A 57671-nucleotide genomic window follows, 5' to 3' on the forward strand; every position below is an offset into this window, starting at 1 on the left:
TTGCCGTAATCTTTGGAATTCTGAAAACATTATTGATTTACGTGTTGAACAATTACGTGAACAAATTGGTGATCAAAAAGTTCTTTTAGGTCTTTCAGGTGGTGTTGACTCATCTGTAGTTGCAGCATTGTTGCATAAAGCAATCGGTGACCAACTGACTTGTGTGTTTGTAGACAATGGCTTACTTCGTTTAAACGAAGGTGAGCAAGTGATGGACATGTTTGCGAAAAACATGGGGATCCGTGTGATTCGTGCTGATGCAGAAGAACGTTTCTTATCTGCACTTGCAGGCGAAGTTGATCCTGAGAAAAAACGTAAAATCATTGGTCGTGAATTTATCGAAGTTTTTGCTGAAGAAGCACGTAAGCTTGATGGCGTAAACTTCCTTGCGCAAGGTACGATTTACCCTGACGTGATTGAGTCTGCGGCAACTAAAAATGGTAAAGCGCATGTGATTAAATCACACCATAATGTGGGTGGTTTACCAGAAGATCTAGCATTTGAATTGGTTGAGCCAATCCGTGACCTATTTAAAGATGAAGTACGTCGTTTAGGTACAACTTTAGGTTTACCACATGAAATGCTTTATCGTCATCCATTCCCAGGTCCAGGTTTGGGTGTGCGTATCTTGGGTGAAGTGAAAAAAGAATATGCTGATATTCTTCGTCTTGCTGATGACATCTTTATGCAAGAGCTTCGTGCAAGTGGTTGGTATGATAAAACTGCACAAGCATTTGCAGTATTCCAACCAGTAAAATCGGTGGGTGTCGTGGGTGATGGCCGTCGTTATGCATGGGTCATTGCACTTCGTGCCGTGGAAACGGTTGACTTTATGACAGCTCGTTTTGCCCATCTTCCATATGAGTTGGTGGATAAAATCTCAACACGTATCATGAATGAAATTAAAGATGTTTCTCGTGTGGTGTATGACGTATCTTCTAAACCACCAGCAACAATTGAATGGGAGTAATTCAGGGATTTCAAGAAGCGAAGCTTCTTGCCTGAATTACGCCAAGGGCTATGCCCGCGGCAGCAGGGTTTCAAAATGCAACGCATTTTGCTGATTTTACGCCAAGATGCCCGCGGCAGTAGGGTTTTAAGAAGCGAAGCTTCTTGCCTGAATTACGCCAAGAGCCGTGCTCGCGGCAGTTAGGGATTTCTGTCCAAATTTCCTTTTAAAAAGAGCGCTTAGGCGCTCTTTTTTGTTTGATCATCTTGCAGCTTAAATTTATAAGAAAAAAAGAGGCGTGGCTCATCATGAAGGATAAATATCATTATTATTGGATGTTCTCAATCTACAGATACCCACTTTAAAAAGTGAATCATCATAATAGTTTCAGCATCACGATCACTAGTATCAGGCTCGACCAGTAGTCTGATTGATCATATTATTTGAATATAAATGCATGCATAGTGATATAAATAAAGTCTTATGATAGAAACCAGATTGCTTCACCAGTTCATTGCTGTAGCCGAGGAATTGCATTTCAATCGGGCAGCTGTGCGGCTTCACATGGCACAGCCGCCACTAAGCCAAGCTATTCGTCGGTTGGAACAGCAGATTGGTACACCACTGTTTGAGCGTTCCAATCGTAGTGTATCACTAACGCCGGCTGGTACAGTCTTTTTAGCCTCGGCTAAAAAAGTACTTTATCTTCTTGATGATAGTGTTGAACAAGCCCGACGTGTGGCACAAGGTATAGAAGGTCATCTCAGGTTAACTTTCATTAACATCACACCTTATGTCGGATTACTTTCAGCAATACGACATTTCCATTCTACACATACTGCTGTTTCATTTACGATGCAGGAAGCCACGACACAAGAACAGGTTGAAGCTCTAGAAGGTGGTAATGCTGATCTTGGTTTTATGAGAAGGCCTGGTAGAACCGCACCAGGTCTTCGGTTTGAGCCCATTTTGAGAGAGTCCATCGTGGTCGCTCTGCCGAGTACACACCCTCTTGCAAACTCTGAGACCGTCTCGCTGATTGAGCTTTGTAAAGAGGCTTTTGTTTCATCACCCCGACATTTGGGTCAGGGTTTCCATGACCAACTGATCCAGCTTTGTCAGGCGGCAGGTTTTGTTCCACGTATTGCCCAGCAAGCAAGACAACTTCAGACACTGGTGGCCTTAGTTGCTGGTGGTTTTGGTGTTGCATTATTGCCAGCTTCACTTGTACAGCACGAGCGAAAGGACGTGGTATTTCGCCCAATTCGGGTGGATGCGCCAGATTCATTACTGCATGTCGAATTGCTGATGGTATGGAATGAACACAAACACTGCGCAATTCGGGACAGATTGATTGATGCAGTACGTGACATAATGGTATCAGAGCCGAAGATTGAGATCTTTTAAATATTGTTTTGGTATAAATAATATATTTTACGGACTTAGATAGATGTTCCATCATCATGACATTGAGGTTTGCGAAGATGCATGATGGAACAGAAATACACGCACACAAATAAAATTTTTAAAGATAGAGTTGCTATTGTCACTGGTGCAGGCCAAGGGCTTGGACGCGCTTATGCACAAGCATTGCTTGATCGTGGTGCTCGTGTTGTAATCAGTGACTTAGGTACAGATCGGCTTGGTCAGGGAGCTGATGAGAGCCTGATTGCCGAGACAGTCCGTGCTTTGAAAGCCTATGATGGGCAGTTAATTGCACACAGTGGACGCCTAGATCATAAGGCAGGTTGCAAGCAGCTTGTGGCGCTGACCATTGAGAAATTTGGCGGGTTGGACATTTTGATTCATAACGCTGGATGGGTGGGCTATCAGTCAATAGAGGATCAGGACGATGGTTTTCTTGAGCGTGCAATTGGTATTAATGTGCGTGCACCGATTTGGTTAAGCAAGTATGCTTGGGCGCATCTCAAGCAATCTTCATCTGCACGGATTGTACTGAACACGTCTGACCGTGCCATGTATCAACAGTATGCACAGTCGGGCCTTGTTGCTTATGCGGCGGGTAAAATGGCTCAAGTGGGAATCATGAATGCCTTAAGCAAAGAAGGTGAATCGTCTGGTATTCTGGTCAATGCAATCTCTCCTGTTGCGAAAACCCGTATGTGGGGAATGACTCAACCATCTGAGGACCTCAAACCAGAATGGGTAAGCCCAGGTGTTCTCTATTTGGCGAGCTCATTATGCCAAGATACAGGTATCATTCTCCGTGCCAGTAATAGCCAGTTTACAGCAACACGTTTTTGCGAGAATCCAGAGGTTATTTATCCTGAACATCTAGCACGAGTTGAATGTTTCAGTATGGAAGATATCGCTAAAAATTGGCAACGTATCAAGGAGTTTAGTGAAGCGTAATAATCAACAATACGCAATTTATATGAGCGAATAACTATTATTACTTAACTTCTCTCGCTTTTGTGTAATGTTGCCAAGGTCACTTTACTTAATGATACATACACATATAAAAAAGCCAATCAACGCATTGATTGGCTTTTGTTGCTCCAAAAGAGCGATTGCTAAATGGATTTAAACTTAGAAACGGTATCCAGCACGAACGCCGTAAGTGTTGTAGTTATCACCAAAACCTACACGACCTTCTAAGCTAACGTTTTGATTAAAGAATTTCTTCGCAGAAATACCCCATTCATCACGATCAGTTAAATCATTGTTGTAGTAGTCAGCACCTACACTTAAGGTCTTATCTAAATACAAGTCACCACGTACTTTGTATTCATCCAAGTCACCAAATGCACCAAATGCTTCAAAGTTAGCATCATATTGACCAACTTTAGTTACATATTTAGCACGTACAGTTGGGTCTGCGCCGTCATCACCATTTTTAACATCATAACCCGTTACACCAAGTGCAAGTAATAAACCAGGAGCTGGTAAATAACCCACTTCAGCGCCATAAGTTGTTACTTTATTGTCGATGTTGGTGTTATCAACTTCAAGTTCATCACGACCTACACGACCACTTACATAGAAGTCTGAGTTAGGTACATAGTATTCAAGACCTGCGCCATATTGACTATCTTTTACACCATCATTTTTGGCATAATTTACATTGGCTTTTACATTACTTGCGCGATCTAAGAATGCAGCCTCATTAAGTGGTGAATTACGAGTTTGTACTGGTTTGAAATAATAAGTACCATCTACACCAAAGCTATGAGTTGCATCAAAATTATCTGGATCATTATATGTATATGAACCACCAACTTCGGCTTGGTAAGCATGTGCAGTGCCAGTTAAAGCGGCTACGGAAAAGATTGCAGATGCGATTGCTAATTTTTTCATGGAATTCGCCCCTATGAAGAATTGATTGATTTATACATGTTTGGTTACAATTTCGAGTCTAGGGCAAATATAAAAATCGTCAACCACGCTATAGTAACTGGAATGTAATATTAGTGAGTTTATGTAATAATATTGAATTAAGTTGTTGAAAATAAATACATAAAACTTATGTGTTGTTTTATTAAAATTGTGTAGATAGTGTGGATATTGGTACGCTTTGAGTAAGAGTTAGACATAATTTGTAATAAAAAAGGCATTTCAGAAATGAAATGCCTCAAAATTTTTTGGCTTTCTAAGTACTTAAAAACGGAAAGTTCCATTCACATTATAAAGATTCATACCACTGCTAAAACCTGCTTCAGCACCAATAGCAACATTTTCATTCACAAAGTATTTGCTACGAAACCAGAGGAAATTATTATTGCTTTCATCATCATCTTTTAAACTATATGCACTGCCGATACTGAAAGCATGGGTCAAATAGTAATCTGCAGCAAAGATAACATTATTCTCATCGCCAAACACACCATTCGCTTCAAGATTTAAATAATGTCCATTTTGACCAATTGGCATTACATATTTAATTTTAGCGGCAAAATCCGTTTCATCATCAAGATATTTATCACCACTGAAACCATCGACACCTGCTGCAATGAGCAAATTGCTGATCGGCATATAGCCCACCAATGCGCGATAAGTGGTGACGTTATAATCATTTTTATAACGAACTGAACCATAATTTGAATCTATGTTGCTTTTTATTTTGACTATGCCAAGTCCAATCTCACCATTGAGATAGAATTGTTCATGAAAATATTCTAAGCCACCTGTAAAGTAATGAAGATCTTTTTCATCTTTTGCTCGAGCAAGCTCATAAAATGTGCTTGTAGATAAAGGATCATAGGTTAAGTAGTCCTGACTTTCGATAGTACGATAAGCGTAACCACCATAGACATTGCTATTACGGCCTAAAAATGCTGCCTCATTCAATGGGTTGTTTTTGATTTGTACAGGATCAAAATAGTATTTGCCTTTAATATCGGCTTGATAGTCTTGATCAATGTAATTGTTATCATGATCAAAAGATCTAAACCCAGCATCAAATTGCACATTGTAGGCAAAACTAGAACAGCTGATTGCGGTTAAAGCGAAAAATAAAAGAGATTGTTTCATAAGTATCCTAAATTTTTTTGTGGTGTTGTAAGGTCAGAGTTTTGTTACAAAAAAACAACATTGTTCACAAAAACTACACTGTAGTCAATTGTGTTGTCTAAAAAATGCCATATCTCAACTTTTTCCACTCTGTGGTAGAATGCGTGCGAATTAAAAGACGTCAAATGTGAGATTAAAACTCGTGGAAATTAATCCTTATCTAGTTCAGCTAAAAGACTTAAATGACCGTGGTCTAACACTACGGGGGTATCTTTGACTACGATCTAAAGAAAGAGCGTTTAGAAGAGGTTCTCCGCGAGTTAGAAGATCCAGCGATCTGGAATGATCAAAGCCGCGCACAGGCGATGGCAAAAGAAAAAGGCGAGCTTGAAAACGTGATCAACGTTTTAGAAGGCTTGGCGACACAGCTTGATGATGCACAAGCCATGCTTGATCTTGCTGTTGAAGCGGATGATGAAAGCTTATTGGCAGATGTTCAGTCTGAATTGACTGCAGCGGAAGAAGAGTTAGCAAAACTTGAATTCCGTCGTATGTTTAGTAATCCAATGGACCCAAATCCATGTTATGTGGAAATTCAAGCTGGTTCAGGCGGTACTGAAGCACAAGATTGGGCTTCAATGTTGTTACGTATGTATATGCGTTGGATCGAACGTCATGGCTTTAAAGCAGAATTGATGGAAGAATCAGATGGTGATGTTGCAGGGATTAAATCTGCAACAATCCGTGTTGAAGGCGAGTATGCTTATGGTTGGTTACGTACCGAATCTGGCGTTCACCGTTTAGTGCGTAAGTCACCATTTGACTCAGGTAATCGCCGTCATACCTCATTCTCGGCAGTATTTGTATCACCTGAAGTGGACGATAATATTGAGATCGATATTAATCCTGCTGACGTGCGTACAGATACATATCGTGCATCTGGTGCAGGCGGTCAGCATATTAACAAAACCGACTCAGCAGTACGTTTGACTCACGCACCCACTGGGATTGTGGTGGCATGTCAGAACCAGCGTTCACAACATGCAAACCGTGATCATGCTTGGAAACAGTTACGTGCAAAATTGTACGAATTGGAAATGAGTAAGCGTAATGAAGCTGCTCAAGCACTTGAAGATTCAAAATCGGATATCGGCTGGGGCAGTCAGATTCGTTCATATGTACTGGATGACTCTCGTATTAAAGATCTGCGTACTGGTGTTGAGAACTCGAACACGGGTGCAGTATTGGATGGCGATCTAGATAAATTTATTGAAGCCAGCTTGAAACAAGGTCTTTAATTTAAATTTTTAACAAAAGCAAAGCTTTATCCGTATTTTTGCAATATATCTAAAAAAATCGATATTAAAATCGAAAAAATGCGATATATTGGGTGCAAAGATGCTGAATGGAGCTTTGCTCTGAATTGAATGTGTCTAAGATGGATATTGATTTAATTTCTAAAGCATTAGCGAATCCGACTCGCCGACAGATTTTGGAATGGCTCAAGAAGCCACAACAATATTTGTCGGAAGAGCAGTGCGGTGGCTTTGGTCGTGGTGTCTGTGCAGGGAATATCGAGAAGCTCGGTAATGTCTCTCAATCTACGATGTCAAATCATTTGTCTGTTTTGCAACAGTCAGGATTAATTCAGGCCGAGAAATATGGTCAATGGTCATATTTCTCGCGTAATGAAGCTTTAATTCAGCAATATATTGATTATCTACAAAACTCGCTCTAACGCCTGATTTCAATCAGAAAGCGAGTGATGAGGCAAATATGGCTGAACTTAACTCTCCCCTTGTACTTGGTGATTTACATTTAAAAAATCGTGTCGTGATGGCGCCTTTAACCCGTAGCCGTGCTACCGCTGATCGGGTACCCACGGCAATCATGGCTGAGCACTATGCACAGCGTGCCAGTGCGGGTTTAATCATTACTGAAGCAACAGTGATTTCTGAACAAGCCAATGGTTATTTAAATACACCAGGGCTATTTACAGATGCGCAAGTTGAAGGCTGGAAGTCTGTAACCCAAGCGGTTCATGATCAAGGTGGCTTGATTGTGGCGCAGTTATGGCATGTGGGACGTGTCTCACATCCAGATCTACTCGATGGTGAAACGCCTGTATCTGCAAGTGCAATACAACAAGCAGGACAAGTCAGCTTATTACGTCCAAAACGTGACTATGTCGTGCCACGCCCTTTGGAAATCTCCGAAATTCATACCATCACCGAACAGTTTAAACAGGCTGCAATTAAAGCCAAGGCGGCTGGTTTTGATGGCGTTGAATTACATGCTGCCAATGGCTACCTGATTGATCAGTTCTTACAAAGCTCAACCAATCATCGTGAAGATGAATATGGTGGTTCTGTTGAAAACCGCGCACGTCTTTTACTTGAAGTGATGGATGCTTTAATTGAAGTATGGGGCGCAGGCCGTGTGGGCATACATTTAGCGCCACGTGGCGATGAGCATGATATGGGGGATGCTGATCCACGTGAAACCTTTGGTTATGTCTTGGAACAATTAGGTAAACGTAAAATTGCATTCTTCTTTACACGTGAATATTTAGCCGATGACAGTATCAGTGAATATATGAAACAACGTTCAAACGGTGTGCCATATATTGCCAATATGCGTTTAAGCCGTGAAGATGCCATCAAACTCTTGGCATCAGGTCAAGCAGATGCGGTGTCTTTCGGTAAAGCTTATATTGCCAATCCTGATTTGTATGAACGTCTAATTCAAGACGCACCTTTAAATGAATTGGTGTTTGAAAATATGATTGGTTCACAAACTGCGGAAGGCTATATTGATTATCCTGCTTTGGGATAAAACAAAGACTGTATTTTCTCTGGATGTGAATGGAATACCCATTCACATCCACAACTCAGATAAATTTAACCAGTTTTCTTTTTGCATCGTTGAATCTTACAAGGCATATGTATTCGATGGCATGGATATCGCCATTGGTTAAGGCGTATAACACTACTTCTTAACCAATAAGCGTTTTTCATCCGTGCAAAGCCAAGTTTTGTTAGCGTTGTTGCTGGTTGATAGATCAGATTTGCTCTAGCATGCGGTCGACTACCTTGCTGACAACAAATCGTTAAATATTATTCATTAACAACTGAATATGGCTCTGTTATATTTGCCCATTCATCTATATTGAGACATTCTGTTTGGCTACTCCTTTTTGGTATAACACAGCACTTAAAATCGTTAAGCCTTTGTATCAATGGCGTATCAAAAAACGTGCGAAAGATAGCGCAGAATACCAACAAGAATGTCTTGAGCGCTTTGGTCCCTTTCAAGATGTAAAGAATCAGCATGCCATTTGGTTTCATTGTGTTTCAGTCGGAGAAACCAATGCTGCTCAGCCTTTAATCGAACATTATTTAAAAGCAGGTCATGCTGTTTTAGTCACCAATACGACAAAAACAGGCCAAGCACGTGCCAAATCGTTATTCTTAAAAGCACCTTATCAAGGATTATTTCAAGCGGTATATTTGCCTGCTGATCAGCGCTATTTAGTTGCTGATTTTTATCAGAAATACCAACCCAAATTGCTGATTTTGGTTGAAACTGAACTATGGCCAAATCTTATTGACCAAGCTCAACAGTTTAAAGTGCCTTGTATTTTAGTGAATGCACGGCTTTCAGAAAAATCTGCCAAAGGTTACGCCAAAGTTCCAGGCTTGACCCGTCCAATGCTACAGAAATTAGATCAGTTATTGGCGCAAGATATTGCAACGCAGCAACGCTTTATTGATTTGGGTATGCCGCAAGATAAAACACAAGTACTTGGAAGTATTAAATTTGATATTTCTGCACCTGAACAATTTATTCATAAAGCACAACAGTTGCAGGAGGACTGGAATTTAGCAAATCGAAAAATCATTACTATCGCCAGTACACATGCACCTGAAGAAGAAAAATTATTTCTCGCATTTAAAACCTATTTAGAACAATATCCAGATTGGTTGTTGATCGTTGTCCCGCGCCATCCTGAACGTTTTGATGAGGTTTTTGCTGCTGCACAAAGTTTAAATTTAACAACACAGCGCCGTAGTTTAGAGCAAGCAATCGAGTCGAATACCCAAGTCTATTTGGCAGACAGTATGGGTGAAATGTGGCTGTGGTATGCATTGAGTCAAGCATGTTTTGTTGGCGGGTCGTTAAATGAACCCGGTGGTGGACATAATATTTTAGAAGCTATGGTTTTAGATGTACCCACCGTGATTGGACCGCATTATTTTAATTTTCAAGCCATTGTGGATGAGTTCTTACAGGCAGATGCCTTAAAAGTAGGGCAAACTGTTGATGAGGTGGTTCAGTTGTTGGTGCGCTGTTTGGAAGACCAAGCTTTTGCCCAGCAATTAAGCCAGCATGCGATTGATGTTTTAAAGCGTAATCAGGGTTCTTTATACAAACATATTGCAGTGATTGATCAGTATTTATAATTTATACATTGTTGATGAATAAACACCATCAGCTAAAAGTAAAACGAACCAGAATTTTTTATGAACATCGTCCTTCTTGATCCTCGTCAAACACAAGCTGAAACTTGGACAATCAGTTCAAAAAGGCAAGTTGAACATTTGCACACGCATCTTGCTGCCAAAGTTGGAGATACGCTTAAGGTTGGCGTTCGGGGTGCCAGTCGTTATTTAACTGAAATTGTTGATATTTCAGAACATACGATTTTACTTCGACCGATTCAAGAAGAGCCTGTTCCAGCAAAATTGCCCGTAACTTTAATTGTGGCATTACCACGCCCCAAAGTGTTACGCCGCTTAATTATGGATGCGGTGACACTGGGGGTCGAAAAATTAATTTTGATTCATAGTTATCGGGTCGATAAGAGTTATTGGCAAAGCCCTTTTTTACAGCAAATTGATCATTACATCACCTTGGGATTAGAACAGGCAGGAGATACCATCGCTCCTCAAATTGAACTATATAAACGCTTTAAACCTTTTGTTGAAGATGTCTTACCTAGCTTCATTACGCCACAAAATCCTGCTTATGTGGCGCATCCGTATACTGAACAGAAAATGCCATTTGCTATTGATCATTCATGTACTGTGATCATTGGACCTGAAGGTGGTTTTATACCTTATGAGGTGGATTTACTGATAAAAAACGGCTGCCAAGCAGTGAGCTTAGGCAACCGTATTTTGCGTACTGAAACCGTGATCCCTTATGTATTGGGGCGCTTATTTAGCACGAGCTGATTCGATGTCATCCGCTGATGGATCACCGCGGTAGACTTTGACTTCCTGAACAGGATAAGGAATCGAAATATTATTATCCGCAAAGGCTTCTAGCACACGTTCTTGAATTTCACTGATCGAAGCCGCTGTAACCACTTGCGTGGTATCTACCCACCAACGAACGGTTAAATTGACAGAGAAATCCGCCAAAGCAGAAACATTCACAGTAAAGCCCGGCTGGCTTAAAATACGTTGATCTTTATCAAGCAATTTAAGAATAATGTCTTTGGCTTTCTGTACATCATCTTCATAACCAATCCCAACCACAAACTCACAACGACGGCGTTGGTAAGCGGTATTTACCGTCACGGCGCTGGTATACACAGTTGCGTTTGGAATCACGATACGTCGTCCATCAGGGGAACGTAAAAAAGTTGCACGAATTTGAATATCTTCGACAGTACCTTCCATATTGTTGACAATGATGTCATCACCAATCTTGAACGGTTCACCCAAAAGAATCAAAATTCCAGAAAGTAGATTTTGGAAAATATCTTTAAATGCAAAACCAATCGCGACCGAACCAATCCCCAAAGCACTCATCAGTTGAGCAGGAGTAAAGCCGGGAATTGCAATGACCATGGCAATTAAAAACCCAAAAAAGATAATTGCGGTACTGCCGACACGATTCAGTACCAGAACTAAATTTTGGCGCGTATAGGTACGGTTTTCGAGTGTTCTACGGACAAAGAATTTAAAAAGCTTAGACAGCAACCAGAAAATAGTGATGACGATCAGCGCAATACATAAATATGGCATACGCTCCCAAAAACCATCGACAAACTTGTCGATGGTTGAGTATGCGTCTTTATATTTTTCAGTATGTTGAATCACTGTTTGTGCAGTTTTTTCGCCTGCAGAATGGATCAATTGAGTCGTGTCTTGTGCAACGGTACTCAATGCATTTGCTTCTTCAGCCACAATCATGTCCAATAAAATAATTGGCATATTTTGCCTGAAATTTCAAAGAAGTTAAGCTTTGATTACAGTTTTTCTTATGACGGACAAATAAAAATAATATTTGTGAATCAATATTCAACTCATATTAATGCATCATCAAGGATTAATTCTTCTTAAAAATATTTAGTCCCTTTTTCAATGATTGTTGTTGGATTTTCAATTTCTCCAGTCCCCAGCATAAATGACACTACGCTTATAGAGCTAACTAAGCTGATGATAAAGCCTATTAGCATCAGCCAAGCCATTAATTTTTCAATAAAAGTCGATGGGCGTGGGTGACCAAAACGATTGGCGCGATTACAACCACGTGCAAGGAGTAAATACAGCAGCATCAAGAATTGCACAATGGGAATCAGCAATAACAGAATAAACCAACCAGATTTATTACGATCATGCAGCCTGCGAATAATCACAACCATCATTCCATATAAATAAAGACAGCTGAGTGCGAAGTAAGTGAACTGACCTAATCCTGAAATCGAATTTATCGCATGTTGGCTGAATTGCAGTGAATGTAAATTCACACTGCCAAAGACTAGACCGAGGGCAAGCAATGCAATGGTAAAAATGAGATGCAAAAATCCAAACCAAGCAATATAACTCAAACGATTAAAGCGGCCTTGAGTAGAAAAGGGATGATCTACTGGTGATACTTGATGCTTTGAAAAAAAAGTCGACGATTCTTGTATTTGCATGACGATCGCGTCCAGTTGAATGAGTTCGGTAAGGAAATGTTTTTTTTCTGAAAAAACCATATGCACTTCTGAATACAAATTATAAGATCAAAAAAACTCCATAGATATTGAAAATTCGAATATTTTGGCAAATGACTTAAGATTTTCCGATGGTTAAAGTGACCCCCGTGTCTACGACCAAAGCACAATTGTTAACCGAAATGCGCTATCGTAATACTGAACACATGCAGCAAATAAAATCAAGAACGTAGGCATACATCTCGTGATGAGGTGACAAATCAAGGAAGCAGAATATGAATGAAATCTATCCAGTTCCAGAACAATTTGTTAAAACAGCAAGGACCAATGAACAAGAATACTTCGATCGTTATCAACAGTCAGTAGAGCATCCAGATGAGTTTTGGGCAGAAGCTGCAAAGAAATTGGACTGGATTAAGCCATTTACTCAAGTAAAAAACACCAGCTACGACAAAGATAATTTTAAAATTGAATGGTTTGCAGATGGGCAACTGAATGTCAGTGCCAACTGTTTAGATCGTCATTTAAAAGAGCACCCATTGAAACCTGCAATTATTTGGGAGGGGGATCATCCATCTCGCCATAAAATCATTTCTTTTGAGGAACTGCATGATGAAGTGTGTCGTTTTGCCAATGTCTTAAAGAAAAATGGAATTGGGAAAGGTGATCGAGTCATTTTGTATATGCCGATGATCCCTGAAGCGGCGATTGCCATGCTGGCCTGTACCCGAATAGGGGCGGTGCATTGTGTGGTATTTGGTGGGTTCTCTCCAGACTCATTGGCAAGTCGGATAGACGACAGTCAAGCCAAATTGGTGATTACTGCTGACCAAGGTATGCGTGGTGGTAAAACGATTCCGTTAAAAGAGAATGTAGATGCAGCATTGGCGCTGGATGGAACCACTTCGGTTGAAAAAATGATTGTGGTGCATCGTACAGGCCATCCAATAACAATGCAGGAAGGGCGTGACCTGTGGTATCACATGGAAATTATGACGGTCACAGATATCTGTCCGCCAGAACCGGTGAATGCCGAAGATCCTCTATTTATTTTGTATACGTCTGGGTCAACAGGAAAGCCTAAAGGGGTGTTACATACCACGGGGGGTTATTTAACTTATGTCAATTCAACTTTTCGTGAAGTTTTTGATATTAAACAAGATGATGTATTTTGGTGTACTGCAGATGTGGGCTGGATTACGGGGCATTCTTATGTACTTTATGGACCATTATCCAATGGTACAACCACGGTCATGTCTGAAGGCATCCCACAATATCCAACATGGGCACGCACAGGGCATATTGTAGATAAGCATAACATTACCATTCTCTATACTGCACCAACAGCGATCCGCGCCATGATGCGTGAGGGTGACGCTTTTGTGCGTGAAAGTGACCGTAGCAGTTTGCGTCTATTGGGTACCGTGGGTGAGCCGATTAATCCAGAAGCATGGAATTGGTACTATACCGTTGTGGGTGAAAGCCGTTGTCCAATTGTGGATACATGGTGGCAAACTGAAACAGGCGGTATTTTAATTTCTCCACTGCCGGGCGCAACTCCACTTAAACCGGGTTCGGCCACTCGTCCATTGTTTGGCGTACAACCGGCATTGGTTGATGCTGAGGGTCAAGAACTTGAAGGTGAAGCAGAAGGCAATTTGATTATTAAGAATTCTTGGCCGGGGCAAATGCGGACCATTTGGGGCGATCCTGAGCGATTTATTGAAGCGTATTTCTCAACCTATCCGGGCAGTTATTTTACTGGTGATGGTGCGCGTCGTGATAAAGATGGTTATTACTGGATTACAGGCCGTGTAGATGATGTCTTGAATGTTTCGGGTCACCGTTTGGGCACTGCTGAAATTGAAAGTGCCTTGGTTGCGCATGCAAAAGTCGCTGAATCTGCAGTTGTTGGTATGCCACATGAGATTAAAGGGCAAGGCATAGCGGCCTATGTGACCTTGCAGGCGGGTGAAGCTGAAACTGAAGAATTACGTAAAGAATTGGTCAGTTGGGTACGTAAAGTGCTGGGACCTGTAGCAACACCTGATGCAATTTATTGGGCACCTGCTTTGCCAAAAACCCGTTCTGGAAAAATCATGCGACGCATTTTGAGAAAAATTGCTGCCAATGAACTAGATAGTTTAGGCGATACTTCTACTTTGGCTGATCCAGGTGTGGTAGATCAGTTGATTACAGAGGTTAAGGCCAATTCTTAGTGATTGAAGTCTCTTGATTTTGCTAGCCAAAAGTTGAATACCGTTAGAGAAATTCTAGCGGTATTTTTTTGTTATTGATTTTCAAACCACAGAATAAGTAATGCAGGCATTGAGATAAGGAAATCTTACTTGATTTGATAAGCTCAAGGCACTGGGAATAAGAGTAAATATGATGAATGCACCTCAACAGGAGATAAACCTTTCTGCTTTAGCAACAGCAAAACAATTGGCAGAACAATTTGCGCAGACTGCTGCTGAGCGTGATAAAGCAGGTGGTAATCCAAAGCTGGAACGGGACTTGATTCGTCAAAGTGGCTTATTGGGACTGTCTATTCCACAACAATATGGCGGGCAGGGGGCAAATTGGAAAACAATTTTCCAGACCATTCAAAGTATTGCACAAGTCGATAGCTCCTTGGCACATGTATATGGCTTTCATCATTTATTAATCGCCACCGTACAGTTATTTGCTCAACCTCAACAATATTCGGCATGGTTTGAACACACTGCCCGCAATAACTTGTTTTGGGGCAATACGTTAAACCCTTTAGATCAGCGCACGAAGGTACAACAACTCACTGAGAATGACTTTATTTTTCATGGTGATAAAAGCTTTTGCTCAGGATCAATAGATTCAGACATACTGCTTTGTTCGGGCTTTAATGATGCTGGAAAATTACTGATAGCTGTGATCCCAACACGTCGAGAAGGGGTCAGTTTTTTAGGCGATTGGAATAATATGGGGCAGCGTCAAACGGACAGTGGAACCAGTCATTTTGAACAGGTCAAAATTCACAAAGATGAGTTATTGTTAAATCCAGGACCATTAAGTACACCTTACTCCAGTTTACGACCTTTGATCGCACAATTGATTTTTGTGCATCTGTTTTTAGGCGTTGCTGAAGGTGCCTTTGACCTTGCAAGACAAACAATACAAAGTCAGAAAGCATGGTCAACGTCTTTGGCTGAAAATGCGGTGAATGATCCGTTCACCCAGAAGCATTTTGCTGAGTTTTATGTACAGCTTGAAAGTGTACGTTTACTTGCCGATGAAGCCATTGCAGCATTGCAAACGGCTTGGAATATTGGTGAGCAATTAACAGCAGAACAACGTGGTGAAGTCTCAATTGCCATTGCAACTGCAAAAATTGCTGCAACCAATAGCTCGCTGTTTATAACGCAAAATATTTTTCAAGTGATGGGTGCCAGAGCGACAACAGCCAAATTGAATTTAGATCGTTTTTGGCGAAATGTCCGTACTCAGACCTTGCATGATCCGATTGATTATAAGTATCAGGAAGTAGGGGAATGGGTATTGACTGGAAAAGTGCCCGATCCAAGCTTTTATTCTTGAACCTAAGCTGACCGATGAAATTTTATAAAAGTTCATTCTTAGCGCTTTAGCGTTGGTATTGCCATATCTTAGATTGAAAAAATCTGTGTTGGATAAGGGGTAGCTGTTATACCCCTACCAACAGCGACAATTATGTTGCCATGCAATAGATACAACATGAATGATCTAACAATGCACAAAGCTAAAGCCTAGTCCGATCTGACGTGTTTCAGCATCAAGGATTGGATTTTTGCTTTAAGCTATTGAGCACTTCATACGCTGCCTTAATTCGCTCAGCATTGGGAATTTTTTTATTCATTAACATCACCAAGCCAAAATTCTCTTGTGGAATATAAATCACATAGGTCCCAAACCCATTGGTAGAGCCAGTTTTATGAAAGACTCTTGAACCAGTCTTCACGAGGGTTTTTTCAACGGGGTTAGATTGCATCACAACCCGATCAGAATTGCTTTCTAATAGTGTGTTTAATGTAGCTGGGTAGCTGAACGATTCCCAGCCAAGGGCTTGGGTCATACCACCCATTTTAAAGTAACCCGTATGTGTCGCTAGAATCGCAGGTTTAATCGCTGCTTTGGCTTGATCTGGATTTAAGTTTAAATTTAAAAAATGTAGCATGTCCGGTAGGCTAGATTTCACCCCATAGGCTTGCGCATCAAAAGCGCCAGCAGTGACCCGAAGCGGGTGATTATTTTGATCATAACCAAAAGCATAGTTGCCTTGTTGTGCTTTAGGAACTTGGACATAAGTATGTTGGAGTTCTAGTTTGGGGAAGATCACTTGTTCTAATAAAGCGCTAAAAGGCATGTTCATCGCTTTAGCGGTCGCTTCACCGAATAACCCTATGCTTGGATTAGAGTATTGTCGAAATTGACCAATCGGGTTTTTGACTTTCCAATCTTGAAAATATTTAAGTGTTTGCGCATCTGTTTTTATTTGATCAGGAAATTGCAATGGAAGATTACCACTGGTATAGGTGGCCAATTCTAAGAGTGTGACTTGATTAATGTCTGAGTTTTTTAATGCAGGTATATATTTACCAGGATGGTCTTGAAGAGAAATTTTACCTAAATTTTCTGTATAAGTGCCTGCTGTTGCAGTAAATATTTTACTGACTGAGCCTAGTTCAAAAAGGGTATTTTTATTTACGGCTTTCGCATTCGCAAGTGATTGTACGCCGTAATATTTTTCATAACTTTTCCCGTTATACAAAACACCTATTGCCATACCGGGCACTGCATAAGTTTTCATTAATGGCTGAAATGCAGTATTCATTGCAGTTTCAACCTTTATAGACGTTGCAGGTATGTCGTTGGCGTTTACATAGCTCGTCAAGCTCATACTGCCAATGAGGACGCAAAATATCGTTTTTGTTTTATTTAAAACTACCATGCCCACTTTTTCCATCTATGCTACAAAAAGGGCGTATTTTAAAGTTGAAAGAAATTTTTTCCAAGATTGCGGTTGTTGAGTATATGTATAGAACAAATACACTCGATGATTCAATAAAACAAAAAGCAAAAGTAGGCTAATTTATATAAGGATAATTGTACTGATTTATACGATTCTATTTTTATAAATACTTTTTATTTATTCTAAAAAAAATCCCTCAAGCCGAGTCAAGAGGGAAAGCTGCAAAGCTGTTTTAGTTATTTATTGTTGTTTTCACAGCACCATCGATGAAGAGATAAACCTTAAGCTGATTTTGCAGTAATTTGATCTTTTTGTGCTTCTTCAATTTGACGAACCAAAGGCAAGACCTTTTCACCGAAATATTCAACTTCTTCAATAAAATGTAAAAAGCCAGATAACACCAGATCTACCCCTACATTTTTGAGCTCAACAATACGTTCAGCAATTTGTTGCGGTGTACCAATCAGATTGGTTTTAAAGCCATCGTTATATTGCACCAAGTCTTCAAAGGTTGATTTTGCCCAGTTACCTTCACCTTCTTTAGATGCCGCGCCCGCTTCACGGGTTGCATCGCCAAAGGCATTGACCGCTTCAACATTGGCTTGGTCAATAATCTCTTGCAACACCGCTTTTGCTTCTTCTTCAGTATCACGAGCAATGATAAATGCATTGACCCCGATTTTGACTGAATGATTATTTAGCTTGGCTTTTTCACGAATATCATCGATTTGTTTTTTGAGTTCTTCAGGTGTGTTGCCATTGGTGAAATACCAATCTGAAACACGCGAAGCCATGTCACGTGCAGCACGTGAACTACCCCCTTGGAATACTTCAATATGGGGCTTCTGCAAAGGTTTTGGTTTTAAAGTGTAGTCTTTAAACTGATAATATTTACCATCAAAGCTATAGTTATCCGTTGTCCAAATACCTTTTAACGTACGAATAAACTCTTCTGAGCGAACATAGCGTTCATCATGTTCAGGCCATGGCTCACCAATGGCATCAAACTCGCCACGAAACCAACCACTTACGACATTAATCGCAATACGCCCATTGGTCAGGTAATCAATGGTCGCCAACTGTTTTGCGGCTAAAACAGGTTTCCATGGTCCCGGAAGAATTGCTGCAATTACTTTTAATTTTTCAGTCTTGGCTAAAAGTGCATGACTAAAACTCACAGATTCGTGTTGATTTTCAGCGCCATACCCTGCGGTAAAACGAATTTGGGTGAGGGCATATTCAAAACCACTTTTTTCGGCAGCTTGTGCCAAACGGACATTGTAGTCATAGCTCCAGTCTGTCCGTTGTTCAATATTACTGACCACTAAGCCACCACTGACATTGGGAACCCAATAGGCGAATCGAATTGCTTGGCCATTATTCGATGAAAACTGTGACATATCATAACCCTCAATTTTTTATGATTTATTCATAACAAGGTTGCGCTTAAGCAACCTGTGATTGTGGTGTTTTGGATTTTGCATGTAGACGAGACTCTGCCGCATCCAAGTCTGGTATCGCCGCGGAAGGAAGCACATCATCTTGCTCAATCTGTTTGTTGATGCCTAAATTTTGATTGGCTTGTTCTGTTTTGGCTTTTACCACTTCTGCTCGCTGACCTTTTGCAGGCGCCCATTCTAAAATTGGCAATGCACGTGCGACAGCTAAAGTGATACGGTCTTGGATGTGTTCACTTTTAATGGTGTACTCAGGCGTAAAGTCACGATCTGTTGCATAGACACCAATAGGCAGCGTTTGCGCTTGAAAGAAGCTAAATAATGGACGTAACTGATGTTCTAGAACTAAAGCATGACGGTCACTACCACCCGATGCAGCAAGCAATACAGGAACATCGACTAGCGCTGTTTGTTCAACAAAATCAAAGAAATGTTTAAATAAACCAGTAAATGATGCACGATAAACAGGTGTTCCCACGATGAGCGCATCTGCTGCTTCTACGGCAGCTAAGTCATCTTGAACACGTTGTGGCAGTTGGTTGCGATAAATTGCGCCCCCTAACAAATGGCCTATTTCACTGAATTTAATAAAGTGAACATGAATCGGTGTTGCCTGACCCAGCTCATCTAAAATCGCTTGAACCAAACTTTCGGTTTTTGAAGGGTTATTTAATCCCCCTGAAACAGCAACAATATTTAATGGTTTTTGTTGAGTATAAATAGACATGTTGGCAACCTAATAAATTGAATCTCGGAATGCCATTCATTAATCTATATTTGACGAAGCGCTGTAAAATAATGAAAAACAGATTGGTTATCTGTTTTTAAGATAAACCGGAAAGACATGGAATAATGCACGATTTCGTCTTTTAAGTATTTGAAGTTAAATAATATTATTAAAATGAATAAGTAATTCATTTTTAACTGTTTATTTTATATTTAAAAGTGATATTCAAATCTTAATTTCGATAAATGACCTAAAGATTGTAGGGAATTTTAATTAAAGCCGACAAATTATTCAAAAATTCGTTAATATTTACGTATCCTAAATAGCAATAGTGCGGTTAGAATGAAATAACTGCGCTAGAGATCTCTCGCTTCGCTTATGAATATTTTAATCGTTGATGATCATCCACTGTTTCGCCATGCGTTAATTCAGGCGGTTCGTTATAGTTTGCCACAGGCTCAAATTAGTGAAACTGCGACTGTTAATGAATTTTATGAGCGTTTGGAAAATGGTCCAGAACCAGATCTCGTCTTGTTGGATTTAAATCTGCCAGGCGCATCGGGTTTCTCTGCATTGGTACATGTTCGTGCACAGTATCCTGCACTTCCTATTATTGTGGTTTCTGCTCACGAAGATGCGTCCATTATTCAACGTGCAATTGCACATGGCGCAATGGGCTATATTCCTAAATCTGCGCATCCAAGCCATATTGGGGAAGCAATTCGCCAAGTGCTGGATGGTGATATTTGGTTACCGCCAAACTTACCCGCAGCGAATATGAATTTTGACCCGCGTGCCGCAGATGAAACCGCTTTAGCTGAACGTATTCAATCGTTAACACCACAACAGTTCCGTGTATTGATGATGGTTGCAGAAGGTTTATTGAATAAGCAAATTGCTTATGAACTTGATGTTTCGGAAGCGACCATTAAAGCGCATGTGACGGCAATTTTCCGTAAATTAGGTGTACAGAACCGTACTCAAGCGGTACTCGCAATCAATGCACTCAATATTGAAGAACGAAAAGTTTAAGATTTTTGCTGGTTAAATTTAACCTCAATATATTGAAAAATTACGAGAAGAGTGTATTAAAAATACACTCTTTTTTATTTTCTGATTTCTGCATTTCCTCATGTAATTTTATTCGAAATCAAACATTTAAAATCCATAACTGACTTGAATCATCAGGGTATTGTCTGCAATAAAACTTTAGCTTTTATCAAGAGTTAAAAATAGGCGTATACTGAACGGACATGAGGAATAATTATGTCTGAAGCACCTGAATCTACAGCTTATATTGAGTATGGCACTCGGCCTTTTATCGCAATTTTACTTTCATTGTTTTTAGCTGGCTTTGCTGTATTTTCATCGTTGTACTGTGTTCAGCCGATGATGCCGTTTTTGGCAAGTTTTTTTCATGTTACGCCAACCCATAGTAGTTTCCCGCTTTCATTTTCCACCATTGCCTTAGCCTTAGGGCTTCTTTTTGCAGGACTGATTTCAGATCGTTATGGTCGTAAGCAGATCATGGCCATTTCTTTATTTTCCACAGCAAGCTTATTATTGCTAAGTTCGTTTTTACCGTATTGGGAAATATTTCTTGCAACACGCATGATGATTGGCTTGGCTGTCAGTGGTGTTGCTTCTGTTGCAATGACCTATATCGGTGAAGAAATTGCACAAAAAGATGTTGGCTTTGCCATGGGACTGTATATTTCAGGGACTGCGATAGGGGGAATGGGCGGGCGTTTGATTGCAGGGGTCTTGCTGGATTATATCTCTTGGCAAACTGCGACGATGATTATTGGTCTACTCAATTTATTGATCGCGATTACATTTTATATTGCCTTACCTACCTCTAAACACTTTAAATCTTATCCGATTCAATTCACACGTTTTATCGAATCCTTTAAGAAAAATCTTTCTGACCCAAAGCTCAGACTATTGTTTGTCGAAGGTTTTATTCTGATGGGATGCTTTGTGACCGTGTTTAATTACATGAGTTATCATCTGTTAGAAAAACCTTTTGAACTGTCGCAAACTTGGATTGGTTTAATCTCGATTGCCTATTTATCTGGCATTTATAGTTCACCTCGCGCAGCCAGTTGGAGTCGTCAATTTGGACGAGGTAAAGTGCTGATTGTGATGTTCTCAAGCATGATTTTGGGTTTATGGATGATGCTGATTCCATCACTATGGGGGATCTTGATTGGCCTATTGATTTTCACGTTCTCATTTTTTGCTGCCCATTCCACATCAAGCAGTTGGGTATCAGTACAATCCTTACAGTATCGCGCTGTTGGCTCTTCGCTTTATCTATTTTGTTATTATCTTGGTTCAAGCTTCCTGGGCAGCAGTAGTGGATTAGTCTGGGAAAAATATGGATGGTTTGGCCTAACGGTTACGATGACCTGTGTACTTTGTATCGGGCTCTTGGTGGCTTTAAAACTCAATCAAACGCAGCATAAAGATCAGGCAAAAGTATGAGCGGCTGCATCTAAATAGTGTTAAATAAGCTTTTCTATTCAATTTCGCTGCGCTTTTAAACAATCCATCATGTTGGGTAAATTTTCCTTTTATAACGTATGACGAATATCTTTAACATCTTAAAAAGCTATCAATAGCGGACTAAATAGAAGACCAAGAAGAAATGTTTACTTTTTAATCAAACAACATGAGTAAAATTCATGGTAAAATGATCAACTTTCATTTTAGATCTCTCCCGATCGCCAACTGCCAATCGAGAAACTCACCATGTCGACCGCTTATACTGCTCAGACAGCGCCTACTGCGTTGTTTGATTATGACAAATATTGGGCATCGTGCTTTGAACCAGCACCATTTTTGCCAATGTCACGCGAGGAGATGGATCAACTCGGTTGGGATAGTTGTGACTTTATTCTGGTATGTGGTGACGCTTATATCGATCATCCATCGTTTTGTTCAGGAATTATTGGCCGAACGCTTGAAGCACAGGGTTTCCGTGTCGGGATTATTGCACAACCAGATTGGACTTCTGCTGAAGCATTTAAAGTGCTAGGTAAACCGAATATTGCATGGGGTGTGACCGCGGGTAATATGGATTCTATGATCAACCGCTATACGGCTGACCGTAAAATCCGTTCTGATGATGCATATTCACCAGACAATTTACCCAATAAACGTCCTGACCGTGCTGCAACTGTATATTGTCAGCGTTGCCGTGAAGCATTTCCTGATGTACCCGTATTATTGGGTGGTATCGAAGCATCATTACGCCGTATTGCGCATTATGATTACTGGTCAGACAAAGTTCGTCGTTCAGTGTTGATGGATTCAAAAGCGGATTTATTGATGTATGGCAATGGTGAACGTTCCGTTGTTGAAGTTATGCATCGTCTTGCCAAAGGCGAAAAAATTCATGAAATCACCGATGTTCGTGGTACTGCATTTATCGTCAATAAAATTAATCGTGTTTCTAAAGCCAAGTTTGTTGAAATTGCATCGAATGATGTCGATGCGATTGGTCGTGTTGATCCAATCATCAATCCTTATGTAATGACTGAAGATTTAGATGGTTGTGAAATTGAACAAGGCAAAGGAAATTCTTTAACCCAATATCAAAATTTCCAAAAAGAATTGGTGGCAAATCCTGTTGTTCGTGAAGGTGATCAACTGGATGAGAATACCCAGATTGTACGTTTACTGCCGACCTCTAAAGCAATTAAACATAAATTACCGCCGCGTGAATTGGCTGTGATTCGTTTGCCTGCTTTTGAAGAAGTGGCGACGGATCCTGTACTTTATGCGCATACCAACCGCATCTTGCATCTTGAAACCAATCCGGGGAATGCTCGTGCATTGGTACAAAAGCATGGTGAACGTGATGTATGGTTAAATGCACCGCCGATTCCATTGACCACCGAAGAAATGGATTATGTGTTTGACTTGCCTTATGCGCGTCTACCACATCCAGCTTATGGTGAAGCGCGTTTCCCTGCATTTGATATGATCAAGTTCTCTGTAAATATCATGCGTGGTTGTTTTGGTGGTTGTACATTCTGTTCGATTACCGAACATGAAGGTCGTATTATTCAAAACCGTTCAGAAGAATCAATTTTACGTGAAGTTGAAAAAATTCGTGATACAGCCCCAGGTTTTACAGGCATCATTTCAGATTTAGGTGGTCCAACTGCAAACATGTATCGCTTGCAGTGTAAAGATCCTGAGATTGAAAAGAACTGTCGTAAACCTTCTTGTGTGTATCCTGGTGTATGTCAAAATTTACATACTGACCATGCGCCACTTACTCAACTTTATCGCAAAGCACGTTCATTAAAAGGCATCAAAAAGATTCTGATTGGTTCAGGCTTACGTTATGACCTTGCGGTATTGAACCCTGAATATGTCAAAGAACTGGTTCAACACCATGTTGGCGGTTATTTAAAAATTGCTCCAGAGCATACCGAGAAAGGTCCATTGTCGAAGATGATGAAACCGGGAATCGGAACCTATGATCGCTTTAAACAGATGTTTGATCGTTTTAGTAAGGAAGCGGGTAAAGAACAGTATTTAATCCCGTACTTTATCGCTGCGCATCCGGGAACAACGGATTATGACATGATGAATCTTGCGATCTGGCTTAAGAAAAATGGCTTCCGTGCCGATCAGGTGCAAACCTTTTATCCATCACCAATGGCGACAGCGACCACGATGTATCACACGGGGAAAAACCCGTTGGCCAAAGTGGCTCGTTATACCGAAAGTGTGGATATTGTCAAAGGTGAAAAGCGTCGTCGTTTACACAAAGCCTTCTTGCGTTACCACGATCCAAACAACTGGCCATTACTACGTGATGCATTACGTGAAATGGGCCGAATAGATTTGATTGGTAATTCTAAGCATCATCTGATCCCAACTTATCAACCGCAAGGAACAGAAGGGCAATACCAATCTGCGCGTAAGAAGAACTCGACTGTAGACGGTGATTCGCAAAAGCGTACTGGGGATAGCCGTAACTCACAGGCGAAAACGCAATCGCGTCCTTCCAATACCAAAAAGCGCCCTGAACGTGGTCAAATATTGACGCAACATACAGGTTTACCGCCGCGTGAAACGGGTGATAAAAAACCATTTGCTGGAAATAGCAAAACAAAGTCTAAGTCAAGAAGTAGAGCTTAAGTGCTGTTTGAAATAGTAATAAGAGAGGATGCCTAAGCATCCTTTCTTAAATCAGCAATTGAATAATAAAAATACGCAACTGTGGATAACTCTCTGTAAACTGTTGAAAACTTTAGTGTACTAAAAACACACAATTCTCGAATATCCTTGTCCTACAATAGTACGCAAGATTCATTAAATTCAGTTGTATTCGCATTCAATACACGCTATATATGAGGTGCAATTCAATTCATTTGGTTGAAATACCAAGTGAATAAAACAAATAATAGTTCAATAAATAAGTTAAAAATGTGATTTATTTGATTATTTTGAAAAAGCAAATATGAGAATGCGTCTGGCATATTACAAAATTGAACTGATTAAAAATAGTATCTTTGATACACAAGAACTGGTCGTAGACCAAATTATAATAAAGAATTAGGAAATGAAAAATGGACATGATAATCGTTGCGAGTCTGATATTACTTGCTGTCGTGATTGGTGCTGCTTATAAAGGATTGAAAAATAAGCAACAAGCAGATAGTGCTTTACGAAGAAGAGCAGTATTTAACTCACATGAACAAATTACGTTTACGCGTTTAAAAGAAATTTTACCTGAAGCCAATATCTTGGCTCATGTATCTTTTGATGCATTGTTAACGACAAAATATTTACATACACGTCGTAAGTATCAGCAAATGTTTGCAAATTTTGTTGTGCTGGACAAAGATTATAAAGTTTTAGCTGTGATTGCTTTAGATGATACCAATGCGATTAAGCGTTCGAATCAAAATACCTATGAAGATGCTTTGTTACAGTCAGCAGGTTATCGCGTGATTCGTTATATGGGAATTCCAGAATATCAGGATTTGCGAGAAGATTTTTTAACAGAATTTTCAGAAATGAACCATTCGCAAATGTTGGAGGAACATGTACTGGGGAAGTTTGATCTGTACTCAAATCGCGCATATAGCTAATCAAAAAAATGCATGTTTAAACATGCATTTTTTACGCTTTCCAAAAATTAAATAACGAGCTTATTCTGGTTTGACCGCAACAACCGTCATTTCAACTAAAACATCAGGTCGATAAAGCTTTGCTTCTACACAAGTTCTCGGCAGAGCTTGCATATCTGAACACCATGTATCCCAGATTTCGTTCATTCCTGCATAATCATTTTCGATATCTTTTAAAAAAATCATCACAGACATAATATGCTTTTTATCTGTGCCCGCATCTGCAAGAAAACGATCAATGATATCTAAGGTCTGTTGAGTTTGCCCTTTGATATCCAAACTTAAATCCGTAGCCAATTGACCCGCCAAGTGAACTAAATTTCCCGAAATTGCGATTTCAGAAAAGCGTTTTTCTACGTGCAAACGTTGTACAGTCATGATCATTCTCAAAGTTTGTTTATGTTTTAAATTTTACGTCATGATTTACAATCTGCAAATCAACTTTGTTGCTTGTTGGTGAATCTATCTATACGAATGAGAATTTTATACTTAAAAATAATCAAACAGTTATATTCTGGGCAAATAATGAAATTGCCTAAATTTAAAAATTGAATTTGCGCACCACGTAACTGATTTAAACAAAATGCAATTGAACATTGCAGAGGACAAAGTTGTTGCAACTGCTTAAAGTGTTGCTGCTCCTGTGGTATGGAAGTATTCATTGCAATACCTATTATTTAGATTCTATTTTTAAGCCAGTGAATCGCTTTGAGCTATTCACTGTGCCGTTATCAAGCTTGCGGAGGCGTATAGGATTTGAGTTTTTGCTCAGGCTTATTGTTGATTTGATACCAGTCGATATGCCGTGTAATAAACATCACCACAGCAAGTAAAACAAATGAAATGATAGAGCCGATCAGGAAGGTTTTGCCTGAAGATTGCAACAGCATATACATTACGGCATAAAGTGAACTCAGGATGATGCTAAATAGGCCCGCGGCTTTAAAACCTTTCATCACATAGTATAAGTACCAGCTCATGAGCCCGACACAGGCAATTCCAGCAACGAAATAAGCCCATGCAAAGGCATAGTATTCACTGATCGAAAGCAGTAAAACAAAGAACACCACTTGAGCCATCGCCACCAAAGAATATTGAATGGGGTGAATTCGTAAGCTTTTAAGCACTTCGAAGAGAAAGAAACAAGCAAAGGTGATGATGATAATCACGATACCGTATTTAATTGCACGATCTGTTTGTGTATAGACATTGACTGATTCTAGGAATTCTGTCGATAAACCAATACTTTGAACAGGTTCACCCATATAAGCTGGCTCTTGGGAAAAATAGCCATTACTAAACTGGCGAATACACTCATTGTTGTCGCAATCAATCAACTTACTGATGTTTTGATGACCTAGAGCAATATTTTTCCATTGTGCGGTGAATTGTTGTGGTGTACTGGTTTTTGCAAAGGGTAAGTTTTGTCCTGAATATTTGGTATCCGCCCAATTACCTTTGGCCTGATAAGTGACACTACGACTGGTTGGGATCAGGGTGAATTTCCCCAGACCCGTAATATTGGCGGTTAAATCAAAAGTGAAACCATTTTGAATGGCATTGATTAATTCAGGATATTTTTTTGCAGAAACATACATAAAGTCAAAACCAGAACTGTTACTGCCTTGAGCACTCATTTCAAAAGCATAAGTTTTATTGAGCATGTTTAAGCTCGGTTGGGTATCCAAACCGCGAGGATCATGTACAGGGAAGATAATTTCAGCTCGGTCCCATTGGTAATCTTTCTTTTCAAGTGTTGGTTTTTGGAATACCCCTTTGGCCATGAGATTGGCGGTGTAGCTAATTGCTCGATAGATGGTACGTTTATAAGTGTTGTCAGAAACATTAAAGTTGGATGACCATTGTGTGCTGTCAGCACTGATATACAGCCATTGTTCCTCAGTACACAAATAGGCCACCTTTTTTTCATCAAGGCAGTTTTTTTGCTCATTGTAGGGCACACGGATATACGGTGAAATCACGGTTTGAGGACTAATATTATTTTGTGCAATTTCTTTCAGAAATGCCCGTTGATAATCTTGTCGTTCTGAGACCAGACTGGTAATAAAGAGTAAGCCTATCCAAAATAAGGCAACTAAAATTGCGATTGCAATAATTTTGAATGTAATAAAGTTGGAGCGCATCACTGTTTTCCTTCGCCGTTGTTTTTTGTCAGTGTTGAGTGTGCGAAACAGCAATGTGCTTTGTTTGAGGTGTATCGGTTTTTTATATGAATTTTAAGTGAAGTTTGGCCGTGCTAAGGCAATTGAATTTTTACCAATACACCTTTTTGGTGGGGTTGTAAGATGGTGATTTTATTTCCTTGAATATTGCCAATGTGAATCTGTCCATGGTGTTGCTCAATGACCTGTTTAACAATGCTCAGTCCAATACCAGAGCTGCGTTGCTGGCTAATTGGACGAGGCAAGGAAAAATAAGTATCAAATACTTGCGTAAGTGCATAATCTGGAATCCATTCGCCCTCATTAAAAACCTGCAATTCTACCTGCTGGTGTGTTTGACGATGAAGCCGAATCAGGATTTTTGCTGAATCTGCAGAAAAATCCAGCGCATTATCTAAAATATTGGCGAGGGTTTGTTGAATCCAAAACCGATCTGCACCAACTATACAATTGGCTTCAATATCCAGTAAACACTGGATTTTTTTGGCCTGAATTTGACTGGCATGCTGGTCTAAAGTTTGTTGAATCAGTTCAGATAAATTGAAATCTTGCATTTCAATTTGATGTTTAGATTTTTCCAGACGGGTCAATAAAAGCATCCGATCAATCAAGCTACGTAAGCGCTGGCTTTGTTCATGAATATGCGTGGCAAATTGTTGTTGATCATTTAGTGGTAAATCTTCTTTGAGTAGTTCTGCACTGGCTTGAATTGCGGTAAGTGGGCTTTTGAGTTCATGGGTCAGTGTATTGACATAGTGTTCTACATAAGCACGATCTTCGAGTTTTTCTCGCATATTTTCAACTGCTTGAGCAACTTGGTTGAGTTCTTTTGCCGAGCGAAAATAGGGTGTTTGATTGACAGGGGCAAGTGCCTGCGCGTATTTACGCACACGGTCAATACTGTGTTTTAGCCAATAGGCCACCAAACTGGCGAGAAACAGACTGAGTAATGTAATCCAAGCTGCTTGACGGATCAGCTGATTTTCAGCACGCTGAATATAAGGCTGTACTGAAATATTGGGCTTTCCAATACTGACAACGCCAATCAATTGCTGTTGTTGACCAACTTGATAATAGATTGGTGCTGCGATAAACATGGTGCTGCTATTGCTGTCCTTTTCATAACTGCGTGTAGAGCGAACCCCGTATTTTCCCTTTAAGGTCAGGTAAACATCATTCCATCGTGAGTAATCTTGTCCTGTAGCGATACCTTGTGAGTCATAAATGACGATACCTTTGTTGTCGGTAATATAGATTTGTTGATTGATCTCATTTTTATTATGTTTCCAGATTGTGGCATTGAGTTTGCGATTCAGCGCTTTTTGAATTTTTTCATCAAACTGAACGGTACTGACTTTATTTTCATAGACGTCTTCAGCCACTAACATCGCGATAATATTAGCATTTTCCGCAAGAGTATCTTCTACGACCTGTCGTACATTGGGCTTTACTTGTTGATTAAAGGTATAAGACATAAACCATAAACCCAGCAAGATGATCAATCCAAAGAAGAACCAAATACGAATAAAAATGGACATGGTTTAGCCTTGCCTTTTTAAACTATAGCCAAAGCCTCGATGGGTTTCGATTGGGTCTTGCTCAGGAGAGATCTGCTTAAGTTTATTGCGAATACTTTTGATATGGGTATCAACAGTTCTTTCTAAACTATGCTCAGGATGTTCCCATACATGATCCATCAATTGTTGACGGCTAAACACCTGTTCAGGGCGTTGAATCAATAATTTAAGTAAGCGATATTCATAGCGAGTCAGCTGAAGTATTGTGCCTAAGTAATGGATTTGCAAAGCCTCATCATTGCATTGCCAAACTTTAGCTGGTGTTGTAGAAAGCTGTGTATTTGGCTGTGAGATGTGCTGTAACTGATTCTGTATCTCCATTCTGCGCCAAATGGCTTTAATCCGAGACACAATTTCACGCGAACTAAATGGCTTGGTACAGTAGTCATCTGCACCAATTTCTAAGCCCACAATACGATCTATTTCGTCATCTCGTGCGGTTAAAAATAGCAAGGGTGTGTGATTAAAGAGACGAATTTTTTTACAGACATCAAAACCATTTAAATCAGGTAATCCGACATCTAAAATAATAAAATCAAAGGGTTGCTGTTGAATAAAATCAATGGCTTGCAGACCTGAATTGGCCCAAGTCACTTGCCAGTCTTCTCGTTCAAGTGCGTAACGTAACGGCATAAGAATAGCAGCATCATCTTCTACACATAAAATCTGTTTTTTATTATTCATTGCATTTAAAAACTCATAATCTCAATAGGAGTGTACTCAAATTGAAATACTTAGGCGAATGAATTTTCAGTGAAGTTTAGATGAACTGTTTTATTGTTTGAAATTAGCTGAATGCCTATTGGTGTGGGCTTTTACCCATGTGAATTTCTGAGCGCCCTGTAATCTTCGGATTTGATCGTCACGCCAATCACAGGACAGCAAATCAAAAGTATTGGTGACTTTTGATATCTCGGCAACGACATGGGTAATGTATTGCGGAAAATAGATTACTCTAATTTTGATCAATTTGGGTAAATTTTTATCGAATTATATTTCTTTTGAGTAAAAATTATTCAATTTGCCCACATATCTAAGCAAGGTTAAAAAACGATTTTGAAGAATAAAACAGGATGCCAAAGCATCCTGTTTTAACGATTGATTGATCAGGCCATGCCTGAAAATTGGATCAGCGTTTAACTACAATAGAGTCAATACCGCTATGTTGTAAGGTTTGTTGGGCAATCACTGCTGCATTTTGTGATTCATAAGGGCCTGAAATCACACGATACCAAGTTTTTCCAGCTTCTGTGCTTTGAACCACATCGGCAGATAAACCATTTAAGATAATTTCAGCACGACGTGCATCGGCAGCATCAGGATCATCATAACTACGAACTTGTAAAATATATTCGGGTTGAACAGGTGTTGTGCGTTCAGCATTTACACCGACATCCACATTTTCAGACTGAGACGGTGCTTCAACAATTACAGGTTGTTGTTGATTTCTGCTTTCAGGAACAGCTTGTTCAGGAATAGGGGTAACCTGTTGTTGTGGTAACAGATCATAAAAACGATAGTCTTTGTTGGTATCTTCTTGATAATGCTCAGACGTGATTTCGTTTTTGGGTTGGACGGGCGCCCACGGTTTCCAGAGCATCAGTGCGACACCAAAACTTAACACGATTAAAATGACGACAAGCATCCCTAACCATTTAGGAATCAATGGTTGTTTAGGTTTGGTTGGCCTTTCTGAAACACCGCGTTGCGTTTTTCCAAACACGTGGAACCCTCTTATTATGTATTGCTTAGATCGTGTTCAAGCATAGTTTTGCTTGAACACGATGTAAAGTAATGATTTATTACACACTTCAATGCTTACTTTGAGCCAGACCTTGGTCTTGAGAACATGTAAAGCAATTCTTGACTTACATACTTTCAGGTGCAGATACACCCAATAATTCAAGACCATTATGTAAGACTTGTTTGATATTTGCTGAAAGCAATAAACGGGCTTGAGTCAATTCGGCATCATCACCCAATACTTTATTCTCGTTGTACCAACCATGGAATAAAGCAGCAAGTTCTTTCAAATAATTACCAACTTGATGTGGTTCATAATTATTTGCAGCGCGAATAAGGACTTCAGGATAAGCCGCGAGTTTCGCTAAAATTTCAGTTTCAGCATCAAGTTCTAATTTTGCAGCAAATTGACGTGCATTTTCAGTATCAAATTGAATATTTGTTGTTGCTGCTTTTTCTAACATACGGCAAATACGAGCATGTGCATATTGAATATAATACACGGCATTGTCTTTGCTTTGAGATACCGCTAAATCTAAATCGAAATCAATGTGCTGTTCAGATTTACGCATCACATAATAAAAACGAGCTGCATCATTGCCGACTTCTTTACGGAGATCACGCAATGTCACGAATTGACCTGAACGAGATGACATTTGTACCATCTCACCACCACGCCATAAGCTGACGAACTGCACTAAAAGTACCGTCAATTTAGATGAGTCATAGCCCATCGCGTCAATTGCAGCTTTAACACGTGCAATATAGCCATGGTGGTCTGAACCCCAAATATCAACAAGGTCAGTAAAGCCACGTTGTAATTTATTTAAATGATAGGCAATGTCAGAAGCAAAGTACGTGGTTTGTCCATTACGACGTTTGACTACACGGTCTTTTTCATCACCAAATTCAGTTGATTTAAACCAAATGTTGCCATCTTTTTCATAAAGAAAACCACGTTGGTCTAATGTTTGTAAGGCTTCATCAATTTTTTCAGCCAAAGATGCTTCACTAAACCAGTGATTAAACGTTACGCCAAACTCACCAAGGTCATCTTTAATGTCATCTAAAATGGCATGTAAAGCTGCTTGATGGAATACACGATAACCTTCACCCACTAAAGCTTGTGCGTTGTGAATTAAGCCATCAATGTGCTTTTCTTTATCGCCTGAAATAACCACTTTATTGCCATCGGCATCAAGCTCTTCAGCATATTGCACATCTTCAGGAACATCTTTGTAAACATCAGCCACACTACGTACATAAGCATCAGCATGTTTGTCGATGATACCTTGGGCGATTTCTTTAACGTAATCCCCTTGATAAGCATTTTTAGGGAAAACTAAAGTTTGGCCGCTTAATTCTAAATAACGTAAATAAGTTGATGTGGCGAGGATGTCCATTTGACGGCCAGCATCATTGACATAATATTCACGTTCAACTTTGGCACCTGTTGCTTCAAGTAAGTTTGCAACAGTCATACCATATGCAGCACCACGACCATGACCTACATGCAGGCTAGAGGTTGGGTTGGCAGAAACGAATTCAACCTGAATTTTCTTGGCTGCATTTGCTTGGGTTTTACCAAATTGTTCTTTTTGTGCTTGGATCTGATCCAACACAGTAAAGCGTTGATCGGCATTTAAAAAGAAGTTGATAAAACCAGGACCCGCAATTTCAGCTTTGGCAATATCAACCACTTCGGGTAAATTTGCCAAAATTTTCTCTGCAAGATCACGTGGTTTCATACCAGCAACTTTAGCGCCCATCATGGCAATGTTTGATGCGAAATCACCGTGGCTTCGGTCTTTAGTTCGCGTTAAAACACTCGTGTTTTTCCAGTCAGATGGAAGAGTCCCTTCAGCTTGTAGGGATTGCACTGCATGATCAAGAGCTGCTTGTATGGCCGTATTCATAATCTATAGAGAAATAAATGTCGCAGAAAAACGCTAAATATAGCAAATTTTGCGCCTTTTAGGTGAATGCATTTGTATAGAATAAAACTTATTCGATAAGAAAAATGTCGGTATGCTCAATTTCACTGTGTATTGGCGTTTAGATTTCATATCGACTTGACGGATTACACTGCTTTAATCACAGGATAAAAAATATGTTTGTGAGTTTTTTAGATCAAATTGATCATGAAATTATAGAAAAAGAACAAGTTATACAGTTGTTTGCGAAGATTCAGGCCACAGACTTGGAATATTCAAATTCAGGTTATCTTGCGTTAGATATGCCAAAACAAGGTCAGATCATTTTATTGTTTTGGTGGGTAGATACGACTCACTTGATTTTGCGTTACGATAAAAATATCCCTACTGTCCAACAAGGTGAGTCGTGGTTGTCTTGCAATGAAGATTTGAACTTAGCGTTATTTGATGTTGGTGATGACACCTGGCTCCCTTTAAATTCAATTATTTCACTCGATGATGCAATCAATGTGATATCTGAGCTCTATGATCAGCCTTTAAATTTGTCCAATCAAATCAAATGGCAAAATGTGGCCGATGTTATGTGGAAGGATTAATTGTTTCAGGTCCATTAAAAGAATAAAATGTGTCCTGTTGGTAAATTTAGAGCGATATATGTCAAATACTCCTCCCACAATTATTGGCAATATCCCAAAACTCCCTGCAAAATTTGCAGCATGGATTATGCCGTTGTTCTTATCTTGTTTAATGAGTGGCATGGTGTCATTGATTAATATGTTGATCAATGTGGGTTTGATTAACGGATTTTGGACCAAATGGCTTGCTGCATGGATGGTATCATGGGCTGTGGCATATCCTGTGGTTCTGATTGTTTTACCCTTAGTACGACGTTTAACCGCCGTATTTGTGGATATGCCTAAATAATGGATCTACTCTTTACAAGTGACAGGTTTGCTAAGCAATTCAGCATGACCATTTGTAAAGGTATAAAGTTTGGAATTATTAAAGATTTTAATCACTTTGGCTTTGTTCAGTGCCGTTTTAAATGTCAGCATTTTTTTCGCATTGACTAAGTCAAATGGATTGCCATAGTTGTTATTGTCGATTAAGAATTGAACCTGACCCGTTTGCGCATCATGTGCTTTGAGCAGCTCTTTGCCATCTTTATCTTCAATCGTAAAACCAGACTTCTGCGAAGGAATCTTACAATTCAAACGCAAATATAGGACGTTTCCATCACTGGATTTGTTCTGTAAGGTGTAAATACCTTGAAGATCATTTTCAATATAGACCCATTGCCCAGTAGGCATATTGATCTTCATTTGTTCTAGTTTTTCAAGGGTGGCTTTACTGACATCAACCACACCTTGTTGATCAACTTCTGGAACTTTGGCTTCGCCTAAGCCCACCATACTTTTGACTTTTTCAGTGGTTTTAGAAACACCAGAAGAGACTTTTTTTGCAGTTTGGCAACCAGTACATGCAATGACTGTGCTAAGAAGGAGTAGAGAGATCTTTGTGTTCATTGTTATTGGTTTAGCTTCATCGTATTTTAAACAAAATAAATCTAAACAGAAAAAAAATCAATGATTGGTCAAAATTGCGTACAAATATGCAGTTTTAATGGCGGGATCATTACTCATTATTTTATGGAAAAATATTAAATTGCTTAAAAAAAGAGAATTTGATCCGCAAAACTGAGAATAATTTATCATTCTGTAAAATACTTTGAATATCATTATCACGTATCTAAATACCCATTTAGTCAAAAATAGGCTTAAGCTTGTATCAGACCAAAGTCGTAGCTTAGCAAAAGATAGAAGCAGGCAGTCTGCTTCAATGAGAATGGAAATGCCAACGGAAACCCTGAAAAAATATCCTCTATATATTCATTATGCAGGTAATGCCTTATTAGAGCTGCCTTTATTAAATAAAGGTTCAGCCTTCACAGAAGAAGAACGAACTCAATTTAACTTACACGGTTTAATTCCTCATGTGATCGAAAGTATCGAGGAACAAAGTCAACGTTCATACCAACAGTTCTGTTCTTTCAGTGAAGCGATCAATAAGCATATTTATTTACGAAATATTCAAGACACCAATGAAACGCTGTTTTACCACCTGATTGAAAACCACTTAAGTGAGATGATGCCGATTATCTATACACCGACAGTGGGTGAAGCATGTCAGCGTTTCTCCGATATTTATCGCCGTCATCGTGGCGTATTTCTTTCCTATCCTGACCGTAAATACATTGATGAAATCATTCACAACGTAAACCGTAAAAACGTCAAAGTGATTGTAATCACAGATGGTGAGCGTATTCTTGGTTTAGGCGACCAAGGTATTGGCGGCATGGGTATTCCAATTGGAAAACTGTCTCTTTACACCGCATGTGGTGGTATTAGTCCAGCCTATACATTGCCGATTACCATAGATGTGGGAACCAATAATCAACAATTATTGAATGACCCGATTTATATGGGATGGTCGCAACCTCGTGTCAGTGGGGATGAATACTATGAATTTGTCGATGAAGTGATTGCAGCGGTTAAACGTCGTTGGCCAAAAGCATTGATTCAATTCGAAGATTTTGCGCAAAAAAATGCCATGCCGTTACTTGAAAAATACCGTGATAAGATTTGTTGTTTTAATGACGATATTCAAGGGACAGCGGCAGTCTGCGTTGGTACTTTAATTGCTGCGAGTAGAGCCGCAGGTAAACAGCTCAAAGATCAGAAAATTACCTTCTTAGGGGCTGGTTCCGCAGGTTGTGGTATTGCAGAACAAATTATTGCACAGATGGTTGCTGAAGGCCTGACGGATGCTGAAGCGCGTGCCAAAGTATTTATGGTGGATCGTTTTGGTTTAATCACTGAAAATCAGCCAAACTTATTAGATTTCCAACGTAAACTTGCGCAGAAACCTGAAGATGTTGCACATTGGGGCAATGCTGAGGAAATCATTTCACTACTTGATGTTGTGAAAAATGCCAAACCAACCGTATTGATTGGGGTATCGGGTCAACCTGGTTTATTTACAGAAGAAATCATTAAAACGATGGCTGAAAACTGTGAATATCCGATTGTATTGCCTTTATCTAACCCAACTTCACGAGTTGAAGCCGTGCCAGCTGATATTATTCAATGGACAGAAGGTAAAGCATTGATTGCGACAGGTAGCCCATTTACCCCTGTGAATTATCATGGTGAAACCTATCAGATTTCACAGTGCAATAACTCTTATATCTTCCCTGGTATTGGTTTGGGTGTGGTAGCAGTTCAAGCAACCCGTGTTACGGACAATATGCTGATGGCTTCAAGTTCAGCTTTGGCAGATTGTTCACCGAAGTTGCAAGATATCCACGCAGATTTATTGCCTGATTTAAATGAATTGCAGCAAGTCTCTAAAATTATCGCGTTTAAAGTTGCCAAAGCCGCTATTCAAGATGGTGTGGCACCGATGATCAGTGATGAGCAATTGCTAGAAAGTATTGAACAGAACTTCTGGAAACCAGAATATCGTGATTATAAACGTGTTCCGTTCTAGAGTTTTTTGGATGTTGTAAAGAAAGGGCTATACGCCCTTTTTTATTAACCTTAAAATAACCTTAAGTAATCATGTTATTTATTTAGTTATTTGTAGTTTTTTTATAAAAAGTAATTTAGGTCTGTTTATATTTTTTGAACATTAGTTATAATACTATTATACAAAATTTAACATTTAAAAATAAAATGCTTAGAAATATTAATACTTTACTTGAAAGTTTTGGCTTGGGACTACAAACACGAGCGATCCACGTTCAATTCTCAAATCAAGCCTTAAACAGCAGTGTATTCTTGCAATGCATTCAGGGGCAACAACAGATCAACCAAGGCTTAAAGGCAGAATTACTCTGCCTTTCAACCAATGCGCATATTGCTTTAAAACAATTTATCGGGTGTCAGGTTGCAGTTGATCAAGTCACCGATTTTGGTGAATTGTACCGAACCACTGGAATTGTAACAGGGGCAAGCCAAGGGCAGAGTGATGGGGCGTTAAGCGTTTATAAATTAACGCTTGAAGATGCAACCAGTCTTTGGCATAAGCGTCGTAATAGCCGTGTTTTTATGAACAAAAGTGTTCTGGAAATATCGGAAATCTTATTTAAAGAGTGGCAAGCGAAAAGCGCCTTATTTTCTGCCAGTCTCAGTCTGGACAGTAGTGGTTTAAAAAAACAATACGATATCCGTCCTTTTGTAATGCAAGCCAATGAAACAGATTATGAGTTTTTAACTCGCTTGTGGCGCAGCGAAGGTATTAACTGGTTAGTTGATGAATCTGTACGAATTGTGCCTATTTCGGCAACGCAGATTCAGGCACAGAAATTACGTCTGATTGATGACAATACGCAATATGAGGCAATGCCTAGACGAAGTATTCGCTTCCATCGTAGTCATGCAACAGAACGCTTTGACACGATCACCAGCCTCATTGCCCAGCGCTCAATTCAATCAACAGCAATACAAGTACAACGTTGGCAAGCGGATAGCCTTTTACAAGATCAGGGCGATAGCCAGTTAAGTAATCACCAACATAGTGATCAACAAGACAATGAAACTTTAAGTTTAGAGCAGGCCTGGACAATTAGCCCAGCTTGGACCAGTGATCTCAATGGCGAAGACCAAACCACAGTTTCCAGTTCAGCTCAAGTTGATAAATTAAATACCCAACTAACACAATACCAAGAATTACAGTCCAAATATTTTACCGCAACCAGTTCAGTGCGCGATGCACAAGTTGGCTATTGGTTTGAACTAAGAGAACATCCTGAAATTGATCAACATGATGGTTCGGATCGTGAGTTCTTAATCTTAGGTAAGACTTTTTACAATCAAAATAACTTACCTAAAGAGTTACAAGATCAGTTATCCAAGCTGCTTAATTTAAATTATTGGAACCATTTAATTAAAGACCAGCGTCAAGCCAATGAGTTGTCCTTGGTGCGCCGTAGAATTCCGATCGTTCCTGAGTATAACCCTTTAGTGCATAGACCTTCTGCATTTCCACAACGTGCCAAAGTGGTTGGACCGCAAGGCGAAACGATTTATGTCGATCAATGGGGGCGGATCAAAGTTCGTTTCCTCTTCACCCGTACCGATGACAATAGTCATGATGGTGGTGCAGGCTCGAATGACAATGATACAGACTCAGCTTGGGTTGATGTATTGACCTCTTGGGCGGGAGAAGGTTATGGCACAAGATTCCACCCACGAATTGGTGAAATCGTAGTTATTGATTTCTTTGATGGCAATGTCGACCGTCCATTTGTGATGGGACGTTTACATGAAGCAGAACGTCATCAAACCATGTTTGATATCAAAGGCCAGTTGCCTGATACCAAAAAATTAAGCGGTATTCGCTCATCGGAAGTGGGTGGATCAGGTTTTAACCAACTCCGCTTTGATGATACAACAGGCCAAATCAGCACGCAGCTACAAAGTAGTCATGCAGCAACACAACTTAACCTTGGGAACTTAAGCCATCCGAAAGATAAGGAAACCAGCAATGGGCGTGGTGAAGGTTTTGAGTTAAGAACCGATGCTTATGGTGCGATGCGTGCAGGCAAAGGCATGCTTATCACGACGTATGCCCAAGAAAATGCGATTGCAGACCACTTAGAAGCAGCACAAGCGCAGTCCTTGTTAAATCAAGGTGCAGAAAGTATGAAAGTGCTGAGTGAAATAGCAGTCAAACAACAAACGGATGCCTTGAATGTTGTCAATCGTTTGCCGAAACTGATTAATTCTTTAGAATTAAAAGGTGCAAATCAGGCTTTACAGGCAACCGTGGGCTTATTTAAAAATGCTGTGGGTAGTGATCCAATTTCAGCACTGAAAAACAGTGGTGATTTTATCGAGGACATCCAGAAATTTGGTAAAGATACCAAGAATATTGTAGACGAATTTAAAGACTTTTTTAATGATTCCAAAGAGTCGATTGAGAACTTAAAGAGTTTTATTGAAAATATTGAAGAACATGGTTCGGATGTTTTAAAAGGTAAATTAACCAGTTTAAAAGACAAATTTGATACAGAACCGTTAAGTGCTTTAAAAGACGTGGGTAAGGTAATTGCCAATGTTGAAATTAAGGATTTTGATTTAACCAGTGTTTGTGGAACTTTTAATAAAGGCAGTAAATTGGATGTAAATCCGATGCAGGCTTTAGGCTCCTTACAGGGCTTTATGGAAAGTTATACAAAAGACTTAGAAAATAGTGGTGATAGTGCCAAACAAGAACAAGGTAAGATTTTCCGTCAGGCATTGATGCTATTGGCTTCACCTAATGGGATTGCACTGACAACTCCAGAAGACATTGTTTTGCAAGCTTCACAAGATATTGCTGAAAGTGCCCAAGGCTCAATTAATTTGAGTGCACAGAAGAATATTGTCGGTCATGCACAAGATAAGATCAGCTTGTTTGCAGCACAGAAAGGTTTAAGTGCTTTTGCTGCAAAGGGTCCGATCAAAGTTCAGGCGCAGGATGACTTGATTGAAATCATTGCGAAGAAAGTGATTAAACTGATCGCGACTGAAGATAAGATCGAACTGACCAGTTCTAAAGAAATTGACTTAAAAGCAGGCGGGACTCAGCTTGTGGTTAATGGTAGTGGTGTCTTTATTAAAACTGGTGGAAAGTTTGAGGTTAAGTCGGGACAACAGTTGTTTACCAGTGGTGAGAAGGTGTCTTATGAGGTGCCTCAACTTCCAAGTACAGTGATGTATAGCAATAAGTTGGATGTTTATGATTTGTTTTGGGAAAGTGATTTTAGTCAATTAAGTTATAAAGCTTTTATGCCAGAAACAAATGCTTATGTGTCTGGGCAAGTTGATGAGCATGGGCGTACAGCCAAAATAAGTACAAAGGATCCTTCAAAAGTACAAGTACTTGTTGGCACAGATGATGGGTGGGGGTTATCTATAGAAGGTTTTGATGAAGAAGATTTTCTTGATGATTCTAATCAAGAAAATACAAGTTTAGATAATGATAATAATGAAGAGTATAAGGTTTAAGCTATGACAAACACTAAAAAATCATTGATTACAATTAAAATTGTTGATTTGTTTGGAAATCCTATTTCTAAATTAGAATACCAAGTAAAAAATCAAAGAAGTGGAGAAGTCATTGCCGCTGGTCCAACAAATTCTGCTGGTTGTATTGTTGAAATCAGCCGAGATAAGGGGACTATTATAGATGTATATATTAAAAATATGTTCACAGGAAAAATGGGTAAAGTTCAATCCTTTGTAATGTCAAAGGATCGAATGCTGGTTAAAATCATAAGCCCCAAAGTTTTATTAGATTTAAATACATTCACTACACAGGGAAATAATGGGCAATATAAAAGAAAAACCCACATAGTTAAAAAAAATGAAACACTAGGTTCTATTGCATCCCAAAATCATACAACAGTCCGAGCTTTGGAACGTTTAAATAAAATAGATGATCCTGATAAAATTTTTGCTGGACAAGTTCTTAAATTGCCAGTTGATATCCCTGCAACAGGGAGTAATTCTCATCAGGATAAACCTAAACAAAAGCCAAAGACACCAACTACTCAAACAAAAACCAAAGTACCTCCTCAAACTTCAAAGAACCCATCTAAAACGACACAACAGCCTAAAGCGAATACCGGAATTTTAGGAACTCTTGGGGATTTAGGTAATAAAGCATTGGAGCAAGCCAATGACCTATATGAAGAAGGTAAAAAAACATTTAATGGTGCTATGGGATCAGTTACAAAAATTTTAACTGTTGATGACCGTAGTCAAGATGGTGGAACGCCTAAATCAAATGCATCGAATTTATGTAAAACAAGCCCACAATGCATTGATAAGGGTAATAGTGAATTAATCCGTGAAGTAAATATTCGTCTAGCTGGTTTTGGTGGAGCATTACCTACAGATGAATTTAGTGAGTTAACTGCAAAAAGCATCCGACAGTTTCAGCAGGATTATATGGGAGTTCAACCCACAGGTAAGATTTGTGGAGGGCTATTAGCCGCTCTGGATAAGTTTTCAGAAGAATATGATATAAAAAAATATTTTTCACAAATGAAATGTGATTGTGGAAAATGTAAAGGGTTTGGAAATGGAAAAAAAGCAAATGGTGAGCATCCAGGTATTCATAGGTCTGTTTTAAATATTTTGCGAGCCGTCATTTTTTATTTAGAAAAAGTTCACAAAAATGAAAAATTTACTTTTCAGAAGATAGGATCTGGGTATAGGTGTACAATAAACAATCAACAACATAATAGAGCAACAATTAATCATATGGGGTTAGCTTTAGATTTGCATTTTAATAAAAATAGTACTCGTACTAAATCTACTGCAGATATGAATCATATTCGAAGTAGTATTTTGGGAAAATATATGGGTGCATCTACTCAAAGGGCTGATAATAAAATCTATTTAGAACCAGATAAAGCAGTAAGTAGGAAAACAGGAAAATTGGTGGACTTAGCAAATACATGGGTTCATTTTGATATTACTTATTTCAGTAAAAAATATTTTAATGATGATCTATTTGCAAATTCAATTGCAGAAATTGATAAGGGGGGGGTATTTGCATTAGCTCAAAAATCAAATGAAAAAATACTTTCTTGTGCTGGGGTTTTTTCAAAAGCAGTTGCACCACCTCAACAATTAAAATCTGGTGCAAGTATAGGTGGGATAATTGGAAAGGTTATTGCTTCACATGAAAGTGGGGGGGATTATAATATTTTTAACAGAGGCACTGTGGGTAAGTATAAATGGACTAGTGGTCGAGAAGATATTGCAAAAAGAACTATCGATGAATGGGTCGATTTGGGGGAACTGAGTGGAAATAATATCAATAAAAGATTTGCTATGGGGAAATATCAAATTATTCCTGATACACTTTCAGGAATAAAGAAATCAATGAAATTTACTGGGAATGAAAATATAACAAATGAATTACAAGAAAGAATGTTTAAAGAACATTTTGTAAAACCAACAATAATTTACAGAGCAATTATTCACGGTGATAATAAAACAATTACTGAGGCCTGTATGCATATAGCCAAAATTTGGGCGTCAGTTGGTATACCATATGCGACAACTAGAACTGCAAAAAAAGTAGTGATCCCGTTGTCAAAAGGCTCATCTTATTGGGCTGGAGTTGGTGGGAACAAGGCTCACACCTCATCAGAAAGTGTAATTAGTGCACTTAAACAAATGAATTCAGATTATGTAAAATTAATTGCTAGTGGTAAAAATAGTGAACAAGCTTTTGATTTAATTATGTCAACTGATAAAGCAATTTATAACTAAGGATTTTTGAATGCTATCCAAAACTTTAATATTAAGCTTAACATTGGTTTTTAGTGGTTGTTATGCAAAAGATAGTAAAATTAATGTGTTAATTAATGGTAATAATCAATGTAAATTTGATTATGGTGAAATTGATTTTTGTTCAGAGAGTTACAAAAAAAAATATATGAATGGGTTTAGTAGTAAACCTAATTTTGATAAGAGTAAGATATTGTTGGATGTGCAATCAGATGGAACTTTGGTGGTTCTTGATCCTAAAACAAAAAATGTATTTCCATTATATGGTCAATATTTTGATGTTAAAAAAAATAATAAGATTATGAAAAAAAGGGAAATTTTTTATGGTTTAAATGATAATAAAATTTGCATTAATGGATATAAATATGCTTATCGGGATTTGGTTGATGATGGTAAATATTGCTATTTTTTTAATGGGGTCGGATTTGAAGACTATAAAAATAATGCTATAAAGAACACCCCCGATATTCTGAGCGAAAGCTTGTCGAAACTTAAGCCATCTATACTTCCTTTAAATTCTGGTAATACTATAAATAAAAGTAGTATCCTTGATGCTTCTAAAATATCAAGTTCTCTTTTTAATTATATTGAAAATCATGGTGGTAAGATAATAAATAATAGTTCAATCATACGGTTACCTAATTTTAATAATAAAATTGTATTTATCACCCAACATGATGAATCATCCGAAATAAGCACTTATTTCATAAATGTATTCGAAAATGGTGTTGGTCATTCAAAACTTCTTGGTACAGGAGTTTTTTTTGAAATAGATAGTAAGTTTAATATTAAAGTCAAAAGTTTTGAGAAAGATAAAGTTAAAATAACATTTTTTAAAATTGGTAATAGTGGCACTATTTTAAGCAGTGATTCATCTTTTAATTAGTTTAAAGTAAATGTTAAATTTTATTTTAACGTAAATGAGCTCTAGTTATTTTTGAGATCATTAATAGAAAAGCTGACGGAAGTCAGTTTTTTTATTTTAGTCTTCCAAAATATCTTCATTTGCCATAAAGAAATAAGCATCGTGCATCGATGGTATTGCCATGAGTACAAAATCATAGTATGAAAGTAAGGCTAATCATGCCAATGAGATTTGATACCTAACCTTTGAAACTAATAAGCAGCTTTATAAAGCTGCTTATTTAATGGATTTCAATCAATCTTCCAAAATCTCTTCCAACACTTCTTCATTCGGTGCAAAGAAATAAGCACCATCCATAGGTGTTACAAAGTGCAACAAGCGGTCATGAATCCCATCGCCTTGAGTACCAAACATATTGACTAGCATACGATCAATACGGGTTAAGTCTTTGGTATAGGCAATAAAAAATAGACCTTGCTCGCCTTGACCATCGCCATAAGGAAGAGAGTGGCGTAGGATTTCTAATTCTTCACCTTCATTATCTTCAATGACAACACGAGCAATATGGGCATTTTCAGGTTTGTGTTCATCGTCCATCTCAATACTTTCTAATTTAGAACGACCAATCACATTTTCCTGTGCATCAACTTTTAAACGTTTCCACTTTTCAAGCTCGTGTACATAACGTTGTGCAAAAATAAAAGAACCATCTTCAAAAATATCTGAATCTTCACCTAATAACGCAGTCTCAGCACGATCATCAGGGAATTGAGGATTTTCAGTACCATCAATAAAACCAGTCAGGTCACGACCGTCGAGATAACGGAAGCACACCCGTTCATCCAGAACTTCAACTTGATTTTGGATACCATCAAAAAAGGATTGGCTAAGCGCAAAGCAAATATCTGTACGTGCAGACGCAATATGAATCAGAACATCAGCAGGAACCACTGGCATCTCAAATGCGCCTTGAATCGGTTCTAACTGCTTAAACCCTTCAGGAGTTGTGTGATAAAGTTTTGCCCAAAGTTCAGGACCAAAAGCCATTGAGGTTTTAATTTCGGCTTCAGGATGTTGAGTGATTAGGCGATCACGTGTACTTAACAACGCATTGAGCTGTTGTTTTAAGCCATCAATAGACAGATTTTTTAAATTTAAAACAATGAAACGGGCATGATTAGAAGGTAAAGGTAGAATTACAGATTGGGCTGTCATATGGTGATGGCTCCTCAATTTTTATTTATCAATCCTCTTATTGTGCATGATCAAGCAACAGCTGAATAGTAAAGTCTTATACTTTTTACCAATTAAATTAATCGAAATGTATCGTTTTAAAACCGCTATAATAGCGTGTTAAAAGTTTTCTATCCTTTTGTTATGTCGTATCAAGTCTGGTTTGCCTATATGTTGGCGTGCTGGGTGATCAGTATTTCACCTGGTGCGGGTGCGATCGCGTCTATGTCGAGCGGTCTAAATTATGGTTTTCGCCGTGGTTATTGGAATGCAATCGGTTTACAACTGGCATTGTTGGTTCAAATTGCGATTGTCGCAGCAGGGGTTGGGGTATTGTTTGCAACCACACCGCTGGCATTTTTCGTGGTGAAATGGTTTGGGGTTTTATATTTACTGTATTTAGCCTACATACAATGGACGACGAAAACACAGTCGATAGATATCCCAACTGAGCAACCGACAAAATCTATTTCCAAGCTGATCTTATATGGCTTTATTGTCAATATCAGTAATCCAAAAGCCATCGTCTTTTTACTTGCTGTTTTGCCACAATTTCTAGACTTGTCTAAACCACAATGGATTCAATATGTGATTATGGCAGTGACCATGATTACCATTGATTTGATTGTCATGGCTGGTTATACGGGATTGGCAGCCAAAGTGTTAAGACTATTAAAATCACCAAAACAACAAAAATATATGAACCGTACTTTTGCCGTATTGTTTAGTTGTGCCGCTGGCTTATTAAGCCTGGTGCACCAATAAAAACATAGGCGATTAACTGAGTTATATGTTAGAGATTTGACCATATAAATAAGCCATTGTTTCGAGGATGCTTTGAATTATTTAGAATTTTATCTGTATGCCATTAGTGTGATTATCATGATTGCAACGCCTGGTCCAGTCATGATCTTGGTTGCAAGTGCAGGTTTAAAAGGCGGCTACCGACAGTCTTTACTGACTATTGTTGGGACAAATTTGGCTTCTTTGGTACTTATCACAGCCTCTATTTTAATTTTAAAAGGGATGTTTAGTGTCAATGAAACCCTTTTCTTGATCATTAAAGTTTTAGGATGTCTTTATATTGCCTATCTAGGTTATGGAATTCTAAAAGAAGTATTATCCCAACAGGAGCATCAACTCAATACGATGTTGTCGCCTGTGGATGGTGGTCTCAGCAAAGGCTTTTTAGTGGGTATCTCAAATCCTAAAGATATCATTTTCTTTTCATCATTTTTTCCGCAGTTTATTCATATTCATGCTGATATAAATACCAGTCTGGTTATCTTAGTCGTGACATGGATTATTTTAGATTTTCTCACGTTATCTTTGGTCTATCTGTCGTTTAATAAGCTTTCTAAAAGTCAAATTTATCCAAAAATATTAGGGCTTTGCGGATTAATTCTGATTGTCATTGCTATATATGGATTATATGTTTCATTAAAAAGCATGGTTTAAATATTGATTGGGGCCTAAAGATGGAATTGATCCATCAAGCCATCTTTCTTACTTTCATTACACAGAAAATCACAGCAAACAGCAAAGACATGGTTAATACGATGCTTAGCCCTGTAGAGATGTTCAGGGCTGCACTTGACCATAACCCCACAGTCACACCAATTTGAGCAATCACAAACGCCCCCATCACCATTTGTTTCGGTGAGTGCGAAATAAGACGTGAAGCCAGTGCTGGAATAACCAATAATGCACCCATCAATAACGAACCGACGGCACGTAAAGCGAGTACGGTGAATAAAGCCAATAACAACATAAAAATTAAGCGCTGCCATTTGGCGTTTACGCCTTCACTTACCGCAATATCTGGATCAATCGCAATTTGAATTTGTGCTTGCCAGTAACGGTAGAGGACAGCTAAAGCAACAATAATCACAGTTGCAAAAATCGGTAGGTCTGACCACTCAATTGTTAATAAATCGCCAAATAAATAACTTAATAATTCAGGACGTAATGCAGGTAAATGTTGAATTAACAGTAGACCAGAACAAAGTAAGGTCGCAGCACATAATGCAAGTAAGGCATCATTGGGTAAACGCGGGTCATGTAAAACCCAAAGTACCGCCACCAAGAGGATCGCAGTAAAGGTAACACCGACCCAAAGCGGTAAAGTTAAAACAGCGGCTAAAGCGACACCCAGCAAGGTACCATGTGCCATCGTATCAGCAAAAAAAGACATTCTGCGCCATAGCATCAAACAACCTAGTGGAGCTGTTAGAAACACTAAAAGTGTTCCCATAATCCATGCAGGTAACAGTAATTCTAACCATTCCATCATGGTTTAAGCTTCCGGTTCTGGGTGAATGTGTGGATGTGGGCCATGTTCACAAGTTTTGGCGGAGTCACCATGTGCACAATGGTCATGATGGTGTTGGTAAAAAGCGTGGTATTTTCCAAAAGTATCACCAAACAAAGCTTGATACTCTGGATGCTGCTGAATACTGTCAGGTAAACCACTACAGCAAATGTGCTTATTTAAACAGACAACTCGTTGAGTGCCTTGCATGACCCATTGTAAATCATGAGATACAATTAAAATGGCGCAACCATAGCGTTGTGGCAGGCTACGCACATATTCATACAGTTCAGCTTCAGATTGGATATCTAAACCTTGCATAGGTTCATCTAAAACCAAAATATCGGGTTGGCGTAATAAAGCACGCGCCAATAAAACCCGCTGACGTTCACCACCTGAAAGTTGTTGTACTTTGGCGTACTCTAATTTGGCAATACCTGTATCTCGAATGATTTCAGCTTTAATGGCCTTATCACATTTCTCAAGATCCAGTAGATCTTTAACTCTTAAAGGCAGACTATGCGAGGGATTAAATTTTTGTGGTACATACGCCAGCTTAATTTTTTTTGGGCTGATAATTTTGCCCGCATTGGGTTTTAAAATACCCAATAATACTTTGATCAGGGTTGATTTGCCTGCGCCATTGGGACCAATAAGCGTGACAATTTCTTTTTCTTGTAATGAAAAATCTATATTTTTTAGAATGTCACGATCATCAATTCGGACATTAATTTGTTGCAGTTGAACGAGAGGGGAGTTTACGCTTTGTTCGAGCACTGCTGACATATTCCTGAAATCTCAATAATACTGTGATGTGCATTGAAGTGATCTGACGCGGCTAAGTGGTTTAATTCTTGAATCAAACCTTTTGCTGAAGCTTCTTTCACTGTATGACATTCAGTGCAAATTAAAAATGCGGCTTGATGTCCTTCACGTGGGTGACAACAAGGGATATAAGCATTAATAGAGGTTAAACGATGAATAAAACCTTTTTCTAAGAGAAAATCTAAGGTTCTATACACGGTAGGCGGTGCAGCTGGACGTTCTGCAGCACCTTTCATCTTGGCTAAAAGATCATAAGCACCTACAGGACCTGAGGCATTCAAAATTAATTCAAGTACTTCTTTACGCAAAGGGGTAAGGCGGGCACCTGAGGTTGCACAAAGGCTTTCTGCTTCTGATAAACGAGCTTCTACATTGAGATGATCGTGTACACCATGCAAAGTATCATGCTGCTCGTGTGAACATAAGCTCATATCAGACCTCAAAACTTGTTATTTGAATGGAAGAGAATCGCAAATATTAACATGAAGCTCTATCAACTTACGAATGGCGTAGGTATTTTTTAACTTCTGTTATACTATAACATAAATTTTTTTTGGTAATACACTCCCATGAATCGCATTATCGCCTTTTGCTTATGTGCATTATTTATTAGTGTCACTTGGGCTCAAGCGCCTTTAGTGGTATCAACTCATCCTATTTATTTGATTGCAAAAGAAATAACAGAAGGTATAGAAGAGCCTGTTTTACTTTTGGGAAATCAAACGGGGCATGATGTGCAACTTACACCAGATAATCGCAAAACGATTATGGACGCTTCACTGGTGATTTGGCTGGGAAAAGAACATGAAGCGCCTTTGGAAAAGGTTTTAGGCGAGAATGCGAAAGCGATTTCAATACTCAATTCCGGCATTATCCAAGCACTTCCTTTAAGAAGTCCAAAAGGTGTTGCACTGAAAGATACGATTGATACACATGTGTGGTTAGATCCAAATAATGCTGTACGTATCGGTTTCTTTATTGCAGCCTTACGTTCACAACAACATCCAGAAAATAAAGCAGCATATTGGAATAATGCGAAGAAGTTTGCCAGTGAAATGCTGCGCGTTTCACAGAAAAGTATCAGTGCTGGTAGCGCACGTCCATACTGGGCTTATCATGATGCTTACCAATATTTAGAACGTTCATTAAACTTAAAATTTGCAGGTGCGATGACAGATGATCCGCATGTTGCGCCGACTGTGACTCAAATCAAGTTTTTAAATGACACGCGACCTTACAAAAAAATGTGCTTGCTGGCAGAAGGTAGCGCAAGTCCAAGTCAGTACCGAAAATTGGGTGAAATTTCATTTCAAGCGGTAGACGAAACTTTGGCTAAACAACAAGATTTTGTGGTTGCATGGCAGACTTTGGCTCAACAAACACAAGCTTGCGTACTTAATGCACGGAAATGATGCAAAAATTAATCAACAATTGTTCATATGCAAAGCAACCTGTATATCGAAAAAAACACGACTAAGGTCGGGAAAAGATTGCATGTTCAGGGGTGTAACTCTATAATGCCTGCGATTAAAAACGATCATCAGCTAAACTTGTCAAGCATTTATGCTGTGAGTGGATAAAAAATGAGCCAAACTAGTCGCTTGATTGACCGACGATTAGCAAAAGCTTTGGTCTATTTGCAAGCGTTTATGATTCCTGTTTCAGCCTTGGTAGCGTGGGTCTTGAAAGACTCGACTGCGGCTCTGAGTGCAGCGTTAGGTGCACTGATATGTTGGCTTGCCAGTTGTTATTTTTCTTGGCAGTCGTTTCGAGCAGCAGGGGCACGTGCTTCAAAACAGGTTCTTTCGAACATGTATAGAGGCTTAATGGGCAAATTTGCAATTGTGATCGTTGGTTTCATTTTAATTTTATGCAATGTCAAACCGTTATCTCCGGTGGCATTGTTTTGTGGTTTTATTCTCGTTCAAGCGATGTCGTGGATTGCACCTTTTTGGGTAGCACGACAACAAAAACGAGTATAAGCGCAGCAGAAATTGAAAATTTTTTTGGGGATTAACGAGATATCATGCAGCACGCGATATTCGTTAACTCTATTTATTATTTGACATTGACCAGGTGTGATTTATGGCTGCTGAAGAACATGCCCTGACTTCGACCGAGTATATCAAGCATCACTTGACCAATATGACCTATGGCAAAATGCCAGATGGTACTTGGAAATTGGCTGAAAGTGGTGCAGAAGCTCAACAGATGGGGTTCACTGCTATCCACTTGGATTCAATGGGTTGGTCAATTGGCCTTGGTGTGATTTTCTGTTTGATATTCTGGTGCGTAGCGAAAGCTGCAAACTCTGGTGTTCCTACCAAGTTCCAGTCTGCAATCGAAATGATTATCGAGTTTGTTGACTCAAGTGTTCGTGATACGTTTCATGGTAAATCACGTTTAATTGCGCCTTTAGCCTTGACCATTTTCGTGTGGATTTTCCTCATGAATGCGATGGACTTAATTCCTGTTGACTGGATTCCGTATACAGCTCAATTGATTGGTGCAAACGTATTTGGTATGGACCCTCACCACGTTTACTTCAAGGTTGTTCCATCTACAGACCCTAACATTACCCTTGGTATGTCTTTGTCTGTATTTGCGTTGATCTTGTTCTATAGTATTCGTGAAAAAGGCATCGGCGGTTTCGTTGGTGAATTGGCACTTAACCCATTTAATCCAAGTAACCCAGTTGCAAAAGCGTTATTGATTCCAGTGAACTTAATTCTAGAATTAGTAACATTCCTTGCACGTCCAATTTCATTGGCACTCCGATTATTCGGTAACATGTATGCGGGTGAGTTAATCTTCATTCTTATCGCGTTGTTACCTTTCTGGATCCAGTGGGCGTTGTCTGTGCCTTGGGCTATCTTCCACATTCTTGTTATTACATTGCAAGCCTTCATTTTCATGATGCTAACAATCGTATACTTGAGCATGGCAAGCGAAAAACATTAATGGTATTGCCTAACTGTCATCCGGTGGTTAGGTATAATTTTTTTACTTTAATTTGGTATAAACCTAACCTCTGAGGAATTATCATGGAACTCACTTTAGGTCTAGTTGCAATTGCATCTGCTATCTTGATCGCTTTTGGTGCTTTAGGTACTGCGATTGGTTTTGGTCTTTTAGGCGGCCGTTTCCTTGAAGCTGTTGCTCGTCAACCAGAATTGGCTCCACAACTTCAAACTCGTATGTTCTTAATCGCAGGTCTTCTTGATGCTGTGCCTATGATCGGTGTTGGTATTGGCTTGTTCTTCATCTTCGCTAATCCATTTGTAGGTTAATCAGCTTAATTCCGAAATTCACTATTTGAGGAATTTGCAATGAATATCAACCTCACATTGTTTGGCCAAGCGATTGCATTTGCGATATTTGTCGCATTCTGCATGAAGTTTGTATGGCCACCACTAATCAATGCGATTAGTGAGCGTCAGCGTAAAATCGCTGATGGCTTAAATGCTGCAGAGAAAGCGAAAGCTGATCTTGCTGATGCACAAGCACAAGTTAAGCAAGAAATTGATGCGGCGAAAGCACAAGCGGCTCAATTGATCGAACAAGCGAACCGTCGTGCGGCACAATTGGTCGAAGAAGCGCGTACTCAAGCATCTGCTGAAGGTGAGCGTATTCGTCAACAAGCGAAAGATGCTGTTGACCAAGACATCAATTCTGCTCGTGAAGAATTACGTCAACAAGTTGCTGCTCTTGCAGTTGCTGGTGCAGAGAAAATTCTGAACCAACAAGTTGACGCAGAAGCTCATAATGCCATGCTGAATCAGCTGGCTGCTAAACTTTAAGAGAGGCGAATATGGCTGAATTCTTGACGTTGGCACGCCCATACGCTAAAGCAGCATTTGCTTATGCATCTGAGCAAAATGCAACTGACGCTTGGTCAAATGCATTACAACTGCTCAGTGCTGCGGTGCAAGATGAAGCATTCTCCGCTTATTTAAATCGCCCTGAGTTGACACCTGCAGAGCAGGTTGATCTTTTTGCGAAAGTTTTAGGTAATGAACAAACTGCGGCTGTGTCAAACTTTTTGACACTTCTTGCAGACAATGGCCGTTTAGCATTGTTACCTGAAATTGACACAGAATTTGAGCAACTCAAATCGCAAAATAACAACACTGTAGATGTTGTGATTGAATCCGCTTTTCCATTGGATTCAGTACAAGAACAGAAGTTGGCTCATGCGTTAGAAAAACGTTTGAACAGCGCTGTGAAAGTTACAGTTGAAGTAAATCCAGCATTGATTGCTGGTGTTGTTATTCGTGCAGGCGACCAAGTGATAGATGATTCTGCGCTTAGCAAGCTTGAAAAAATGCGGACTCGTCTTCTAGCGTAATTGTTAAAAATAACTACGTCTAAAGAAGACTGAACTTTAAAAAGATTGAGGTATAGCGCAATGCAACAACTGAATCCATCCGAGATCAGTGCGCTCATTAAACAGCGTATCGGCGATCTGGACACCAGCGCGACCGCTAAGAACGAAGGGACCATTGTTATGGTTTCCGACGGTATTGTGCGTATTCACGGCCTTGCTGATGCAATGTACGGTGAAATGATCGAATTCGACGGCGGCTTATTTGGTATGGCACTGAACCTAGAACAGGATTCAGTGGGTGCCGTTGTCTTAGGTAACTACTTAAGCCTTCAAGAAGGTCAAAAAGCTCGTTGCACAGGTCGTGTATTAGAAGTTCCGGTTGGTCCAGAACTTTTAGGCCGTGTAGTAGATGCTTTGGGTAACCCGATTGATGGTAAAGGCCCTATTGATGCAAAACTTACTGATGCTGTTGAAAAAGTAGCACCAGGTGTAATTTGGCGTCAATCAGTGGATCAACCTGTACAAACTGGTTATAAATCAGTAGATACAATGATCCCTGTTGGTCGTGGTCAGCGTGAGTTGATCATCGGTGACCGTCAAACTGGTAAAACAGCAATGGCGATCGATGCGATCATTGCTCAAAAACAATCAGGCATTAAGTGTGTATACGTTGCGATTGGTCAAAAACAATCAACAATTGCAAACGTAGTACGTAAGCTTGAAGAAACTGGCGCTATGGCGTACACAACTGTTGTAGCAGCTGCTGCAGCTGATCCTGCAGCAATGCAGTATCTTGCTCCATATGCTGGTTGTACAATGGGCGAGTACTTCCGTGACCGCGGTGAAGACGCACTTATCATTTATGATGACTTGTCTAAACAAGCTGTTGCTTACCGTCAAATTTCATTGCTTCTTCGTCGTCCACCAGGTCGTGAAGCTTACCCAGGTGACGTGTTCTATCTTCATTCACGTCTACTTGAACGTGCTTCTCGTGTATCTGCTGACTATGTTGAGAAATTCACTAATGGTGAAGTTAAAGGCCAAACTGGTTCATTAACTGCATTGCCAATTATTGAAACTCAAGCGGGTGACGTATCTGCATTCGTACCGACAAACGTAATTTCGATTACTGATGGTCAGATCTTCTTAGAAACATCATTATTCAACGCAGGTATTCGTCCTGCTGTGAACGCGGGTATCTCTGTATCGCGTGTTGGTGGTTCTGCTCAAACGAAGATCATCAAAAAATTGTCTGGTGGTATCCGTACTGCTTTGGCGCAATACCGTGAATTGGCAGCATTTGCTCAGTTCGCTTCTGACCTTGATGAAGCAACTCGTAAGCAACTTGAACATGGTCAACGTGTAACTGAATTAATGAAGCAAAAACAATATGCTCCATATTCAATTGCTGACCAAGCTGTTTCAATTTATGCATCTAACGAAGGCTATATGGCTGACGTTGAAGTGAAGAAAATCGTAGACTTTGATACTGCGTTAATCTCTTACTTCCGTTCAGAACATGCTGCGTTAATGCAAAACATCGATGAAACTGGTAACTACGACAAAGACATCGAAGCTGCAATCAAAGCAGGTATTGAAAGCTTTAAAGCGACTCAAACTTACTAATTTCAATGTATGTTGTTGTTAGTTATGGTTTGGTTCACGGATCAACCTTCGGAAGCTCGAAAGGGCTTTCGAATACTAGGTTAAGCGTATGGCAAATTTAAAAGAAATTCGCGCCAAAGTAGCTAGTATCAAGAGCACGCAAAAGATTACTCGCGCGATGCAAATGGTAGCAGCTTCTAAGATGCGTCGTGCGCAAGAGCGCATGGCTCAGGGCCGTCCGTATGCCGAAAATATGCACCGTGTAATTGCTCATTTGGTCCAAGCGAATCCTGAATACAAACATCGCTATATGGTTGAACGCCCTGTAAAACGCGTTGGCTATATCATTGTTTCTTCAGATCGTGGTCTTGCTGGTGGTTTGAACATTAACTTGTTCAAAAAAGTGGTAAAACACGTACAACAGCAACAAGAGCAGTCAATTGAAGTTCAATTTGCTTTAATTGGTCAAAAAGCGGTTTCGTTTTTTAAAAACTACGGCGGTAAAGTACTTGGCGCAACTACGCAAGTAGGTGATGCTCCAAGTCTTGAACAGTTAACTGGTTCTGTACAGGTGATGTTAGATGCATTTGATAAAGGCGAGTTAGATCGTATTTATCTTGTGTCAAACGGCTTTGTCAATGCCATGACTCAAAACCAAAAAATCGAACAACTTGTTCCTTTAGCTGCGGCTGATACGGATGAGGATCTTAACCGCCAATATGGTTGGGATTATCTATATGAACCAGAAGCTGAAGAGCTTTTAAATGGTTTATTGGTTCGTTACATTGAGTCTATGGTTTATCAAGGTGTGATTGAAAACATCGCATGTGAGCAGTCTGCTCGTATGGTTGCAATGAAAGCTGCAACTGACAACGCAGGTGATCTTATCAAGAGCCTACAACTCATTTATAACAAGCTGCGTCAAGCCGCGATTACTCAGGAAATTTCTGAGATCGTTGGTGGTGCCGCTGCCGTTTAACATTATTTTGAATTGAGGAGACAGCAATGAGTAGCGGTCGTATCATTCAGATCATCGGCGCGGTTATCGACGTCGAGTTTGAACGCAATAGCGTTCCTAAGATCTATGACGCTCTCCAAGTTGACGGTACTGAAACTACTTTAGAAGTTCAGCAACAACTTGGTGATGGTGTAGTTCGTACCATCGCAATGGGATCTACAGAAGGTCTTAAACGTGGTCTAAACGTATCTAATACTGGTGCACCTATTTCTGTACCTGTAGGTACTGCATGTTTAGGTCGTATCATGGACGTTCTTGGTCGCCCAATCGACGAAGCTGGTCCAGTTGCGACTGAAGCGCGTTTGCCGATTCACCGTCAAGCCCCTTCTTATGCTGAACAAGCTGCTTCTACTGACCTTTTAGAAACAGGTATTAAAGTCATTGACTTACTTTGCCCGTTTGCTAAAGGTGGTAAAGTTGGTTTATTCGGTGGTGCCGGTGTTGGTAAAACTGTAAACATGATGGAATTGATCAACAACATCGCGAAAGCTCACTCAGGTTTATCTGTGTTTGCTGGTGTTGGTGAGCGTACTCGTGAAGGTAATGACTTCTACCACGAGATGAAAGATTCTAACGTTCTTGACAAAGTAGCAATGGTCTACGGTCAGATGAATGAGCCACCGGGTAACCGTTTACGCGTAGCGTTAACTGGTTTGACCATGGCTGAATACTTCCGTGATGAGAAAGATGAAAACGGTAAAGGCCGTGACGTATTGTTGTTCGTTGACAACATTTACCGTTACACATTGGCTGGTACTGAAGTATCTGCTCTTTTAGGTCGTATGCCATCTGCAGTAGGTTACCAACCAACGCTTGCAGAAGAGATGGGTGTTCTTCAAGAACGTATTACATCGACTAAGTCTGGTTCGATTACATCTATCCAAGCGGTATATGTACCTGCCGATGACTTAACAGATCCATCGCCTGCAACTACATTTGCTCACTTAGATGCAACTGTAGTATTGAGCCGTGACATCGCATCTTCTGGTATTTACCCAGCGATCGATCCACTTGACTCTACTTCACGTCAGTTAGATCCACTTGTTGTTGGTGCTGAGCATTATGAAATTGCACGTTCTGTACAGAACGTATTGCAACGTTATAAAGAGCTTAAAGACATCATCGCAATCTTGGGTATGGACGAGTTAGCAGAAGAAGATAAGTTGATTGTTTACCGTGCGCGTAAAATCCAACGTTTCTTCTCTCAACCGTTCCACGTAGCTGAAGTGTTTACTGGTGCTCCTGGTAAACTTGTACCACTTAAAGAAACAATTCGTGGCTTTAAAGGTCTTCTAGCTGGTGAATACGATCACATCCCAGAACAAGCGTTCTATATGGTTGGTGGTATTGACGAAGTGATCGCTAAAGCCGAGAAGCTTTAATTAGCAACTCTAATTTAGGAGATTCACATGTCGACTATGCAATGTGATGTTGTAAGTGTTAAAGAGTCTTTGTACTCAGGCACTGTGACAATGCTTATCGCAAAAGGTGCTGGCGGTGAATTGGGTATCATGCCTGGTCACGCTCCGTTAGTCACTTTGCTCAAGCCGGGCGCAATTCGCGTTCTGCTTGAAAACGGTACAGAAGAGTTAATCTATGTATCTGGTGGTGTTCTAGAAGTTCAACCGCATGTTGTTACTGTGCTTGCAGATACTGCAGTTCGTGCTGACAACTTAGATGAAGCTGCAATTCTTGAAGCACGTAAAAATGCTGAACAATTGCTTGCAAATCAAAAAAGCGATTTGGACTCTGCTGCTGCTTTGGCTGCTCTTGCAGAAACTGCTGCTCAGTTGGAAACCATCCGCAAAATCAAAAACCGCGCGCTATAAGACGCAGTTTGAGATTGAAAAACCACCCGCGAGGGTGGTTTTTTTATGCAATTAATGTATGGATGATTCAAATTTATAACAACTCATCATGCTAGAAACTTATCCTTGGGGAGTGTCCAATAAAAATTGTGTTTGTATAAATTGACTATAATCCTCTCCCAAAGGTAATTCATAGTCTTTAAAAATGTGTCGACGAGTTGATACTGTCGACTGTTTAGTTTTCGGATTAAAACCACTTTTTTCAATTTCTGTCCAATATAAACCTGTGCCACGCTTTTGCCATGATGGCAATTCATTGAAGTTAATGTCACGGCTAAAGAGTAAATCATGCTTCTCTTGGCGAGATAATCCTTTTACTTGGTCGGTTGCATTTTTTACATTTTCTCCTTCCTTGCGCAACATCCAATAGCAATGTGCATTGAGTGCGTTGCGATGAGCATCTTCATGACGCCAACGAAAATAATCTTCAACAGTTTTTGCATTGGGCAGTATACAAATTCGAGCATCAAAAGTTGCCATCTCACCATGTAATACACTGAATTTTGCACTGGCTTCTGCGGCTAAAATAGAAATAATTTTTCGTGTTTTACGATTAAAGCTGTCATCTTTTAAATGAAACAGTAAGGAGATTTCATCGCTTTGTGTATAGCCATAAATAATATTAAAACCACATTGCATTAAGTGAGCTGTTGTTTCGACCATCAAGTCCCTAAAACGAAGGTCAAAGGGCGCTTCAAATTTCCAAATATCTTTGGTGAGTTTGGTAAAGCCACGTCCATCCAAACGCACAACGATATATTGTTCTGGTGGTACACAGAAATCATAAGCTGTTTCATAAACACGTAATCGTGTATCTAGATCATCAAATCTCATGGTTAAACTTCTTCGTTGTTCTCATGCTAAAGTTATATTTCATCACTGACTAGTTTTAGCATAATCTAAACAATAAAAAAGGATATATAGAAGACAATGCACCTCATTGACCAACAAGCGCAATTTTGGGAACTGTATCAAACGCAAGATGACTACTATCTCAGTATAGCCGTAGATATGAGTTCTGTTGTTTCATGTTGGGATATTTATTTAACCGAAGTAGAAATTCTGGCGTATCAGAACAAAGGTCGAATTGCGATCGAAGATTTGGCAAATTCAATTGTGGCTGAAACCTATCGTGGAGATT

General features: G+C 39.5%; 53 protein-coding genes (2 of these 53 running past the window's edge). 33 read left to right on the plus strand and 20 right to left on the minus strand.

All coding sequences use genetic code 11. The features are described 5' to 3' along the window. The 3 genes from guaA to ACQ7EO_RS00540 all read left to right on the plus strand — a co-directional run. Window positions 1–970, plus strand: partial view of a glutamine-hydrolyzing GMP synthase gene (guaA, locus tag ACQ7EO_RS00530; protein ID WP_004823655.1) — the 3' portion only. 599 nt of this gene lie to the left of the window's left edge; 970 of the gene's 1569 nt are visible here — the last part of the coding sequence; its start codon lies beyond the left edge, outside the window; its stop codon occupies window positions 968–970. 462 nt (window positions 971–1432) lie between these two features. After that, window positions 1433–2356 carry a LysR substrate-binding domain-containing protein gene (locus tag ACQ7EO_RS00535; protein ID WP_434278689.1) on the plus strand — a complete coding sequence of 308 codons (924 nt, stop codon included), beginning with the start codon at window positions 1433–1435 and terminating at the stop codon, window positions 2354–2356. Between the two features lie 81 nt (window positions 2357–2437). Beyond that, window positions 2438–3322, plus strand: coding sequence for an SDR family NAD(P)-dependent oxidoreductase (locus ACQ7EO_RS00540; protein WP_434278690.1), 885 nt, complete (start codon window positions 2438–2440; stop codon window positions 3320–3322). Between the two features lie 177 nt (window positions 3323–3499). On the opposite strand, the gene ACQ7EO_RS00545 is transcribed toward ACQ7EO_RS00540, so the two are convergent. Both ACQ7EO_RS00545 and ACQ7EO_RS00550 read right to left on the minus strand, forming a co-directional pair. Then, complete coding sequence (locus ACQ7EO_RS00545) at window positions 3500–4267, minus strand: putative porin (protein WP_004823657.1); 768 nt, start codon at window positions 4265–4267, stop codon at window positions 3500–3502. A gap of 300 nt (window positions 4268–4567) precedes the next feature. Beyond that, window positions 4568–5446 carry a putative porin gene (locus ACQ7EO_RS00550; RefSeq protein WP_342590792.1) on the minus strand — a complete coding sequence of 293 codons (879 nt, stop codon included), beginning with the start codon at window positions 5444–5446 and terminating at the stop codon, window positions 4568–4570. Between the two features lie 175 nt (window positions 5447–5621). Between ACQ7EO_RS00550 and prfB the strand changes: the two genes are divergently transcribed. From prfB to ACQ7EO_RS00575, 5 genes are all read left to right on the plus strand, one after another. Next, window positions 5622–6717, plus strand: a protein-coding gene (prfB, locus tag ACQ7EO_RS00555) for a peptide chain release factor 2 (RefSeq protein WP_096735380.1) whose coding sequence is annotated in 2 segments (ribosomal slippage) — window positions 5622–5693 and window positions 5695–6717 — 1095 coding nt in all. Because the reading frame shifts where the segments join, the coding sequence is not laid out codon by codon here. A gap of 140 nt (window positions 6718–6857) precedes the next feature. Then, window positions 6858–7157, plus strand: a complete 300-nt coding sequence (locus ACQ7EO_RS00560; RefSeq protein WP_034614967.1) for an ArsR/SmtB family transcription factor — start codon at window positions 6858–6860, stop codon at window positions 7155–7157. Window positions 7158–7195: 38 nt separating this feature from the next. After that, window positions 7196–8254: an alkene reductase gene (locus ACQ7EO_RS00565; protein WP_096735379.1), complete on the plus strand. Its 1059-nt coding sequence runs from the start codon at window positions 7196–7198 to the stop codon at window positions 8252–8254. A gap of 347 nt (window positions 8255–8601) precedes the next feature. Beyond that, window positions 8602–9882, plus strand: a complete 1281-nt coding sequence (locus ACQ7EO_RS00570) for a 3-deoxy-D-manno-octulosonic acid transferase (RefSeq protein ID WP_434278691.1) — start codon at window positions 8602–8604, stop codon at window positions 9880–9882. Between the two features lie 60 nt (window positions 9883–9942). Next, window positions 9943–10656: a 16S rRNA (uracil(1498)-N(3))-methyltransferase gene (locus ACQ7EO_RS00575; RefSeq protein WP_434278692.1), complete on the plus strand. Its 714-nt coding sequence runs from the start codon at window positions 9943–9945 to the stop codon at window positions 10654–10656. Here the strand turns inward: ACQ7EO_RS00575 and ACQ7EO_RS00580 are convergent. Together ACQ7EO_RS00580 and ACQ7EO_RS00585 are read right to left on the minus strand one after the other, a co-directional pair. Continuing rightward, window positions 10639–11622: a mechanosensitive ion channel family protein gene (locus ACQ7EO_RS00580; RefSeq protein WP_373868811.1), complete on the minus strand. Its 984-nt coding sequence runs from the start codon at window positions 11620–11622 to the stop codon at window positions 10639–10641. The two genes, ACQ7EO_RS00575 and ACQ7EO_RS00580, sit on opposite strands and share 18 nt — an antisense overlap. 146 nt (window positions 11623–11768) lie before the next feature. Continuing rightward, window positions 11769–12410, minus strand: coding sequence for a DUF805 domain-containing protein (locus ACQ7EO_RS00585; protein ID WP_434278693.1), 642 nt, complete (start codon window positions 12408–12410; stop codon window positions 11769–11771). A gap of 233 nt (window positions 12411–12643) precedes the next feature. On the opposite strand from ACQ7EO_RS00585, the gene acs reads away from it, so the two are divergent. Beyond that, window positions 12644–14587 carry an acetate--CoA ligase gene (gene acs, locus ACQ7EO_RS00590; RefSeq protein ID WP_096735376.1) on the plus strand — a complete coding sequence of 648 codons (1944 nt, stop codon included), beginning with the start codon at window positions 12644–12646 and terminating at the stop codon, window positions 14585–14587. A 169-nt stretch (window positions 14588–14756) separates the two neighbouring features. Beyond that, window positions 14757–15941 (plus strand): acyl-CoA dehydrogenase family protein, encoded by a 1185-nt coding sequence (locus ACQ7EO_RS00595; RefSeq protein WP_434278694.1) that lies wholly within the window; start codon window positions 14757–14759, stop codon window positions 15939–15941. A gap of 214 nt (window positions 15942–16155) precedes the next feature. Here the strand turns inward: ACQ7EO_RS00595 and ampC are convergent, their stop codons facing one another. From ampC to msuE, 3 genes are all read right to left on the minus strand, one after another. Then, the gene (gene ampC, locus ACQ7EO_RS00600; RefSeq protein WP_434279583.1) at window positions 16156–17280 is read right to left on the minus strand and encodes a class C beta-lactamase; all 1125 of its coding nucleotides are present in this window, start codon (window positions 17278–17280) and stop codon (window positions 16156–16158) included. Between the two features lie 353 nt (window positions 17281–17633). Next, a complete protein-coding gene (gene sfnG / locus ACQ7EO_RS00605; protein ID WP_034614949.1) occupies window positions 17634–18752 on the minus strand; it encodes a dimethylsulfone monooxygenase SfnG in 1119 nt (372 codons plus the stop codon). Window positions 18753–18798: 46 nt separating this feature from the next. Next, a complete protein-coding gene (gene msuE / locus ACQ7EO_RS00610) occupies window positions 18799–19536 on the minus strand; it encodes an FMN reductase (protein ID WP_004723461.1) in 738 nt (245 codons plus the stop codon). 378 nt (window positions 19537–19914) lie between these two features. On the opposite strand from msuE, the gene ACQ7EO_RS00615 reads away from it, so the two are divergent. From ACQ7EO_RS00615 to ACQ7EO_RS00630, 4 genes are all read left to right on the plus strand, one after another. Continuing rightward, on the plus strand, window positions 19915–20568 hold the full coding sequence (locus tag ACQ7EO_RS00615; RefSeq protein WP_434278695.1) for a response regulator: 654 nt from the start codon (window positions 19915–19917) through the stop codon (window positions 20566–20568). A 234-nt stretch (window positions 20569–20802) separates the two neighbouring features. Further along, the gene (locus tag ACQ7EO_RS00620) at window positions 20803–22023 is read left to right on the plus strand and encodes an MFS transporter (protein WP_434278696.1); all 1221 of its coding nucleotides are present in this window, start codon (window positions 20803–20805) and stop codon (window positions 22021–22023) included. Between the two features lie 267 nt (window positions 22024–22290). Next, entirely contained in the window at window positions 22291–24696 is a 2406-nt protein-coding gene (locus tag ACQ7EO_RS00625) for a YgiQ family radical SAM protein (RefSeq protein ID WP_004823673.1), read from the plus strand. A gap of 431 nt (window positions 24697–25127) precedes the next feature. Continuing rightward, window positions 25128–25652 carry a DUF2726 domain-containing protein gene (locus ACQ7EO_RS00630; protein WP_004823674.1) on the plus strand — a complete coding sequence of 175 codons (525 nt, stop codon included), beginning with the start codon at window positions 25128–25130 and terminating at the stop codon, window positions 25650–25652. Window positions 25653–25712: 60 nt separating this feature from the next. On the opposite strand, the gene ACQ7EO_RS00635 is transcribed toward ACQ7EO_RS00630, so the two are convergent. The 7 genes from ACQ7EO_RS00635 to argS form a co-directional block, all read right to left on the minus strand. Beyond that, a complete protein-coding gene (locus ACQ7EO_RS00635; protein WP_004823675.1) occupies window positions 25713–26069 on the minus strand; it encodes a RidA family protein in 357 nt (118 codons plus the stop codon). 59 nt (window positions 26070–26128) lie between these two features. Then, window positions 26129–26353: a hypothetical protein gene (locus ACQ7EO_RS00640; protein WP_209828918.1), complete on the minus strand. Its 225-nt coding sequence runs from the start codon at window positions 26351–26353 to the stop codon at window positions 26129–26131. Window positions 26354–26422: 69 nt separating this feature from the next. Next, a complete protein-coding gene (gene creD, locus ACQ7EO_RS00645) occupies window positions 26423–27835 on the minus strand; it encodes a cell envelope integrity protein CreD (protein WP_419313357.1) in 1413 nt (470 codons plus the stop codon). A gap of 113 nt (window positions 27836–27948) precedes the next feature. Beyond that, a complete protein-coding gene (gene creC / locus ACQ7EO_RS00650) occupies window positions 27949–29412 on the minus strand; it encodes a two-component system sensor histidine kinase CreC (protein ID WP_434278697.1) in 1464 nt (487 codons plus the stop codon). A gap of 3 nt (window positions 29413–29415) precedes the next feature. Then, on the minus strand, window positions 29416–30135 hold the full coding sequence (gene creB, locus ACQ7EO_RS00655) for a two-component system response regulator CreB (RefSeq protein ID WP_209828912.1): 720 nt from the start codon (window positions 30133–30135) through the stop codon (window positions 29416–29418). Window positions 30136–30580: 445 nt separating this feature from the next. Then, the gene (locus tag ACQ7EO_RS00660) at window positions 30581–31174 is read right to left on the minus strand and encodes an SPOR domain-containing protein (protein ID WP_004723450.1); all 594 of its coding nucleotides are present in this window, start codon (window positions 31172–31174) and stop codon (window positions 30581–30583) included. A gap of 145 nt (window positions 31175–31319) precedes the next feature. Further along, entirely contained in the window at window positions 31320–33110 is a 1791-nt protein-coding gene (gene argS / locus ACQ7EO_RS00665; RefSeq protein ID WP_004723449.1) for an arginine--tRNA ligase, read from the minus strand. 194 nt (window positions 33111–33304) lie between these two features. Between argS and ACQ7EO_RS00670 the strand changes: the two genes are divergently transcribed. Together ACQ7EO_RS00670 and ACQ7EO_RS00675 are read left to right on the plus strand one after the other, a co-directional pair. Next, window positions 33305–33724, plus strand: a complete 420-nt coding sequence (locus tag ACQ7EO_RS00670; RefSeq protein ID WP_004823681.1) for a hypothetical protein — start codon at window positions 33305–33307, stop codon at window positions 33722–33724. A gap of 58 nt (window positions 33725–33782) precedes the next feature. After that, the gene (locus tag ACQ7EO_RS00675) at window positions 33783–34052 is read left to right on the plus strand and encodes a DUF2798 domain-containing protein (RefSeq protein ID WP_004823682.1); all 270 of its coding nucleotides are present in this window, start codon (window positions 33783–33785) and stop codon (window positions 34050–34052) included. Between the two features lie 5 nt (window positions 34053–34057). Here ACQ7EO_RS00675 and ACQ7EO_RS00680 read toward each other — a convergent pair whose 3' ends face one another. Next, window positions 34058–34654 carry a hypothetical protein gene (locus tag ACQ7EO_RS00680; protein WP_434278698.1) on the minus strand — a complete coding sequence of 199 codons (597 nt, stop codon included), beginning with the start codon at window positions 34652–34654 and terminating at the stop codon, window positions 34058–34060. A gap of 325 nt (window positions 34655–34979) precedes the next feature. Between ACQ7EO_RS00680 and ACQ7EO_RS00685 the strand changes: the two genes are divergently transcribed. The 4 genes from ACQ7EO_RS00685 (at window position 34980) to ACQ7EO_RS00700 (ending at window position 43364) form a co-directional block, all read left to right on the plus strand. Then, complete coding sequence (locus ACQ7EO_RS00685; protein ID WP_244014395.1) at window positions 34980–36677, plus strand: NAD-dependent malic enzyme; 1698 nt, start codon at window positions 34980–34982, stop codon at window positions 36675–36677. Between the two features lie 185 nt (window positions 36678–36862). Then, the gene (locus ACQ7EO_RS00690; protein WP_434278699.1) at window positions 36863–40180 is read left to right on the plus strand and encodes a type VI secretion system Vgr family protein; all 3318 of its coding nucleotides are present in this window, start codon (window positions 36863–36865) and stop codon (window positions 40178–40180) included. Between the two features lie 3 nt (window positions 40181–40183). After that, window positions 40184–42460, plus strand: coding sequence for a LysM peptidoglycan-binding domain-containing protein (locus ACQ7EO_RS00695; protein ID WP_434278700.1), 2277 nt, complete (start codon window positions 40184–40186; stop codon window positions 42458–42460). A gap of 10 nt (window positions 42461–42470) precedes the next feature. Beyond that, window positions 42471–43364, plus strand: a complete 894-nt coding sequence (locus tag ACQ7EO_RS00700) for a hypothetical protein (protein ID WP_434278701.1) — start codon at window positions 42471–42473, stop codon at window positions 43362–43364. A 273-nt stretch (window positions 43365–43637) separates the two neighbouring features. Here ACQ7EO_RS00700 and ACQ7EO_RS00705 read toward each other — a convergent pair whose 3' ends face one another. Further along, window positions 43638–44558, minus strand: coding sequence for a Dyp-type peroxidase (locus tag ACQ7EO_RS00705; protein WP_434278702.1), 921 nt, complete (start codon window positions 44556–44558; stop codon window positions 43638–43640). Between the two features lie 162 nt (window positions 44559–44720). On the opposite strand from ACQ7EO_RS00705, the gene ACQ7EO_RS00710 reads away from it, so the two are divergent. Both ACQ7EO_RS00710 and ACQ7EO_RS00715 read left to right on the plus strand, forming a co-directional pair. Next, window positions 44721–45341: a LysE family transporter gene (locus ACQ7EO_RS00710; protein ID WP_434278703.1), complete on the plus strand. Its 621-nt coding sequence runs from the start codon at window positions 44721–44723 to the stop codon at window positions 45339–45341. Between the two features lie 72 nt (window positions 45342–45413). Further along, window positions 45414–46034, plus strand: coding sequence for a LysE family translocator (locus tag ACQ7EO_RS00715; protein ID WP_314340200.1), 621 nt, complete (start codon window positions 45414–45416; stop codon window positions 46032–46034). A gap of 34 nt (window positions 46035–46068) precedes the next feature. Here the strand turns inward: ACQ7EO_RS00715 and znuB are convergent, their stop codons facing one another. Genes znuB through ACQ7EO_RS00730 form a run of 3 tightly spaced genes read right to left on the minus strand, consistent with a single transcriptional unit; the run spans window position 46069 to window position 48143 of the window. Further along, a complete protein-coding gene (gene znuB, locus ACQ7EO_RS00720; RefSeq protein ID WP_004723435.1) occupies window positions 46069–46869 on the minus strand; it encodes a zinc ABC transporter permease subunit ZnuB in 801 nt (266 codons plus the stop codon). A gap of 3 nt (window positions 46870–46872) precedes the next feature. After that, window positions 46873–47673, minus strand: coding sequence for a zinc ABC transporter ATP-binding protein ZnuC (gene znuC / locus ACQ7EO_RS00725; protein WP_056518356.1), 801 nt, complete (start codon window positions 47671–47673; stop codon window positions 46873–46875). Next, window positions 47646–48143, minus strand: coding sequence for a transcriptional repressor (locus ACQ7EO_RS00730; RefSeq protein WP_004723431.1), 498 nt, complete (start codon window positions 48141–48143; stop codon window positions 47646–47648). Before ACQ7EO_RS00730 ends, znuC begins: the two co-directional genes overlap by 28 nt. Before the next feature lie 138 nt (window positions 48144–48281). Here ACQ7EO_RS00730 and ACQ7EO_RS00735 point away from each other — a divergent pair, with 138 nt between their 5' ends. The 10 genes from ACQ7EO_RS00735 (at window position 48282) to ACQ7EO_RS00780 (ending at window position 56491) form a co-directional block, all read left to right on the plus strand. After that, the gene (locus ACQ7EO_RS00735; RefSeq protein ID WP_056518357.1) at window positions 48282–49124 is read left to right on the plus strand and encodes a metal ABC transporter solute-binding protein, Zn/Mn family; all 843 of its coding nucleotides are present in this window, start codon (window positions 48282–48284) and stop codon (window positions 49122–49124) included. 171 nt (window positions 49125–49295) lie between these two features. Next, window positions 49296–49694 (plus strand): ATP synthase subunit I, encoded by a 399-nt coding sequence (locus ACQ7EO_RS00740; protein WP_004723429.1) that lies wholly within the window; start codon window positions 49296–49298, stop codon window positions 49692–49694. Between the two features lie 103 nt (window positions 49695–49797). Beyond that, window positions 49798–50673, plus strand: a complete 876-nt coding sequence (gene atpB, locus ACQ7EO_RS00745) for a F0F1 ATP synthase subunit A (protein WP_004723427.1) — start codon at window positions 49798–49800, stop codon at window positions 50671–50673. Window positions 50674–50756: 83 nt separating this feature from the next. Beyond that, the gene (gene atpE, locus ACQ7EO_RS00750; RefSeq protein ID WP_000424060.1) at window positions 50757–51002 is read left to right on the plus strand and encodes a F0F1 ATP synthase subunit C; all 246 of its coding nucleotides are present in this window, start codon (window positions 50757–50759) and stop codon (window positions 51000–51002) included. 39 nt (window positions 51003–51041) lie between these two features. Continuing rightward, window positions 51042–51512, plus strand: coding sequence for a F0F1 ATP synthase subunit B (locus tag ACQ7EO_RS00755; protein WP_004723424.1), 471 nt, complete (start codon window positions 51042–51044; stop codon window positions 51510–51512). Between the two features lie 11 nt (window positions 51513–51523). Beyond that, a complete protein-coding gene (locus ACQ7EO_RS00760) occupies window positions 51524–52060 on the plus strand; it encodes a F0F1 ATP synthase subunit delta (protein WP_004823704.1) in 537 nt (178 codons plus the stop codon). Between the two features lie 60 nt (window positions 52061–52120). Further along, entirely contained in the window at window positions 52121–53665 is a 1545-nt protein-coding gene (gene atpA, locus ACQ7EO_RS00765) for a F0F1 ATP synthase subunit alpha (protein WP_004723422.1), read from the plus strand. Between the two features lie 88 nt (window positions 53666–53753). After that, window positions 53754–54623, plus strand: a complete 870-nt coding sequence (atpG, locus tag ACQ7EO_RS00770; RefSeq protein ID WP_004723421.1) for a F0F1 ATP synthase subunit gamma — start codon at window positions 53754–53756, stop codon at window positions 54621–54623. 26 nt (window positions 54624–54649) lie between these two features. Further along, window positions 54650–56044, plus strand: coding sequence for a F0F1 ATP synthase subunit beta (gene atpD, locus ACQ7EO_RS00775; protein ID WP_004723420.1), 1395 nt, complete (start codon window positions 54650–54652; stop codon window positions 56042–56044). Window positions 56045–56071: 27 nt separating this feature from the next. After that, a complete protein-coding gene (locus ACQ7EO_RS00780) occupies window positions 56072–56491 on the plus strand; it encodes a F0F1 ATP synthase subunit epsilon (RefSeq protein WP_004823705.1) in 420 nt (139 codons plus the stop codon). Window positions 56492–56590: 99 nt separating this feature from the next. On the opposite strand, the gene ACQ7EO_RS00785 is transcribed toward ACQ7EO_RS00780, so the two are convergent. Further along, the gene (locus ACQ7EO_RS00785) at window positions 56591–57364 is read right to left on the minus strand and encodes a tRNA(His) guanylyltransferase Thg1 family protein (protein ID WP_004823707.1); all 774 of its coding nucleotides are present in this window, start codon (window positions 57362–57364) and stop codon (window positions 56591–56593) included. Window positions 57365–57460: 96 nt separating this feature from the next. On the opposite strand from ACQ7EO_RS00785, the gene ACQ7EO_RS00790 reads away from it, so the two are divergent. Next, window positions 57461–57671, plus strand: partial view of a hypothetical protein gene (locus ACQ7EO_RS00790; protein WP_270386158.1) — the 5' portion only. The gene runs 89 nt beyond the window's last position; 211 of the gene's 300 nt are visible here — the first part of the coding sequence; the start codon lies at window positions 57461–57463; its stop codon lies beyond the right edge, outside the window.

Origin of the sequence: Acinetobacter sp. CE-15, assembly GCF_051059255.1 — a bacterium.
In the GTDB taxonomy this organism is placed as follows: domain Bacteria; phylum Pseudomonadota; class Gammaproteobacteria; order Pseudomonadales; family Moraxellaceae; genus Acinetobacter; species Acinetobacter guillouiae.

Bases quoted from the DNA above. Each gene is read 5' to 3' on its own strand.
- ACQ7EO_RS00740 (WP_004723429.1), top strand. From the start codon at position 49,296: ATGAGCCAAACTAGTCGCTTGATTGACCGACGATTAGCAAAAGCTTTG.
- atpA (WP_004723422.1), top strand. From the start codon at position 52,121: ATGCAACAACTGAATCCATCCGAGATCAGTGCGCTCATTAAACAGCGT.
- ACQ7EO_RS00575 (WP_434278692.1), top strand. From the start codon at position 9,943: ATGAACATCGTCCTTCTTGATCCTCGTCAAACACAAGCTGAAACTTGG.
- ACQ7EO_RS00705 (WP_434278702.1), bottom strand. From the start codon at position 44,558: ATGACAGCCCAATCTGTAATTCTACCTTTACCTTCTAATCATGCCCGT.
- ACQ7EO_RS00640 (WP_209828918.1), bottom strand. From the start codon at position 26,353: ATGAATACTTCCATACCACAGGAGCAGCAACACTTTAAGCAGTTGCAA.
- creB (WP_209828912.1), bottom strand. From the start codon at position 30,135: ATGAATAATAAAAAACAGATTTTATGTGTAGAAGATGATGCTGCTATT.
- ACQ7EO_RS00615 (WP_434278695.1), top strand. From the start codon at position 19,915: ATGAATATTTTAATCGTTGATGATCATCCACTGTTTCGCCATGCGTTA.
- atpG (WP_004723421.1), top strand. From the start codon at position 53,754: ATGGCAAATTTAAAAGAAATTCGCGCCAAAGTAGCTAGTATCAAGAGC.
- sfnG (WP_034614949.1), bottom strand. From the start codon at position 18,752: ATGTCACAGTTTTCATCGAATAATGGCCAAGCAATTCGATTCGCCTAT.
- ACQ7EO_RS00700 (WP_434278701.1), top strand. From the start codon at position 42,471: ATGCTATCCAAAACTTTAATATTAAGCTTAACATTGGTTTTTAGTGGT.
- ACQ7EO_RS00685 (WP_244014395.1), top strand. From the start codon at position 34,980: ATGCCAACGGAAACCCTGAAAAAATATCCTCTATATATTCATTATGCA.
- msuE (WP_004723461.1), bottom strand. From the start codon at position 19,536: ATGTCTATTTATACTCAACAAAAACCATTAAATATTGTTGCTGTTTCA.
- ACQ7EO_RS00535 (WP_434278689.1), top strand. From the start codon at position 1,433: ATGATAGAAACCAGATTGCTTCACCAGTTCATTGCTGTAGCCGAGGAA.
- ACQ7EO_RS00670 (WP_004823681.1), top strand. From the start codon at position 33,305: ATGTTTGTGAGTTTTTTAGATCAAATTGATCATGAAATTATAGAAAAA.
- ACQ7EO_RS00625 (WP_004823673.1), top strand. From the start codon at position 22,291: ATGTCGACCGCTTATACTGCTCAGACAGCGCCTACTGCGTTGTTTGAT.
- acs (WP_096735376.1), top strand. From the start codon at position 12,644: ATGAATGAAATCTATCCAGTTCCAGAACAATTTGTTAAAACAGCAAGG.
- ACQ7EO_RS00580 (WP_373868811.1), bottom strand. From the start codon at position 11,622: ATGATTGTGGCTGAAGAAGCAAATGCATTGAGTACCGTTGCACAAGAC.
- ACQ7EO_RS00675 (WP_004823682.1), top strand. From the start codon at position 33,783: ATGTCAAATACTCCTCCCACAATTATTGGCAATATCCCAAAACTCCCT.
- ACQ7EO_RS00735 (WP_056518357.1), top strand. From the start codon at position 48,282: ATGAATCGCATTATCGCCTTTTGCTTATGTGCATTATTTATTAGTGTC.
- argS (WP_004723449.1), bottom strand. From the start codon at position 33,110: ATGAATACGGCCATACAAGCAGCTCTTGATCATGCAGTGCAATCCCTA.
- ACQ7EO_RS00585 (WP_434278693.1), bottom strand. From the start codon at position 12,410: ATGGTTTTTTCAGAAAAAAAACATTTCCTTACCGAACTCATTCAACTG.
- atpB (WP_004723427.1), top strand. From the start codon at position 49,798: ATGGCTGCTGAAGAACATGCCCTGACTTCGACCGAGTATATCAAGCAT.
- ACQ7EO_RS00540 (WP_434278690.1), top strand. From the start codon at position 2,438: ATGATGGAACAGAAATACACGCACACAAATAAAATTTTTAAAGATAGA.
- ACQ7EO_RS00755 (WP_004723424.1), top strand. From the start codon at position 51,042: ATGAATATCAACCTCACATTGTTTGGCCAAGCGATTGCATTTGCGATA.
- ACQ7EO_RS00630 (WP_004823674.1), top strand. From the start codon at position 25,128: ATGGACATGATAATCGTTGCGAGTCTGATATTACTTGCTGTCGTGATT.
- ACQ7EO_RS00710 (WP_434278703.1), top strand. From the start codon at position 44,721: ATGTCGTATCAAGTCTGGTTTGCCTATATGTTGGCGTGCTGGGTGATC.
- znuC (WP_056518356.1), bottom strand. From the start codon at position 47,673: ATGTCAGCAGTGCTCGAACAAAGCGTAAACTCCCCTCTCGTTCAACTG.
- znuB (WP_004723435.1), bottom strand. From the start codon at position 46,869: ATGATGGAATGGTTAGAATTACTGTTACCTGCATGGATTATGGGAACA.
- ACQ7EO_RS00620 (WP_434278696.1), top strand. From the start codon at position 20,803: ATGTCTGAAGCACCTGAATCTACAGCTTATATTGAGTATGGCACTCGG.
- creD (WP_419313357.1), bottom strand. From the start codon at position 27,835: ATGCGCTCCAACTTTATTACATTCAAAATTATTGCAATCGCAATTTTA.
- ACQ7EO_RS00545 (WP_004823657.1), bottom strand. From the start codon at position 4,267: ATGAAAAAATTAGCAATCGCATCTGCAATCTTTTCCGTAGCCGCTTTA.
- ACQ7EO_RS00730 (WP_004723431.1), bottom strand. From the start codon at position 48,143: ATGAGCTTATGTTCACACGAGCAGCATGATACTTTGCATGGTGTACAC.
- ampC (WP_434279583.1), bottom strand. From the start codon at position 17,280: ATGAGCTTGACGAGCTATGTAAACGCCAACGACATACCTGCAACGTCT.
- ACQ7EO_RS00690 (WP_434278699.1), top strand. From the start codon at position 36,863: ATGCTTAGAAATATTAATACTTTACTTGAAAGTTTTGGCTTGGGACTA.
- atpE (WP_000424060.1), top strand. From the start codon at position 50,757: ATGGAACTCACTTTAGGTCTAGTTGCAATTGCATCTGCTATCTTGATC.
- ACQ7EO_RS00680 (WP_434278698.1), bottom strand. From the start codon at position 34,654: ATGAACACAAAGATCTCTCTACTCCTTCTTAGCACAGTCATTGCATGT.
- ACQ7EO_RS00560 (WP_034614967.1), top strand. From the start codon at position 6,858: ATGGATATTGATTTAATTTCTAAAGCATTAGCGAATCCGACTCGCCGA.
- ACQ7EO_RS00565 (WP_096735379.1), top strand. From the start codon at position 7,196: ATGGCTGAACTTAACTCTCCCCTTGTACTTGGTGATTTACATTTAAAA.
- creC (WP_434278697.1), bottom strand. From the start codon at position 29,412: ATGTCCATTTTTATTCGTATTTGGTTCTTCTTTGGATTGATCATCTTG.
- ACQ7EO_RS00635 (WP_004823675.1), bottom strand. From the start codon at position 26,069: ATGACTGTACAACGTTTGCACGTAGAAAAACGCTTTTCTGAAATCGCA.
- ACQ7EO_RS00785 (WP_004823707.1), bottom strand. From the start codon at position 57,364: ATGAGATTTGATGATCTAGATACACGATTACGTGTTTATGAAACAGCT.
- ACQ7EO_RS00780 (WP_004823705.1), top strand. From the start codon at position 56,072: ATGTCGACTATGCAATGTGATGTTGTAAGTGTTAAAGAGTCTTTGTAC.
- ACQ7EO_RS00595 (WP_434278694.1), top strand. From the start codon at position 14,757: ATGATGAATGCACCTCAACAGGAGATAAACCTTTCTGCTTTAGCAACA.
- atpD (WP_004723420.1), top strand. From the start codon at position 54,650: ATGAGTAGCGGTCGTATCATTCAGATCATCGGCGCGGTTATCGACGTC.
- ACQ7EO_RS00695 (WP_434278700.1), top strand. From the start codon at position 40,184: ATGACAAACACTAAAAAATCATTGATTACAATTAAAATTGTTGATTTG.
- ACQ7EO_RS00760 (WP_004823704.1), top strand. From the start codon at position 51,524: ATGGCTGAATTCTTGACGTTGGCACGCCCATACGCTAAAGCAGCATTT.